Origin of the sequence: Thauera phenylacetica B4P (assembly GCF_000310225.1) — a bacterium.
GTDB classification, from domain to species: domain Bacteria; phylum Pseudomonadota; class Gammaproteobacteria; order Burkholderiales; family Rhodocyclaceae; genus Thauera; species Thauera phenylacetica.
Genome location: NZ_AMXF01000015.1, coordinates 1 through 41017, shown reverse-complemented (window position 1 = coordinate 41017; position 41017 = coordinate 1). Strand labels below are relative to the sequence as shown.

Annotated in this window: 38 protein-coding genes and 2 pseudogenes; 26 read left to right on the top strand and 14 right to left on the bottom strand. The window is 69.6% G+C overall.

Annotation, left to right across the window (positions count from 1 at the left end; translation table 11 throughout):
* On the bottom strand, window positions 1-285 hold a 285-nt coding region (locus C667_RS04255), incomplete at its 3' end, for a DnaA N-terminal domain-containing protein (RefSeq protein ID WP_004357602.1).
* A 327-nt stretch (window positions 286-612) separates the two neighbouring features.
* Here C667_RS04255 and rpmH point away from each other — a divergent pair.
* The 16 genes from rpmH to C667_RS04180 all read left to right on the top strand — a co-directional run bounded on the left by rpmH (window position 613) and on the right by C667_RS04180 (window position 18802).
* The gene (rpmH, locus tag C667_RS24740) at window positions 613-747 is read left to right on the top strand and encodes a 50S ribosomal protein L34 (protein WP_002926183.1); all 135 of its coding nucleotides are present in this window, start codon (window positions 613-615) and stop codon (window positions 745-747) included.
* On the top strand, window positions 686-1111 hold the full coding sequence (gene rnpA, locus C667_RS04250) for a ribonuclease P protein component (protein ID WP_245538422.1): 426 nt from the start codon (window positions 686-688) through the stop codon (window positions 1109-1111). Before rpmH ends, rnpA begins: the two co-directional genes overlap by 62 nt.
* Window positions 1108-1317 (top strand): membrane protein insertion efficiency factor YidD, encoded by a 210-nt coding sequence (gene yidD, locus C667_RS04245; protein WP_004357598.1) that lies wholly within the window; start codon window positions 1108-1110, stop codon window positions 1315-1317. The genes rnpA and yidD overlap by 4 nt, the downstream gene beginning before the upstream one ends.
* Window positions 1318-1337: 20 nt before the next feature.
* The gene (gene yidC / locus C667_RS04240) at window positions 1338-2996 is read left to right on the top strand and encodes a membrane protein insertase YidC (protein ID WP_004357596.1); all 1659 of its coding nucleotides are present in this window, start codon (window positions 1338-1340) and stop codon (window positions 2994-2996) included.
* Window positions 2968-4314 (top strand): tRNA uridine-5-carboxymethylaminomethyl(34) synthesis GTPase MnmE, encoded by a 1347-nt coding sequence (mnmE, locus tag C667_RS04235; protein ID WP_004357594.1) that lies wholly within the window; start codon window positions 2968-2970, stop codon window positions 4312-4314. Before yidC ends, mnmE begins: the two co-directional genes overlap by 29 nt.
* Window positions 4315-4528: 214 nt before the next feature.
* Entirely contained in the window at window positions 4529-5299 is a 771-nt protein-coding gene (locus C667_RS04230; protein WP_004357592.1) for a sulfite exporter TauE/SafE family protein, read from the top strand.
* Between the two features lie 137 nt (window positions 5300-5436).
* Window positions 5437-5823 carry an adenosylmethionine decarboxylase gene (gene speD / locus C667_RS26140; protein ID WP_004357590.1) on the top strand — a complete coding sequence of 129 codons (387 nt, stop codon included), beginning with the start codon at window positions 5437-5439 and terminating at the stop codon, window positions 5821-5823.
* Between the two features lie 3 nt (window positions 5824-5826).
* The gene (gene speE / locus C667_RS04220) at window positions 5827-6711 is read left to right on the top strand and encodes a polyamine aminopropyltransferase (RefSeq protein ID WP_004357587.1); all 885 of its coding nucleotides are present in this window, start codon (window positions 5827-5829) and stop codon (window positions 6709-6711) included.
* 108 nt (window positions 6712-6819) lie between these two features.
* Window positions 6820-8127, top strand: a complete 1308-nt coding sequence (gene rsmB / locus C667_RS04215; protein WP_004357585.1) for a 16S rRNA (cytosine(967)-C(5))-methyltransferase RsmB — start codon at window positions 6820-6822, stop codon at window positions 8125-8127.
* A complete protein-coding gene (locus tag C667_RS04210) occupies window positions 8087-8686 on the top strand; it encodes a DUF4390 domain-containing protein (RefSeq protein ID WP_211207658.1) in 600 nt (199 codons plus the stop codon). Before rsmB ends, C667_RS04210 begins: the two co-directional genes overlap by 41 nt.
* Window positions 8683-10800, top strand: a complete 2118-nt coding sequence (locus tag C667_RS04205) for a sensor histidine kinase (protein WP_004357582.1) — start codon at window positions 8683-8685, stop codon at window positions 10798-10800. The genes C667_RS04210 and C667_RS04205 overlap by 4 nt, the downstream gene beginning before the upstream one ends.
* Window positions 10801-10809: 9 nt before the next feature.
* A complete protein-coding gene (locus C667_RS04200) occupies window positions 10810-12057 on the top strand; it encodes a sigma-54-dependent transcriptional regulator (protein ID WP_004357578.1) in 1248 nt (415 codons plus the stop codon).
* A 125-nt stretch (window positions 12058-12182) separates the two neighbouring features.
* Window positions 12183-13586, top strand: a complete 1404-nt coding sequence (trkA, locus tag C667_RS04195) for a Trk system potassium transporter TrkA (RefSeq protein WP_004357576.1) — start codon at window positions 12183-12185, stop codon at window positions 13584-13586.
* 1 nt (window position 13587) lies between these two features.
* Window positions 13588-15063: a TrkH family potassium uptake protein gene (locus C667_RS04190; protein ID WP_004357573.1), complete on the top strand. Its 1476-nt coding sequence runs from the start codon at window positions 13588-13590 to the stop codon at window positions 15061-15063.
* A 100-nt stretch (window positions 15064-15163) separates the two neighbouring features.
* Window positions 15164-16234 (top strand): uroporphyrinogen decarboxylase, encoded by a 1071-nt coding sequence (hemE, locus tag C667_RS04185; RefSeq protein WP_004357571.1) that lies wholly within the window; start codon window positions 15164-15166, stop codon window positions 16232-16234.
* A 393-nt stretch (window positions 16235-16627) separates the two neighbouring features.
* A complete protein-coding gene (locus tag C667_RS04180) occupies window positions 16628-18802 on the top strand; it encodes a primosomal protein N' (protein ID WP_004357569.1) in 2175 nt (724 codons plus the stop codon).
* 762 nt (window positions 18803-19564) lie between these two features.
* Here C667_RS04180 and C667_RS04175 read toward each other — a convergent pair.
* Window positions 19565-20470, bottom strand: coding sequence for an ROK family protein (locus C667_RS04175; RefSeq protein ID WP_004357567.1), 906 nt, complete (start codon window positions 20468-20470; stop codon window positions 19565-19567).
* 16 nt (window positions 20471-20486) lie between these two features.
* Window positions 20487-21134 carry a carbonate dehydratase gene (gene can, locus C667_RS04170; protein ID WP_004357566.1) on the bottom strand — a complete coding sequence of 216 codons (648 nt, stop codon included), beginning with the start codon at window positions 21132-21134 and terminating at the stop codon, window positions 20487-20489.
* A gap of 198 nt (window positions 21135-21332) precedes the next feature.
* Here can and C667_RS04165 point away from each other — a divergent pair, with 198 nt between their 5' ends.
* Together C667_RS04165 and C667_RS04160 are read left to right on the top strand one after the other, a co-directional pair.
* Complete coding sequence (locus tag C667_RS04165; RefSeq protein WP_004357564.1) at window positions 21333-22304, top strand: YcjF family protein; 972 nt, start codon at window positions 21333-21335, stop codon at window positions 22302-22304.
* A 245-nt stretch (window positions 22305-22549) separates the two neighbouring features.
* A complete protein-coding gene (locus C667_RS04160; protein WP_004357562.1) occupies window positions 22550-23383 on the top strand; it encodes an aldo/keto reductase in 834 nt (277 codons plus the stop codon).
* A gap of 120 nt (window positions 23384-23503) precedes the next feature.
* Here C667_RS04160 and maiA read toward each other — a convergent pair whose 3' ends face one another.
* From maiA to C667_RS04140, 4 genes are read right to left on the bottom strand one after another with little or no spacing between them, the layout of a single operon-like run.
* Entirely contained in the window at window positions 23504-24142 is a 639-nt protein-coding gene (gene maiA / locus C667_RS04155; RefSeq protein ID WP_004357560.1) for a maleylacetoacetate isomerase, read from the bottom strand.
* Window positions 24143-24154: 12 nt separating this feature from the next.
* Window positions 24155-25363 carry a 3-hydroxybenzoate 6-monooxygenase gene (locus tag C667_RS04150; protein WP_004357558.1) on the bottom strand — a complete coding sequence of 403 codons (1209 nt, stop codon included), beginning with the start codon at window positions 25361-25363 and terminating at the stop codon, window positions 24155-24157.
* 55 nt (window positions 25364-25418) lie between these two features.
* Complete coding sequence (locus C667_RS04145; protein WP_004357556.1) at window positions 25419-26129, bottom strand: fumarylacetoacetate hydrolase family protein; 711 nt, start codon at window positions 26127-26129, stop codon at window positions 25419-25421.
* 30 nt (window positions 26130-26159) lie between these two features.
* Entirely contained in the window at window positions 26160-27200 is a 1041-nt protein-coding gene (locus tag C667_RS04140; protein ID WP_004357554.1) for a cupin domain-containing protein, read from the bottom strand.
* Window positions 27201-27369: 169 nt separating this feature from the next.
* Here C667_RS04140 and C667_RS04135 point away from each other — a divergent pair, with 169 nt between their 5' ends.
* Window positions 27370-28272 carry a LysR family transcriptional regulator gene (locus tag C667_RS04135; RefSeq protein ID WP_004357552.1) on the top strand — a complete coding sequence of 301 codons (903 nt, stop codon included), beginning with the start codon at window positions 27370-27372 and terminating at the stop codon, window positions 28270-28272.
* 43 nt (window positions 28273-28315) lie between these two features.
* On the opposite strand, the gene C667_RS04130 is transcribed toward C667_RS04135, so the two are convergent.
* The 4 genes and pseudogenes from C667_RS04130 to C667_RS04115 all read right to left on the bottom strand — a co-directional run bounded on the left by C667_RS04130 (window position 28316) and on the right by C667_RS04115 (window position 31653).
* Window positions 28316-29038 carry a uracil-DNA glycosylase family protein gene (locus C667_RS04130; RefSeq protein WP_004357550.1) on the bottom strand — a complete coding sequence of 241 codons (723 nt, stop codon included), beginning with the start codon at window positions 29036-29038 and terminating at the stop codon, window positions 28316-28318.
* Entirely contained in the window at window positions 29035-29364 is a 330-nt protein-coding gene (locus C667_RS04125) for an AzlD domain-containing protein (RefSeq protein ID WP_004357548.1), read from the bottom strand. Before C667_RS04125 ends, C667_RS04130 begins: the two co-directional genes overlap by 4 nt.
* Window positions 29361-30124, bottom strand: a pseudogene (locus tag C667_RS04120) (AzlC family ABC transporter permease). The gene C667_RS04125 and the pseudogene C667_RS04120 overlap by 4 nt, the downstream one beginning before the upstream one ends.
* Window positions 30124-31653 (bottom strand): AmpG family muropeptide MFS transporter, encoded by a 1530-nt coding sequence (locus C667_RS04115; RefSeq protein ID WP_039920761.1) that lies wholly within the window; start codon window positions 31651-31653, stop codon window positions 30124-30126. The pseudogene C667_RS04120 and the gene C667_RS04115 overlap by 1 nt, the downstream one beginning before the upstream one ends.
* 154 nt (window positions 31654-31807) lie before the next feature.
* Here C667_RS04115 and C667_RS04110 point away from each other — a divergent pair, with 154 nt between their 5' ends.
* Window positions 31808-32125 carry a hypothetical protein gene (locus C667_RS04110; protein ID WP_004357541.1) on the top strand — a complete coding sequence of 106 codons (318 nt, stop codon included), beginning with the start codon at window positions 31808-31810 and terminating at the stop codon, window positions 32123-32125.
* A gap of 13 nt (window positions 32126-32138) precedes the next feature.
* Here C667_RS04110 and C667_RS04105 read toward each other — a convergent pair whose 3' ends face one another.
* The 3 genes from C667_RS04105 to metX all read right to left on the bottom strand — a co-directional run bounded on the left by C667_RS04105 (window position 32139) and on the right by metX (window position 35628).
* Window positions 32139-33836 (bottom strand): hypothetical protein, encoded by a 1698-nt coding sequence (locus C667_RS04105; protein ID WP_004357539.1) that lies wholly within the window; start codon window positions 33834-33836, stop codon window positions 32139-32141.
* Window positions 33837-33908: 72 nt separating this feature from the next.
* Entirely contained in the window at window positions 33909-34499 is a 591-nt protein-coding gene (metW, locus tag C667_RS04100; RefSeq protein ID WP_004357537.1) for a methionine biosynthesis protein MetW, read from the bottom strand.
* A 1-nt stretch (window position 34500) separates the two neighbouring features.
* On the bottom strand, window positions 34501-35628 hold the full coding sequence (gene metX / locus C667_RS04095; RefSeq protein WP_004357535.1) for a homoserine O-succinyltransferase MetX: 1128 nt from the start codon (window positions 35626-35628) through the stop codon (window positions 34501-34503).
* A 196-nt stretch (window positions 35629-35824) separates the two neighbouring features.
* On the opposite strand from metX, the gene thiS reads away from it, so the two are divergent.
* From thiS to C667_RS04065, 6 genes and pseudogenes are all read left to right on the top strand, one after another.
* The gene (gene thiS / locus C667_RS04090) at window positions 35825-36028 is read left to right on the top strand and encodes a sulfur carrier protein ThiS (RefSeq protein ID WP_004357532.1); all 204 of its coding nucleotides are present in this window, start codon (window positions 35825-35827) and stop codon (window positions 36026-36028) included.
* A 201-nt stretch (window positions 36029-36229) separates the two neighbouring features.
* Window positions 36230-37015, top strand: a complete 786-nt coding sequence (locus tag C667_RS04085; protein ID WP_004357530.1) for a thiazole synthase — start codon at window positions 36230-36232, stop codon at window positions 37013-37015.
* The gene (gene trmB / locus C667_RS04080; protein ID WP_004357528.1) at window positions 37012-37821 is read left to right on the top strand and encodes a tRNA (guanosine(46)-N7)-methyltransferase TrmB; all 810 of its coding nucleotides are present in this window, start codon (window positions 37012-37014) and stop codon (window positions 37819-37821) included. The genes C667_RS04085 and trmB overlap by 4 nt, the downstream gene beginning before the upstream one ends.
* Window positions 37822-37847: 26 nt before the next feature.
* Window positions 37848-39689 carry a signal peptide peptidase SppA gene (sppA, locus tag C667_RS04075; RefSeq protein ID WP_004357526.1) on the top strand — a complete coding sequence of 614 codons (1842 nt, stop codon included), beginning with the start codon at window positions 37848-37850 and terminating at the stop codon, window positions 39687-39689.
* 44 nt (window positions 39690-39733) lie between these two features.
* Window positions 39734-40366 carry a YbhB/YbcL family Raf kinase inhibitor-like protein gene (locus tag C667_RS04070; protein WP_004357525.1) on the top strand — a complete coding sequence of 211 codons (633 nt, stop codon included), beginning with the start codon at window positions 39734-39736 and terminating at the stop codon, window positions 40364-40366.
* A gap of 346 nt (window positions 40367-40712) precedes the next feature.
* Window positions 40713-41017: pseudogene (locus C667_RS04065) on the top strand (cobyrinic acid a,c-diamide synthase); the annotation flags it as partial.

The window sequence follows — 41017 nt, the reverse complement described above, 5'->3', positions numbered from 1 at the left end:
CGCCGCATCCGTCGGGGCTGCGGCGCGCGCCGGACGCGCGGCGCCGGCGGGCGGCAGCTGCAGCTCGATGGCGAGCGGGGCGCCGGTGAATTCCTCGCCGAGCTCCTCGACGCGGCGCAGGTAGCGCTCGCGCACCCACTGCAGCACGAAGCGGTTGGGCGCGACGAGCGCCCAGCCGCCTTCGCCGGGTTCGGCCCGCAGGGTCTTGATCCAGGTGTTGAACTGCTGCTGGGGCAGCTCCTGTTCAAGGCGCGACAGGCAGAAGGACCAGAAATCTTGAGTCACGGCGTGGGCTTGGGGGCGTGGAGTGTCGTGGGGCAGGATGGAGGGCAAGCGTGCGGCGGTTCGGTCTGCGGCAGAATTCAGGATGCGCGGCGCCCATGGGCAGGCGCCGGGTTGCGATGCGAGTCGGGGAGTGTGCCGGCGGTGCGCTCGAGCGGCGCACTGTGCGCGTCTCGTCCAGGGCAGTGGCACCTGGAGAGCGTGGCACGAAAAGTCAGCATTCTAAACCGCCACGGGAGACTTATCCACAGGCTCGGTCAAAAATTCCTATTGACAAACATAGGATTATCCATTTAACTCTCGCGTTTGACCTAACACTGGCAGTCCGACATGAAACGCACTTATCAGCCCTCCGTTGTCCGCCGCAAGCGCACCCATGGTTTCCTGGTCCGCATGAAGACCCGTGGCGGCCGTGCGGTCATCCGCGCACGCCGTGCCAAGGGTCGTCACCGCCTCGCCGTCTGAGGTGGTTTCGCCCACGGGCGCTGATCAGGGTTTCCGCAGCGCTCACAGATTGCACAAAACGGATGAGTATTCATCCGTTTTTGCTTTTCGGCGGGCGCTGCGCGGGCGGTTCTACATCGTGCATTACCGGCCCAACGGTCTCGACACGGCCCGCCTCGGCGTGGTCGTGGCGAAGAAGCTGGCCAAGCGCGCCAACGTGCGCAACCTGGTCAAGCGGATCGCGCGCGAGATCTTCCGCCGTCAGCGTGCCGAACTTCCCGCGATGGACCTCGTCGTGCGCCTGAACGCGCCGGTGGCCAAGGCCACGCGCGCGGAGCTCAACCTCGACCTGCTCTCCCTTCTGCAAAGGCTGCCCCGGCAATGAAGACCGTGTTGATCGCCCTGCTGCGTTTCTACCGCTACGCGATCAGCCCGATGCTTGGCCGCAATTGCCGCTTCCACCCCACCTGTTCCGAGTACGCGATCGAGGCGATACAGCGCCACGGCGCGCTGCGTGGCGGCTGGATGGCCGCGAAACGGGTGGGGCGCTGTCATCCCTTCAATTCGGGCGGGTATGATCCCGTTCCCTGACCTGAGACAGAACGATTCCGATGGATCAACGCCGCCTCATCCTCTTTCTGATTTTCTCCTTCTCGCTGGTCATGCTGTGGGATGGCTGGATCAAGCAGAACCAGCCGCCCGCCGCCCAGCAGCAGGCCGCCGCGGGCAACACGGCGCCGGTCGACGGTGCAGTGCCCACGCCCACGCTGAGCGCGACGCCCGGCCAGCCGGTGGTGCCGGGCGAGCAGGCGGCGCAAGTTGCCGCCGCGCCGCGCACCGTGGTCGAGACCGATCTGCTGCGCGCCGAGGTCTCGGCACAGGGTGGTGACATCGTTCGCCTCGAGCTCAAGCAGCACAAGGCGAGCGGCGAGGCGGGCGGCAACTTCGTCCTGCTCGACGACGGCACCACGCGGCACCAGTACGCAGCGCAGTCGGGCCTGATCGGCGAGGGCCTGCCGAACCACAAGACGCAGTTCGAGCTGCCCGCCGGCGAGCTGCGCCTGAAGGACGGCGAGGACGCCGTGGAGCTGCGCCTGCAGGCGCCCGGGCAGAACGGCGTGCAGGTCACCAAGGTGATGCGCTTCGCGCGTGGCAGCTACCTGATCGACGTGGCCTACGAGATCCGCAACGGCTCCGGCCAGGCGCTCGCGCCGCACGCCTATTTCCAGCTCACCCGCGACGGCAACCCGGCCGAGCAGGTCGAGGCCTTCGGCGTCACCACCTTCACCGGCCCGGCCTTCTACACCGACGCCAACAAGTTCCAGAAGGTGCAGTTCGCCGACATCACCGACGGCGACGCCAAGTTCCCCAAGACCGCGGCCGACGGCTGGGTGGCGATGGTGCAGCACTACTTCGTGGGTGCCTGGCTGCCGAAGGAAGGCGAGCAGCGCGAATACTTCGCGCGCGCGCTCGGCAACAACCTGTTCTCCGCGGGCGTGATCCTGCCGGTGACCTCGATCGCCCCGGGCGCCGAGGGCGCGGTGTCCACCCGCCTTTACGCCGGCCCGCAGGAGCAGGACAAGCTCGAGGGCATCGCCCCGGGCCTCGACCTGGTGGTCGACTACGGCTGGCTGACCGTGATCGCGGCGCCGCTGTTCTGGGTGCTGTCCTGGTTCCATAGCCTCACCGGCAACTGGGGCTGGGCGATCATCCTGGTCACGGTGGCGATCAAGGCGATCTTCTTCCCGCTGTCGGCGGCGAGCTACAAGTCGATGGCCAAGATGCGCGTGCTGGGCCCGCGCCTGCAGCGCATGAAGGAGATGTACGGCAACGACAAGGCCAAGATGCAGCAGGAGATGATGAATCTCTACCGCACCGAGAAGATCAACCCGCTCGGCGGCTGCCTGCCCATCCTGGTGCAGATCCCGGTGTTCATCGCGCTGTACTGGGTGCTGCTCGGCAGCGTCGAGATGCGCCATGCGCCGTGGCTGGGCTGGATCCAGGACCTCTCGGCCAAGGACCCGTACTTCATCCTGCCGATCATCATGGGCGTGTCCATGCTGATCCAGATGAAGCTGAACCCGACGCCGCCGGATCCGATCCAGGCCAAGGTCATGATGGCGATGCCGATCATCTTCACCTTCATGTTCCTGTGGTTCCCGTCCGGCCTGGTGCTGTACTGGGTGGTGAACAACTGCCTGTCGATCGCCCAGCAGTGGCAGATCACGCGGATGATCGAAAGTGGAAAGTCGGCCGGCAAGCCCGCCTGACACGATCGCCGCGATCGCGACGGCACCGGGCCGCGGCGGCATCGGTGTCGTCCGCGTCTCGGGCGCCGGCCTCGGCGCCTTCGCCCTCGCCCTGTGCGGCCGCATGCCGCGGCCGCGCATCGCGCACTTCACCCGCTTCCTCGATGAACACGAGCAGGCGATCGACGAGGGCGTCCTCCTCTACTTTGCCGCGCCGGCCTCCTTCACCGGCGAGGACGTGCTCGAGCTGCAGGGCCATGGCGGCCCGGTGGTGATGCAGATGCTGCTCGAGCGCTGCGTGCAGCTCGGCGCCCGCCTGGCCGAGCCGGGCGAATTCACCCGACGTGCCTTCCTCAACGGCAAGCTCGACCTTGCCCAGGCCGAGGGGGTGGCCGACCTGATCGAGGCCTCCACCGCGGCGGCTGCGCGCTCGGCGGTGCGCTCACTGTCCGGGCAGTTCTCCGAGGAAGTCCATCGCATCACCGACGCGCTGATCGACCTGCGCATGCTGGTCGAGGCGACGCTGGATTTTCCCGAGGAAGAGATCGACTTTCTCGAGAGCGCGCGCGCGATGCCGCGCCTCGAATCCATCCACGAGGCGCTCGAGGGCGTGCTCGACCGCGCGCGCCAGGGTGCGCTGCTGCGCAGCGGGCTCAACGTGGTGCTGGTGGGGGCGCCCAACGTCGGCAAGTCCAGCCTCCTCAACCAGCTCGCCGGCGAGGAGCGGGCGATCGTCACCGACGTCGCGGGCACCACTCGCGACGCGCTGCGCGAGACGATCCAGATCGAAGGCATCCCGCTGCACATCATCGACACCGCAGGGCTGCGAGAGACCGAGGACCGGGTCGAGCGCATCGGCATCGAGCGCACCTGGCGCGAGATCGCGCGCGCCGACGTGATCCTGCATCTGGTCGAGGCGGGGGTGGTGGCCGAGGACGACCTCGACGTGCGCCTGCCGCAAGGGGTCGAGCGCATCGTGGTGGCGAACAAGATCGACCTCGCCGGCTTGCCCCCCGGGCGCGTCGAGGCGGGCGGGCGAGTCCGCCTGCAGGTCTCGGCGCGAAGCGGGGAGGGCGTGGAGCTGGTGCGCCAGGAGCTGCTGCGGATCGCGGGCTGGCATGCGCACGGCGAGGACGTGATCCTCGCGCGCGAGCGGCACCTGCTCGCGCTGCGCGAGGCGCTCCTTCATGTGGAGGCTGCGGGCACCCAGCTCGGCGCGCTCGAACTCTTCGCCGAGGAGCTGCGCCTGGCGCAGGAGGAGCTCGCGACGATCACCGGCGAGTTCAGCGCAGACGATCTGCTCGGGGTCATCTTCTCCCGCTTCTGCATCGGCAAGTAGCCGCGGCGAATCCTTGCGGCGCATTGGTTTCCTGCAGGAGCTCCGGCAGGTGCGAATGCTGCGCTGGGGGGAGGGCGGCTACGATGATTGCGGCGGGGCTGCGGGGCCGCGTTCGCGCCTGCCGGCGCTCCTACACAAACCAACGCGCGCTTCGCCGCCATGCCTCGAGCGTGCTGCGGCGCGCTTTTTTTGTTTCACGTGAAACACTCCACCCATGGACACCGAATTCCTCTTTCTCGCGCTCGGGCTTGCCGCCCTGTTTGCCGGCTTCGTGGACTCCATCGTGGGTGGGGGTGGCCTGATCCAGTTGCCGGCGCTCTTTGCGGCCTTTCCGAACACGGCGCCCGCGACGCTGTTCGGCACGAACAAGCTGGCGAGCATCGTCGGCACCACCAGCGCGGCGATCCAGTACAGCCGTCGGGTGGAGATTCCGTGGCGAGTGGCCGGGCCTGGGGCGGTCGCCGCACTCGTCGGGTCCTGGTACGGGGCCAAGGCGGTCGCTTATCTCGACCCCGCGATCCTGCGTCCGCTGATCCTCGCGCTGCTCGTCCTCGTTGCCGTGTACACCTTCCTGCGCAAGGACCTGGGCTCCGTCTCGAAAGAGCCGGAGCATGGTGGACGTTCGGTGGCGATCGCGCTGGGCGTGGGCGCTGTCATCGGCTTCTATGACGGTTTCTTCGGTCCGGGCACCGGGAGCTTTCTGATCTTCCTGTTCATCCGCCTGCTCGGAATGGATTTCCTGCGCGCGTCGGTGTCGGCGAAGATCCTGAACGTGGCGACCAACCTTGCAGCGATCAGCTTCTTTGTCGGCAATGTGGAGCTGATGTGGAAGCTCGCGGCGGTGATGGCGGTGTGCAACCTGACCGGCTCGATCCTCGGTTCGCGCATGGCGCTGAAGCATGGCACCGGATTCGTGCGCAAGATGTTCCTCGCGGTGGTGTCCGTGCTGATCCTGCGGCTGGCCTACGACACCTTCCTGCGCTGAGCGGATGTTTCACGTGGAACAGGGCCGGAGCTCGTTGTTTTCGGCCGCAATCCGGGTGGAGTCTTGTCTTTGCAGGAATATGACTCGGCTGGGTGTGGTAAAATAGCAACGTTGAATAGCCTTGGGAAACTGGGGATATGAACGGACTGCATCTGATCGGCGACATCTATCGATGTCGCGGCGCGCACGACACCCTGACCCGCCGCGCCGCCCTCGAGGAACTCTGCGTGGGCGAATGTCGCGATGCCGGGCTGAGCCCGCTCGGCGCCTACTTCTACCAGTTCGAGAATGCCGAAGGAGAGCCGGCGGGCGTCACCGGGACAGTGGTGCTGGCCGAGTCGCACCTCGCGATCCACACCTGGCCCGAGACCGGCGATGCGACGTTGGACGTGTACGTGTGCAACTTCTCGCGTGACAACAGCGCCCGTGCCCGCCAGGTTTTCCGGCGCGTGATCGAGGTGCTCGCGCCGGCGGAGATCGTGGCGCACGAGGTCGTTCGAGGTCGCCTGCCGGTGGGGGCTTGAGCGATGTCCGAGCCCCTGCTCGATGTGCCTGAGGGTGTGCTCGCGGAGCTCGTCAGCGAGGATGCGGGCTATTTCCTGCGCGGCGCGCGCCTGCTCGAGGCTGGACGTTCCGAGTGGCAGACCTACGAGGTCTGGGAGACGCCACGCTTCGGCAAGCTCTTCCGCCTCGATGGCTGCTTCATGACCTCGGAGCGCGACGAGTTCTATTACCACGAGAACCTCATCCACGTTCCCGGCGTGGCGCACCCCGGCCTGCGTCGGGCGCTGATCCTCGGTGGGGGGGACGGAGGCTCCGCGGACGAGCTGCTCAAGTACCCCGGGATCGAGCGCATCGTGATCGCCGAGCTCGACGCGAAGGTGGTCGAGCTCTCGCGGCGCCATCTCCACGCGGTGCATCACGGTGCCCTGGACGACGCGCGCGTGGAGGTCCGCATCGGCGACGGCATGAAGTATGTGCATGAGGACGGCCCCGCGGCGGGCGAGCGCTACGACCTCATCGTGCTCGACCTCACCGATCCGGTGGGACCGGCGGAGGCGCTCTACGCTGCCGACTTCTTCGCTGCCTGCAAGGCCCTGCTCGCCGAGGGCGGGGCGCTGACCCTGCACATCGGCACGCCGGTGTTCCAGCCCGAGCGCGTCCGCGAGCTGGTCGACCGCCTGCGCCGGGTGTTCGCGAAGCTGCGGCCTTACTTCCTCTATATCCCGCTCTACGGCAGCCTGTGGGGCATGGCCTGCGCCTCCGACACGCTCGACCCGGCCGCGCTGGGCGCCGAAGAGGTGGACCGCCGTCTGGCCACGCGGTCGATCCGCGAGCTTCAGCACTTCAATGGTGCGGTACACTGTGCGCAGTTCGCCCTGCCCAATCATCTGCGCGCCTTGCTGGCCTGAGCCGGCGCCGCCTCTACCGCAGTCCTCCCGATCTTGACTCCAGCACCCCCAAAAGACCGACGGTCCGCCCCGCGGCCCGCCGGCCCATCGCGTTCCCGCGCGCTCGGCATGCGTTCCGCGCCACGGCCTGCCCCGGAACAGCCCATCGACAGCCTCGGCTATGCGCTCGCACGGGCGACCGAACTGGTCGCCGGCGTGATCGACGGCGCCAACCTGACCGAGGCCTTCGAGCGCATGCAGGCCGAGCACCCCGAGTGGCCGGAAGGCACGCGCGGCGCGGTGCGCGACCTGGCCTGGTCCACCCTGCGCGACTATGGGCGCGGCGACGCGATCCTCGCCCACCTGCTGCATAGCCCGCCGCCGGTGGAGATCCGCGCGCTGCTGCTGCTCGCCCTGCAGCGCCTGATGCAGCGCCCGGAGCAGGCGCACACCGTGGTCGATCAGGCCGTGGGCGCGACCGCGGTGGCGATGCCCGGCCTGCGCAACCTGGTCAATGGCGTGCTCCGCAATGCCTTGCGCCGTCAGCCCGAGTGGCAGGGCTGGATCGAGTCCGAGGCCCAGGCCCGCCATGCCTTTCCGGCCTGGTGGGTGGAGCGCGTGCGCCGCTCGCATCCGCAGGCCTGGCAGGAGCTGCTCGCCGCCGGCAATACCCGTCCGCCCATGGCCTTGCGGGTCAATCCGTGCCGCGCCACGCTGCCCGAGGTCGAGGCCGCGCTTGCCGACGCCGGGCTGGAATGTCGTCGTCTCGACAACGACGCGCTGGTGCTGGCACGTCCGCTGGCGGTCGCCCGGCTGCCCGGTCATGCCGAAGGGCGACTCTCGGTGCAGGACGCCGGAGCGCAGTGGGCGGCCCGGCTGCTCGGCGCACAGGACGGCGAGCGCGTGCTCGATGCCTGCTCCGCTCCCGGCGGAAAGACCGCACACATCCTGGAGCGCGCCGACGCAGACCTGCTCGCGCTGGAACTCGACCCCGTGCGGGCCGGGCGCGTGGAGCGCAACCTCGCGCGCCTCGGCCTGCGCGCCGAGCTGAAGGTCGCCGACTGCCGCCGCCTGGCCGCGTGGTGGGACGGTCGTCCCTTCGACCGCATCCTCGCCGACGTGCCGTGCTCGGCCTCCGGCGTGGTGCGCCGCCATCCCGACATCAAGTGGCTACGTCGGGATGCCGACATTGCCAACTTTGCCGCACAGCAGGCCGAAATCCTGGAGGCCCTTTGGCGCACGCTCGCCCCGGGTGGCACAATGCTCTACGTCACCTGCTCGGTGTTCGACGAGGAAAACGCCGGCCAGGTCGCGCGCTTCTGCCTCCGTCATGCGGACGCCGAGCGTCTCCCGATCCGCGGAAATCCAGACCTGCAGCTGCTGCCTTGTGCCGACCATGACGGCTTCTATTACGCGCTCCTCCGCAAGCGGCCCTGAGCGTGCCGTCCGCTTCGTCGTCGGCGCGTTGTTCGCGCTGTTCGCGTTGCTCGCTCAGGCCGAGAGCATCATCCGTAGCGCGGAGATCGTGCCGGGGGACGGCGGTTACGTGCTCAACGCCGACATCGAGATCGATCTCAACCCGCGCCTGATCGACGCCGTCACGCGCGGGGTCTCGCTCTACTTCACCACCGAGGTGTTCATCGAGCGCCCGCGCTGGTACTGGCTCAATGAGACGGTGGCACGCCGTAGCCTCGACTATCGCCTCTACTACCACGCCATCACCCGCAGCTACCGGCTCTCGGTCGGCAATCTGCACCAGAATTTCGACGAACTCGATGCGGCGCTGCGCACCATGCAGCGCGTGCGCAACTGGCTGGTAGCGGAGACCGGCGTCCTCCAGGCCGGCGTCTCGCACGAAGTCTCGCTGCGCTTCCGGCTCGACACCAGCCAGCTGCCGAAGCCCTTCCAGGTCACCGCGATCGGCAGCAGCGACTGGAACGTCGAGACCGAGTGGGTGCGCTGGACCTTCCTGCCGGGCGCGCCAGGGTTCCGATGAAGCGCGTCCTGCTCGCCGTCGCCGCTGCGCTGGCCGGGATCTCGCTGTTCCTGCTCGCCTCCGCGAGCTCCAACACCACCCTGTTCGCCACCAGCTACCCCTGGCTGCTTGCGCTCAACGGCGGCATGGCGGTGGTGCTCGCGGCCCTGGTCGGGATGCAGCTGCACCGTCTGGTGCGGGAGCATCGCGAGGGGCAGTTCGGCTCCCGGCTCAAGATGCGGCTGGTGCTCATGTTCGCGCTGATGGGGGTGGTGCCTGGGTTGGTGATCTACGGTGTGTCGCTGCAGTTCGTGGTGCGCAGCATCGAGTCCTGGTTCGACGTACGGGTGGATTCGGCACTCGAGGGCGGGATCGCGCTCGGACAGAACGCGCTCGACTACCTGGTCAGCCAGGTGCGCGACAAGTCCGACGACATGGTGCTCGAGCTGGAGGGGGCGGGGCAGGGCGCAGGCACCCGCCTCAACCGCCTGCGCGAACAGGCCGGGATCGCCAGCGCGAGCATCCTCGCTCCCGGCGGCCAGGTCCTCGCGACGGCGGCGGAGTCGGGGCGGGCGCTGTTGCCCGACCTGCCAGGCGCGGCCGAGCTGCGCCAGGCCCGCCAGAGCCGCCACTTCCACTCGGTGATCGCCGAGCCCGATGGACGGCTGGTCATCCGCGTGCTCACCCCGATCCCGCTGCGCACGCTGGCGGGCGAGGCCAACCTGCTGCTGCTGCAGCAGCCGGTCCCCGAGTCCTTCAGCCGGAACGCCGAGGCGGTGCAGGAGGCGTATCGCGAGTACCAGCAGCTCACGCTGGGGCGCAGCGGGCTCAAGCGCATCTATACCGTCACGCTGAGTCTGACCCTGTTGCTCGCGCTGCTGGGCGCACTTGCGGTCGCCGTGCTGATCGCGCGCCGGCTGGCGCAGCCGTTGCTGATCCTGGCCGAGGGCACGCAGGCGGTGGCGCAGGGCGACTTCAGCCCGCGCCAGGCCTTGCCGGCGAACGACGAACTCGGCGTGCTGACGCAGTCCTTCAACCGCATGACGCGCCAGCTCCAGGAAGCACGCGGCGCCGCCGACCGCAATCGCGCCGAGGTCGAGGCGGCGCGCGCCTACCTCGAGTCGGTGCTCGCCAACCTGTCGACCGGCGTGCTCGCCTTCTCGGCCGACGGCCATCTGCGCGCAGCCAACCATGGCGCGCTGCAGATCCTGGAGGACGACCTTGCCGGCTTCGAGGATATCCCGCTCGAGGCCTGGCCGCGCCAGACCGAGCTCGGCCATCTGCTGCACGAGGGCTTCGCCGCCAACGCGGGGGACTGGCAGAAGCAGATGGAGCTGGTGGTCAAGGACCGTCCGCCGCGCACCCTGCTGATCCATGGCTCGCGCCTGCCGGAGAGCACCGGTGGTGGCCTGGTGGTGGTGTTCGACGACATCTCCAGCCTGATCGCCGCGCAGCGCACCGCGGCCTGGGGCGAGGTCGCACGCCGCCTCGCGCACGAGATCAAGAACCCGCTCACGCCGATCCAGCTCTCGGCCGAGCGCCTCGCCTTCAAGCTCGCCGACCGCCTGGACGACAGCGGGCGCGAGATGCTCGAGCGTGCGACCACCACGATCGTGAACCAGGTCGAGGCGATGAAGAACCTCGTCAACGCCTTCCGCGACTACGCTCGCCTGCCGGCGCCCCTGCTCGCGCCGCTCGATCTCAACGGCCTGATCCGCGAGGTGCTTCACCTCTACGAGAGCGCCGCGGTGCGCATCCGCACCGAGCTGGGCAGCACCTTGCCCCCCGCGCAGGGGGATCCGACGCAGATCCGGCAGGTGATCCACAACATGCTGCAAAATGCACAGGACGCTCTGTCGGCCCAGGAAGACGGCGAGATCGTGGTGATCACCCGCCGCGACGGCGAGAACGCGCTGCTGCTGTTCCGCGACAACGGCCCGGGTTTCCCGGCCGAGGTCCTGTCGCGTGCCTTCGAGCCCTATTTCACCACCAAGTCGCGTGGCACGGGCCTGGGCCTGGCGATGGTGAAGAAGATCGTGGACGAGCACGGCGGCGAGGTCCGCCTGAGCAACCGCGAGGGCGGCGGCGCCGAGGTGCGCATCCGCCTGCGGCTGGCCGAAAACAAGGAAGCATGACGAAGAAAAATGGCAAAGATTCTGATCGTTGACGACGAAATCGGCATCCGCGAACTGCTCTCGGAGATCCTCCGCGACGAGGGCCACGACATTCTGCTCGCCGAGAACGCCACCGCGGCGCGCGCCGCCCGCAACGCGGTGCGTCCCGACATGGTGCTGCTCGACATCTGGATGCCCGACACCGACGGCATCACCCTGCTCAAGGAGTGGGCGGCCAACGGCCAGCTCAACATGCCGGTGGTGATGATGTCGGGACACGGCACCATCGACACTGCGGTCGAGGCCACGCGCATCGGCGCGATCGACTACCTCGAAAAGCCGATCGCGCTGCAGAAGCTGCTCGCCGCGGTCAAGCGCGGCCTGCAGCGCCCGCAGGCGCCCGGCGTGCAGTCGGCGCCCACGCTCGCCGCCTTCCATCGCTCGGTGCCGCTGCGCGAGCTGCGCCGCCGGCTCGAGCAGATCGTCGGCAGCTCGCGCGTGCTGCTGCTGCGCGTCGGTGCGGGTTCGCTCGCCGAGCTGGTCGCGCGCAGCGTGCAGCCGGCCAACGCGCCCTGGCTCGATCTCGCCGCGGTCACCGCGCCGCTCGACATCAACCAGCTGCAGGCGACCCAGGGCGGCGTGCTGTTCGTCGGCGAGCTCGCCCGCCTGTCGCGCGCGCAGCAGAAGAACCTCGCCTTCGCGCTCGACCGCCTCGAGCGCTACGACCTGCGCCTGGTGGTGGCCACCGACCGCAGCCTGGAGGCGCTGGTGGGCGAGGGCTGGGAAGAGGGCCTGCTCGCCCGCCTCTTCGAGGTGAGCCTCGCGCCGCCGTCGATCGCCGACGTGCGCGAGGACCTGCCCGAGCTCGCCAGCCAGATGCTGCTGCACCTGGTCGAGGCCGGCGAGGTGCCGCTGCGCCGCTTCTCCACCGCGGCGCTCAACCAGCTGCGCAACCTGCCGTGGCCGGGTGGCTACCCGGAGCTGCGCGCCGCGGTGAAGTCGCTCGCGCTCGGCACGCTGGAGGAGGAGATCGGCGCCGGCGAGGTGCGGCGCCTGCTGCCGCCGGATCTCGGCGCCGGCGCCTGCGGGGTGTCGCTCGACCAGCCGCTGCGCGAGGCGCGCGAGGCCTTCGAGCGCATGTACTTCGAGCACCACCTCCGCCTCGAGGGCGGCAACATGACGCGCCTGGCGGAGAAGACCGGCCTGGAGCGCACCCACCTCTACCGCAAGCTCAAGCAGCTCGGCCTGCAGGCCGGGCGGCGGCACGAGGAGTTCTGAGCGGGGCGGCCGGGTCCGGTTAGCCAGGGCCCGGGCATCCGGGGGTTGCTGCGGCGCAACGTCGGCGCTTGCCGGGGCGGGTGGGGGGCGTAGAATCGGCGCCTTGGACACTTCCGGATACAGCGTTGAAGATCATCATTCTGGGCGCGGGCCAGGTCGGCGCCTCGGTGGCCGAGAACCTCGTCTCCGAAGCCAACGACATCACCCTGGTCGATACCAGCGAGGAGTATCTCGCCGCGCTGCGCGAGCGCCTCGAGATCCGCACCGTGTGCGGCAACGGCGCCTCGCCGCGGGTGCTGCGCGAGGCCGGGGCGGATGACGCCGACCTGCTCATCGCGGTCACCCAGTCCGACCAGACCAACCTGTGCGCCTGCCGCATCGCCAAGGCGCTGTTCAACCTGCCGACGCGGATCGCGCGCCTGCGCTCCACCGACTACGTCGACCATCCCGAGCTGCTCAACGACGACAACTTCGCGGTCGACTTCTCCATCTGCCCCGAGCAGGTCGTCACCGATTACATCAAGCGCCTGATCGCCTTCCCCGAGGCGCTGCAGGTGCTCGAGTTCGCCGACGGCGTGGTCAGCCTGATCTGCGTGCGCGCCTTCGAGGGCGGGCCGCTGGTCGGCCATCCGCTCAAGGCGCTGCGTTTCCACCTGCCCAACGTCGAGGTGCGCATCGCCGCGATCTACCGCAACGGCGAACCGATCATGCCCGAGGGCGACACCATCATCCTGCCGGGCGACGAGGTGTTCTGCCTCGCCGCCACGGTGCACATCCGCCAGGTCATGCGGGAGCTGCGCCGCTCCGACCGGCCGATGCGGCGGATCATGATCGCGGGTGGCGGCAACATCGGCTTCCGGCTCGCGCAGTCGATCGAGGAGAACCACCACGTCAAGATCCTCGAGCTCAACCGCACGCGCGCCGAGATGCTCGCCTCGCAGCTGTCGAACGCGCTCGTGCTGCGCGGCGACTCCACCGACGAGAAGCTGCTCGAGACCGAGGGCATCGACGAGACCGACCTCTTCGTCGCGCTGACCAACGACGAGGAGGACAACATCATGTCCGCCTCGCTCGCCAAGCGCATGGGCGCGCGTCGCACACTCGCGCTCATCAACCGCAAGAGCTATGTCGACCTGGTGCAGGGCGGGCCGATCGACATCGCGATCTCGCCCGCGCACACCTCGATCGGCACGCTGCTGGCCCACGTGCGCCGTGGCGACGTGGTGGCGGTGCACAGCCTGCGCCGCGGTGCCGCCGAGGCGCTGGAGATCATCGCCCACGGCAGCAGCAAGGACTCCAAGGTGGTCGGCCGTCCGATCGAGCAGGTTCCGCTGCCCCGCGGCACGAGCATCGCCGCGGTGGTGCGCGACGAGCGCAACGAGGAGGGCAGGGTGGTCCGCCGCGAGGTGATCATCCCGCACCACGACACGGTGATCCGCGAGGACGACCACGTGATCGTGTTCTGCACCAACAAGAAGCTGGTGCAGAAGGTGGAGAAGCTGTTCCAGGTCGGGTTCCACTTCCTCTGACATGTCGTCCGACGCCCGCGCCCGCGCGTACTACCCCGCGCTCAACGCCCTCGGCCTGATCATCATGATCTTCGGCCTGCTGATGAGCTTTCCGCTCATCGTGTCGGCCGCGCTGGGCGACGGCGCGACCCTGGCCTACGACCAGGGCCTGTTCGTCACCTTCGTCGCCGGCCTGCTGCTGTGGGTGGCGACGCGCAGCAAGCGGCGCGACCTGCGGGTGCATGATGGCTTCCTGCTGGTGGCCGCGACCTGGGTGGTGCTGCCGATCTTCGGTGCGCTGCCCCTGCTCGCCTACATCCCCGACCTCGGCTTCACCGACGCCTACTTCGAGGCCGTGTCCGGCCTGACCGCGACCGGCGCCACCGTGTTGAGCGGGCTCGAGCACCTGCCGATCTCGATCAACCTGTGGCGAACCTTCATGCACTGGGTGGGTGGCATGGGGGTGATCGTGCTGGTGGTCGCGATCCTGCCGCTGCTGGGCATCGGCGGACGCCAGCTCTACAAGGCCGAGGTGCCGACGCCGATGAAGGACTCCAGCCTGACTCCGCGCATCGCGGAGACGGCGAAGGGGCTGTGGCTGACCTACGTGCTGCTGACGGTCGCCTGCGGCTTCAGCCTGTGGTGGGTCGGGCTGGAGCCGTGGGATGCGGTGATCCACGCCTTCTCCGTCGCCGGCCTGGGCGGCTTCTCGAACCGCGACGCCTCGCTCGGTCATTTCGACAGCGTGGGGGTGGAACTGGTCACGATCGGTTTCGCGCTGCTGGCCGGGCTCAACTACGCCACCCACTACCTCGCGCTGGTGAGGCGATCCGCGGCGCCTTATCGGCGCGACCCCGAGATCCCTTTCTATTTCGGCGTGCTCGCGCTGTCCACGGCGATGCTCACCGTGTACCTGCTCGCCCAGGGTGTCTTCACCGACGTCGGCGAGGCCCTCCGCTACGTGGCCTTCCACGTCGTGTCGATCTCGACCTCGCTCGGGCTCGCCACCCACGACTACACGCTGTGGCCGATGTTCGCGCAGATCTGGATCCTCTTCCTCGGCAGCTTCGTCGCGTGCTCGGGCTCCACCGGCGGCGGCATCAAGATGATGCGCGCGATGATCCTGTACAAGCAGGTGTTCCGCGAGATCGTGCGCTCCCTGCACCCGAACGCGGTGCGGCCGGTGCGCATGGGCAGGAACCCGGTGCCCGAGAACATCCTGCATGCGGTGCTCGGCTTCAGCTTCATGTACATGGTGAGCATCGTCAGCCTGACCCTCGTGCTGTCGGCCGCCGGACTGGAGCTGGTGACGGCGTTCTCGGCGGTCGTGGCCTGTCTCAACAACACCGGCCCGGGGCTGGGCCTGGTCGGCCCGGCGTCGAACTACCAGGCGCTGGGGGACTTCCACAAGTGGGTGCTGTGCTTCGCGATGATCCTCGGCCGCCTGGAGATCTTCACCTTCCTGGTCGTGCTCACCCCCACGTTCTGGCGGCGTTGAGCGGACTTGCCAGCGCTGCTTGACCGACGACAAGCCCGTTCGGGGCCCGGACAGGCGATAATCCCGCCTTGTGCATGAACGCCCCGATAGAGGACTCGACGTGAGCCGCCTGAAGAACGACACCTTCCTGCGCGCCCTGCTGCGCCAGCCGACCGAATACACCCCCGTCTGGCTGATGCGCCAGGCCGGCCGTTATCTCCCCGAATATTGCGAGACGCGCAAGCGCGCCGGCAGCTTCCTGCAGCTGTGCAAGAGCCCGGCGATGGCCTGCGAGGTCACCCTGCAGCCGCTCGCCCGCTACGATCTTGACGCCGCGATCCTGTTCTCGGACATCCTCACCGTGCCCGACGCCATGGGCCTGGGCCTGTACTTCGCCGAGGGCGAAGGCCCGCGCTTCGAGCGTCCCCTCAGGGACGAGTGGGAGATCCGCAACCTCAGCGCGCCCGACCCCCACGCCGAGCTGCAGTATGTGATGGACGCGGTGGCCGAGATCCGCCGCGCGCTCGACGGCAGCGTGCCGCTGATCGGCTTCTCGGGCAGCCCGTGGACCTTGGCCTGCTACATGGTCGAGGGCGGCTCCTCCGACGATTACCGCAAGGTCAAGTCGCTGGCCTACAGCCGCCCCGACCTGATGCACCACATCCTCGAGGTCACCGCGCAGGCGGTGGTGAAGTACCTCAACGCGCAGATCGAGGCCGGCGCGCAGGCGGTGATGGTGTTCGACTCCTGGGGTGGCGTGCTGTCCGAGGCGGCGTACCGCGAGTTTTCGCTGCGCTACCTGGAGCAGGTCGTCGCCGGCCTGATCCGCGAGCGCGACGGCCAGCGCGTGCCCAGCATCGTGTTCACCAAGGGCGGCGGCCTGTGGCTGGAGTCGATCGCCGCGATCGGCTGCGACGCCGTCGGCCTCGACTGGACCATGGACATCGGTCGCGCGCGTCGCCTCGTGGGTGACAAGGTGGCGCTGCAGGGCAACCTCGACCCCAACGTGCTGTTCGCCCCGCCCGAGGCGGTCGCGACGGAGACGCGCCGGGTGCTGGACGCGTTCGGCAACCATCCGGGGCACGTCTTCAACCTAGGTCACGGCATCTCGCAGTACACCCCGCCGGAGAGCGTGAGCGTGCTGGTCGACACGGTGCACGCGCACAGCCGGGCGATCCGCGCCGGTGCCTGAGGCTTACGGAGGGGGCGTGCGGCGTACGACAGGCCTCCGCCCCCGCCTGTCAAGCGCGAAATCGTGTTTTCCGGGCTTGACTTATGCACATTCCGCGGTTTCGGCCAGTGGGCACGACCCAAAACGGGCCCTTATCCAAGGTTTTACATAAGGCATTGAAAATAAAGGGAAAAAAATTCGCGCAATGTTAAGGCATTGTGACGAAAACCCTTACGTGGCGCAGGTTTGAGCGCGATTCACCCAGCTTTCCCACATACTTATCCACAGGTTTTGTGGACAAGCGGAAAGCCCTATTTCCAGCCAGCCACTTGCCTCCCGTTTCCTCGATCCGCTCTCATCGAATCGGCGCAAGCGTTTGACTCCAAAGCGGTTTTTTCCAGCCCCTGCCGCCCCATGGCCATCGTCCGTGTCGCACTGCCCCTCCCGCTTCCGCAAGTCTTCGATTACACGGCCGAGGATGCGGGTGTGGAGGACGTCGGACGCTGCGTGAAGGTCCCCTTCGGACGTGGCGAACGCACCGGCCTGATCGTCGGCCTCGGCGAACAGGCGGGGGTGGAGATTGCGCGCCTGAAGGCCGTGCTGCACATCCAGCGCGGCGTGCCGCCGCTGCCTGCGGACTGGCTCGAACTGGTCGCCTTCGTCGCGCGCTATTACCACGCGCCGCTCGGCGAGGTGGTCGCGCTCGCGCTGCCGCCGGGGCTGCGTCGCGCCGACGGGGTCAGCGACGAGGACGAGGACCCGTTGCTGGGCATCGCGGCCGAGGGGCGCGAGGCGCTTGCACCCGGGAGGCGGGCGAGCCGGGCGCTGGCCTTGTTGCAGGCGCTCGCCGAGGAGGCGGGGCCGTGGCGGCGCAGCGTGATCCGCGCCCGCGACGGCGGCGAGGCGGTAGGCGAGCTGCTGCGGCGCGGCTGGCTGGAGATCGTCGCCGATCCTGGCGCGCGCCATGAGGCGGGTGCGCAGCCGCTGGCCACGCCGGAGCAGGCGGCCGCGGTGGAGGCGATCGTCGGCGCCGGGATGCGCTTCCGGCCGTGGCTGCTGCATGGCGTGACCGGCAGCGGCAAGACCGAGGTCTATCTGCGCCTCGCCGCGCATGCGCTCGAGCAGGGCCGCCAAGTGCTGATGCTGGTCCCGGAGATCGCGCTCACGCCGCAGCTCGAGCAGCGCGTGGCGCAGCGCTTCGCCGCCGCCAACGTGGTCAGCCTGCATTCCGCGCTCGCCGACGGTGCCCGCTCGCGCGGCTTCGTGCAGGCGCTCAGCGGTCGCGCCGACATCGTGCTCGGCACCCGGCTGGCGGTGTTCGCGCCGCTGCCGCGGCTGGGACTGATCCTGGTCGACGAGGAGCACGACGCCTCGTACAAGCAGCAGGAGGGGGTGCGCTACTCGGCCCGTGACGTCGCGGTGTGGCGCGCGCGCCAGCGCGACGTGCCGGTGGTGCTCGGCTCGGCCACGCCTTCCCTGGAGAGCTGGTATCACGCGAAAAGCGAGCGCTACGCGCTGCAGGGCCTGAGCCGGCGTGCGGTGGCGGCCACGCTGCCCGCCGTGCGCTGCATCGACACGCGCCGGATCAAGCTCGACGAGGGCCTCAGCCCGGCGCTGCACGCGGCGATTGCGCAGCGCCTGGAACGCGGCGAGCAGAGCCTGGTCTTCCTCAACCGCCGCGGCTACGCGCCGGTGCTGTCGTGTCCGTCCTGCGGCTGGGTGAGCCGCTGCCCGCATTGCTCCGCCAACCTCGTGGTGCACCTCGCCGACCGCCGCCTGCGCTGCCATCACTGCGGCTGCGACGGGCCGATCCCGCACGCCTGCCCGAGCTGCGGCGACCAGGACATCCAGCCCTTCGGCCGTGGCACCCAGCGTATCGAGGCCCGCCTCGCCGAGCTCTTCCCGCAGGCGCGGGTGCTGCGCGTGGATCGTGACGCGGCGCGCACGCGCAGCCAGTGGGAGAAGCTGCTCGACACCATCGCCGCCGGCGAGGCCGACCTCCTCGTCGGCACGCAGATGATGGCCAAGGGGCACGACTTCCCCAAGCTCACGCTGGTCGGGGTGGTGGGGGCGGACGCCTCGCTGCATGCCGCGGACTTCCGCGCCCCCGAGCGCCTGTTCCAGCAGCTGATGCAGGTCGGCGGCCGCGCGGGCCGTGGCGAGCTGCCCGGCGAGGTGCTGATCCAGACCGAATACCCGATGCACCCGCTCTACCTGCAACTCGCGAAGCACGACTTCGACGCCTTCGCCCGCATGGCCCTGCAGGAGCGCCGCGCCGCGGGCTTCCCGCCCTTCACCCACCAGGCCATGCTGCGCGCCGACGCGCCGGCGCTCGAGGACGCGGTGGAATTCCTGCGCCACGCCCGCCGGCTCGCCGAGGAGCGCGCGCCCGAGGGGCTGCGGCTGTACGACCCGGTGCCCATGCGCATGACCCGGCTCGCCCGCCGCGAACGCGCGCAGCTGCTCGTCGAGTCCGACCAGCGCGGCCCGCTGCAGGCCTTTCTCGCCGATTGGGTCGCGGTGCTCTACCGCCAGCGCACCGCGCGCGAGCTGCGCTGGCAGCTGGATGTGGATCCGCTGGAGGTGTGAGGCCTCGGCGACGGCTTCGGGAGGCTGTCGGGCGTCCCGCCGCCCTGTTCGCGCCTGCCGGCGCTCCTACAGGAACCACCGCGCGTCCCGCCCTCCCTGTGGAGCTGCGGCAGCTGCGAACGGGGCGACCCCGCAATCGACGCGGGTGCGGAATTCCGCCGGCAGCCTTCGCGCCTTCCGGCGCTCCTACAGGAACCACCGCGCGTCCCGCCCTCCCTGTAGGAGCTGCGGCAGCTGCGAACGTGGCGACCCCGCAATCGACGCGGGTGCGGAATTCCGCCGGCAGCCTTCGCGCCTTCCGGCGCTCCTACGGGAACCACCGCGCGTCCCGCCCTCCCTGTAGGAGCTGCGGCAGCTGCGAACGGGGCGACCCCGCAATCGACGCGGGTGCGGAATTCCGCCGGCAGCCTTCGCGCCTTCCGGCGCTCCTACGGGAACCACCGCGCGTCCCGCCCTCCCTGTAGGAGCTGCGGCAGCTGCGAACGGGGCGACCCCGCAATCGACGCGGGTGCGGAATTCCGCCGGCAGCCTTCGCGCCTGCCGGCGCTCCTACGGGAACCACCGCGCGTCCCGCCCTCCCTGTAGGAGCTGCGGCAGCTGCGAACGGGGCGACCCCGCAATCGACGCGGGTGCGGAATTCCGCCGGCAGCCTTCGCGCCTGCCGGCGCTCCTACGGGAGACCGCGGCGTTTTCGCGCGTAGGCGTATGTAGGAGCGGCGGCAGCCGCGAACATGCGCTCGATCGCATTCTCTGCTGCCGCGCTCACTCCGGCGGCCACAGCCAGGCGGCCCCGCGCACGCCCGAGGCGTCGCCGTGCCGTGCGGGCAGCAGGCGGGTGCAGACGGTGTCGGAGAACACGTGCGCGGGCCACAGCCGGGGCACATTCTGGTACAGGCGCGCGACCTGCGACAGGCCGCCGCCGAGCACGATCACCTCGGGGTCGAGCAGGTTGATCACGCCCGCGAGCGCACGCGCGAGCCGCGCCTCGTAGCGTTCGAGGCTGGCCTGGCTGGCGCGCTCGCCGGCAGCGGCGCGACGGGCGATGCTTGCGGCGTCGACCGGCTCGCCGCCGTGGCGCAGATGATCGGCGGCCAGGCCCGGGCCGGAGAGGTAGGTCTCGATGCAGCCGGCGCGTCCGCAATAGCAGGCCGGCAGGGGGAGGTCGTCGGCGGCGGGCAGCGGCAGCGGGTTGTGGCCCCACTCGCCTGCCACCGCGTTGGCCCCGACCAGCAGCCTGCCGTCGACGACGATGCCGCCGCCCACCCCGGTGCCGAGGATGGCCGCGAACACGGTCCGCGCGCCCGCGCCGGCACCGTCCGCGGCCTCGGACATGGCCAGGCAGTTGGCGTCGTTGGCGAGGCGGAGCGGCCGGCGGAGCAGGGCTTCGAGGTCCTGCTGCAGCGGCTGGCCGTTCAGGCAGGTGGAGTTGGCGTTGCGGATGCGGCCGTCGCGGGGCGAAGGCGAGCCGGGCGTGCCGATGCCGACGCGGGCGCTCGCGCCGGTCCGGTGCTCGGCTTCCTCCACGAGCGCGGCGATCGCGCGCAGGGTGCCGGCGTAGTCGCCTTGCGGGGTCGGCACCCGGCGCCGCCAGCGCTCCTGGCCGCCGGCATCCAGGACCACCAGCTCGATCTTGGTGCCGCCGAGGTCGATGCCGATGCGCGTCCCCATGCCGTGACGGGCGGCTTCAGCCGATGCGCTCGACCGCGTCGCGGTAGCGCTCCACCGCCTCCTCGCGGGTGCGCGAGCTGACGCCGAGGTCGCGCACCAGTCCGTCCTGCAGGCTGTAGCACCAGCCGTGCACGGTGACGCCCTGGCCGCGCTGCCAGGCCTCGCGCAGCACCGAGGTCTGGCATACGTTCACCACCTGGTGCATGGCGTTGAGCTCGCACAGGCGGTCGGCGCGCTCGGACGGTTCGGTGAAGCGCTCCAGGCGGTCGATGTGGCGGTCGCGCACGTCCTGGATGTGGCGCAGCCAGTTGTCGGTGAGGCCGGTCTTGTTGTCGTTCATCGCCGCCTTTACGCCGCCGCAGCCGTAGTGGCCGACGATGAGGATGTGCTTTACGCGCAGGATCTCGACCGCGTAGTGGATGACCGAGAGTGCGTTGAGGTCGGTATGCACGACCACGTTGGCGATGTTGCGATGCACGAAGACCTCGCCCGGTGCGAGCCCGATCACCTGGTTCGCCGGCACCCGGCTGTCGGAGCAGCCGATCCAGAGGTATTCCGGCGACTGCTGGTTGACCAGGCGGGTGAAGAACTCGGGGTCCTCCGAGTGCATGCGCTCGGACCAGGTCTTGTTGTTGGCGAAGAGGTGCTCGATCGACTGGGACATGGTGTGTGCAGGCCTGGAATGCAGTAATGCGTAATTATGTCCGCGCCGGCCGGCGGCGGCCAGCCTCCGACACGCCGGGCACGCGCCACCGGGGATCGTCTCGCCGCAGCGCCGGTCGAATCGTTACAGCGTGTCAGCCGCGCTTGAAGCACCACCGTCCATCCCCAAACTGCAAGCTTTCCCCTGCGGAGTCGCTCCATGAACCTGAACCCCCAGCAAGCCCGTTCCCTCGTCGCCATCTGCCTGCACGCGGCCTTCGCCGACGGCCACCAGGGGGCGGAGGAGCGCGAACAGGTGCGCAAGGTCGCTGAATCGCTCGGTCGCGAGGCGGAGATCGACTTCATCGCGCTCTACCAGGACGTGCTGCTGGGCCGGCTCGAGCTGGCGGCGGCGGTGGCCGGGCTGGACGACCCAAACCTGCGCCAGCTCGCCTTCGAGCTGGCGGTTGGGGTGTGCGAGGCAGATGGCGGGCTGGATGAGCGCGAGAAGGATTTCCTCCAGCGCCTGTCGGGCCTGCTGGAGCTCTCCCGGCCGGCTGCGGATAGCTTCGTGCGCGAGGCGGAAGCGCTCGGCCAGGCACCGGCCGACGGGCCGCTCGCAGGGCTGCCGGGCCTGGACGAGGTCGAGCCGGCGGCTGCGTCGTCCGCGGCCGCGCCGGATAGGGCGGAACTCGACCGGACCATCCTGAATGCGTCGATCCTCAACGGCGCGCTCGAGCTGTTGCCGCAGTCGATGGCCTCGATGGCGATCATTCCCTTGCAGCTGCGCCTCGTGTATCGCATCGGCCAGGCGCACGGCTACGAGCTCGACCGCGGCCACATCAAGGACTTCCTCGCCGCCGCGGGCGTGGGCATGACCGGACAGTACGTCGAGCAGTTCGGCCGCCGGCTGATCGGCGGCCTGCTCGGCAAGGTGCTGGGCGGGGCCGGGCGGGCGGTCGGCAGCCAGGCCACCGGCTCGGCCTTCTCCTTCGCCACCACCTGGGCGATCGGCAAGGTCGCGGTGCAGTACTACGGGGGCGGCCGCAAGCTCGATACCGACGCGCTGCGCCAGGCCTTCGCCGGGCTGTTCGAGCAGGCGAAGGCGATGCAGGAGCGCTACGCCCCCGAGATTGCGCAGCGTGCCCGCACGCTCGACCTGAAGCGCCTGACGGACGAACTGCGGCGCTGAGCGGGGAAGGGCGTCGCGAGGGTGGTTTCACGTGGAACCACCCTCGGGAAGGATTTCAAGGGGGCACATGGCACGCGGCGGAGAGCTCCGCCGGGCTGGCGCATCGGTGCCATTGCGCGGCGTACGTCCGACCCGCTGCGGAGCCGTGCCCTGGCGGTGGAGTGTGGCGCTCCTTCCCAGGGTGCTTACACAAGACTCCGGAATGTGGAATCCTGTAGCCCCCAACTCCCTTTCTCGAGATTTCCATGAAGATCACGCCCGCTCCCCTGCTCACCTTGTCCAACGGTGTCGAGATGCCACGGCTCGGCCTCGGCACCTGGCCGATGAACGATGCCGAGGCCGCCGGGACGGTCGCGCTCGCGCTCGACATGGGCTATCGCCTGATCGATACCGCCGAGAACTACGAGAACGAGCGCGGCGTCGGCGAAGGCATCCGCCGCTCCGGCGTCGCGCGCGGCGAGCTCTTCGTCACCACCAAGTTCAACCGCAAGTGGCACAGCGTCGAGGGCGCGCGCCAGGCCTGCGAGGCCAGCCTGGCGCGCCTCGGCCTGGACTACATCGACCTCTTCCTGGTGCATTGGCCCAATCCGGACCAGGGCCGCTACGTGGAGGCCTTCGAAGGCCTGGTGAAGCTGCAGGAGGCCGGCCTGGTGCGTGCGATCGGCACCTCGAACTTCAAGCCCGCCCACCTGCAGCAGCTGTTCGACCGTGGCCTGTGCCCGCAGGTGAACCAGATCCACCTCGACCCCTGGCATGCGCGCGCCGACCACATCGAGGTGCACAAGGCGCGCGGTATCGTCACCGAGTCCTGGAGCCCGCTCGGACGCGCCAATGCGATGCTGGGCGACCCGGCGATCCTCGACGTGGCGCGCCGTCACGGTCGTAGCCCGGCTCAGGTGATCCTGCGCTGGCATACCCAGCTCGGCTACGTGCCGATCCCGAAGTCGTCCAACCCGCAGCGCCTTGCCGAGAACCTCGACGTGTTCGGCTTCGAGCTCGGTGCCGAGGAGCTTGCCGCGATCAGCGCGCTCGACCGCCCCGATCCGGAGATGCTGGATTCGGACGTGTTCGGGCACTGAGATCCGTCGCCGCGACGGGGCGAATGGCACGGGGCCCCGGTGCCGCACGCGGTCGCTTGCGAGCGACCGCGTCGGAGGCTTCCCTGCTCCCCCGGGTCCGGCCGACAGGATCGGGGCGCCTCAGCGCGCATCCGGCTGTGCGGCCGGAGCCGCGCGGCGGAAGGCGTCGAGCTCGGCGCAGGCGCGGTCGATGGCCACGATCCTGGGATACGGCTCCAGGTCGACCTTGAAGCGGCGAGCGCTCTCGACCTGCGGGACCAGGTAGACGTCGGCGATCGTCGGCGCATCGCCGAAGCAGAAGGCGCCGCGCCGCTCGTCCGCCGCCAGCAGCTCCTCGAGCGCGTCGAAGCCGGCCTGGATCCAGGTGCCGCACCACGCCTCCACGGCCGCCTCGTCGCAGTGCAGCGTCTTCTTCAGATACTCGAGGATGCGGCGGTTGTTGATGGGATGGATGTCGCAGCCCACGATCGCCGCCAGCGCCCGCACCCTGGCACGGTCATCCGCGCCGGCGGGCAGCAGGGGCGGGTTCGGATAGCGCTCCTCCAGCCACTCGATGATCGCCGGCGACTGGGTCAGCGTGAGCTCGCCGGTGACGAGCGCCGGCACCAGCGCCTGCGGATTCAGTGCCCGGAAGGCGGCACCGAGGTGCTCCTCGGTGCGCAGGTCGACCGCGACGTATTCGTACTCGATCCCCTTCAGGTTCAGCGCGATGCGCAGGCGGTGCGAGGTGCCGCTGCGGAAGAAGTTGTGGAGCTTCATCGCGTGCGTACCTCAGTCGCGGGCGAGGCAGTTGGTGACGTTCCAGCCGTACAGCCATTCCATCGCGTCATAGAAACGCTCGGGCGTGCGGCCGCGCCACAGGTCGTTGCGCACGAGGCGCTCGACGCCCTTGGCGTGGTAGATGCGGCCCATCTCGCGCGAGGACAGCACGATGCGCGCGGTGCGGGCGACGCGGGAGCGCTGGTAGAGGTCGAAGGCCTTGACGAAGTCATTGTCATTGACGCGCAGCGCCTCTCCGAGCGTGACGGCGTCTTCCATCGCCATGCATGCGCCCTGGGCCATGTACTGGGTGGTGGGATGGGCGGCGTCGCCGAGGAGGGTGACGCGACCGAAGGTCCATTGCCCGATCGGCTCGCGGTCGGCGGTGGCCCAGCGCTTCCAGGACTTCGGCAGCTCGATCAACTGCCGGGCCTTCGGGCAGATGCCCTGGAAGTAGCTCTGCACTTCCTCCTTGCTGCCTTCGGTGACTCCCCATTCCTCCTGCTCGCGCGAATGGAAGGTCACGACCACGTTGTACTGCTCGCCGCCGCGCAGCGGGTAATGCACCAGGTGGCAGTTGGGGCCGACCCAGATGCTCGCCGCGTTCCAGCGCAGGTCCTCGGGAAAGTCCTCCTTGTCCACCACGGCGCGATACACGACATGGCCGGTGACGCGGGCGGGATCGCCGACGAACTGCTCGCGAACGACCGACTTGACGCCGTCGGCGCCGATCAGCGCCACGCCCTTGTGCGCGTTGCCGTGCTGGTCGAAGACGGTGACGCTGTGTTCGTCCTGCTCGATGCGCACGACGCGGGTCGAGGTCAGGAACTCGACCCGCCCGGTTTCCTGCGCGCCTTCGAGCAGGGACAGGTGGACGTCGGCGCGGTGGATGACCGCGTAGGGGTTGCCGAAGCGCTTGATGAAGGCCTCGTCGGTGGGGATCTTGCCGACCTGGTACTCATCGATCGCGTCGTGCATCACCATATAGTCGGTATAGACCGCGCGCGCGCGCGCCTTGTCGCCGATGCCGAGCGCGTCGAAGGCGTGGAAGGCGTTGGGGCCGAGCTGGATGCCCGCGCCGATCTCGCCGATTTCGGGTGCCTGTTCGAGCACCTTCACCTTGAAGCCGCGGTTGACCAGCGCGAGCGCGGCGGCGAGGCCGCCGATGCCGCCGCCGGCGACGAGAACGGGAAGGTTTTGCTGGGATGCCTGGTTCGTCATGTCTCTCTCCTCCATTGGAATGGGTGCGTGCGAGGCCGCGCTTGCGCGGCTGCGCTTATTCGGCCGCGCCGATGTTCAGGCTGACTTCGCCGATACCCTCGACCGTGCCGGTGATGCGGTCGCCGCTCACCACCGCGCCCACACCCTCCGGGGTGCCGGTGTAGATCAGGTCGCCCGGCTGGAGGTGGTAGAACTTGGACAGGTCGGCGATGAGCTCACGCAGGTCCCAGATCAGCATGGAGAGGTCGGACGATTGCCTGGTCTCGCCATTGACCTTCAGGTCGATCGCGCCCTTCTGCAGCACACCGAGGCCGGCGGCCGGGACGAGTTCGGTGCACACCGCCGACTTCTCGAAGTTCTTGCCGAGGTCCCACGGCCGCCCCTGTTCGCGGGCGACCAGCTGCAGGTCGCGGCGGGTCATGTCGAGGCCGGCGGCATAGGCGTAGATCAGCTGGTCGGCGTCGGCTTCGGAGATGCGGAAGCCTTCCTTGCCGATCGCCACGACGAGTTCCATCTCGTAGTGGTAGTTCGAGGATCCGGTGGGGTAGGGCACCGTCGCACCGGACTCGACCAGGGTCGAGGCGTCCTTCATGAAGTAGAAGGGCTTCATCGTGGCCTTGTCGACCGGGCGGCCCATCTCGACGGCGTGAGCGTGATAGTTGCGGCCCACGCAGAAGATGCGCTTGACTGGATACCGGCCTTCCTTGCCACGCACGGGCAGCGAATACACGGGTGAAGGCGGGAACAGGTAGTTGCTTGCGGACATGGAGGTTCTCCTGGATCGTTGGGTGTGGGGTCAGGCGCGGACTTCGTAGACGCCGAGCTTCTTGTGCAGGGGGCTCTCGTCTGCGACGAAGAGGAATGCGGGTGCGTCTTGCGAGAGGTTCTTCAGGGTGACCGGCTCGTAGCCCGGCGCGCAGCAGGTGTCGGCCGCGGCGAGCCTGAACTGCTTGTCCTCGACCGCCACTTCGGCTCCCCCCTCGATCAGGTGGAACATCATGGCCGGCGAGCGTGCGGGCAGGTTCAGCGTCTCGCCCGGGCGCAGCATCAGCGCGGAGAAGCCGAGAATGTTCTGGCAGTCCGAGCCGGTCTCGGGGTTCACGTAGGCGACCTGCACCGCCTCCACATCGGGGCTGGCCTCGGCGAGGCTCAGCAGCGCGGCACGGGCATCCGCCCAGGGATAGCGCAGCATCGGGTAGCGGCGGGCGCTGCCGCGGGAGAACACCGGCGAGGGCACGATGCCGCCGCGGGCATAGCCGCGCTCGAGGCGGGTGGCGGTGATCTCCTGCTCCTTGCCCTCGATCGCATAGGAAGTCTCGGTGTAATAGACCAGCGGCAGGTCGAGCACGTCGAGCCAGATCACGGGCTGGTCGCCGTCGTGGCCATGCTCGTGCCACAAGCCGGTCGGGGTGAGGATCAGGTCGCCGCGGCTCATCGGGCACTTCTCGCCATCGACGGTCGTGTAGGCGCCTTCGCCTTCGACGATCATGCGCACCGCGTTCGGGGTATGCCGGTGCGCGGGCGCCCATTCGCCCGGCTGGAGCAGTTGCATGCCGAGATAGATCGACGCGCTCGCCTGCATCTTCTCCAGGCCGTGGCCAGGGTTGGCGAGCACCAGCACGCGGCGCTCCGCCTTCTCGATCGGGGTCAGCTCGCCGGCCTGGATCAGCAGCGGGCGTAGCGCCGCGTACGCCCACATCGTCGGCCGGGTGCGCCGAGCGGGGATCCCTGGGGGCAGGACCGAGCGCAGGCTGGGCCACAGCGGCACCAGATTCTGTGCGTCGAGGGACTCGCGGTAGGCGAGCGGCAGATCATCCAGACGACCAAGTTCCTGCATTGCTGACTCCTCCATCGGGTTGTCGTGACCGGCCTGGCGACGATGCTTTGAGCTGGATCAAAGCGCCTGGCCTGACGTTGTGATGAAGGGAAATTTATAGATCGATAAACCTACGGTCCAGGCAATGCATGGAATACTATCGATTCGAATTTCGAATAATGGTCGAACGATGAACACGCCCGATCTTCGTCTTCTGCAGGTTTTCGAGGCGATCCACAAGACGCGCAGCGTGAGCCGTGCCGCCGACGCGCTCGAGCTCGGCCAGCCTGCGGTCAGCATCGCGCTCGGCAAGCTGCGCGAGCACTTCTCGGACCCCTTGTTCGTGCGCACCTCGGGGGGAATGGAGCCCACGCCCCTGGCGGAGGAGCTCTTGCAGCCGATCCGCAAGGCGCTCGACGCGCTCGAGGCCGCGTTCGGTCATCGCAGCGTCTTCGATCCCGCGACTTCGATACGCCGGTTCCGCATCGCCATGACGGACATCACCCACCTGGTTCTGCTGCCGCGCCTGTGGAGGGCACTGCGTGCAGTCGCGCCCGGCGTCCGCATCGACATCGCTCCCCTGGGCGACGATACCGGCCGGGAGCTGGAGTCCGGTGAAGCCGACCTCGCCGTCGGCTTCATCCCGGCCCTCGAGGCCGGCTTCTATCAGCAGGCCCTCTTCCGCCAGAACTATGTCTGCCTCGCCAGCGCGGACCATCCCCGCATCCATGGCGGCCTCACGCGTGCGCAATTCGAGGCCGAAGACCACGCGGTCTTCCGTGCCACCGGCACGGGGCATCATGTCATCGAGCAGGAGATCGCCCGCCTGGGCATCGAGCGTCGGATCGTCCTGGACATCCCCAACTTTCTCGGGGCCGCCTTCATCGTCGAACACACCGACCTGTTGATGACGGTGCCGCGGCGCCTGGGCGAGCTGTTGCGTGGGCGTGGCGAGTTCAGCGTCCTGCCGGTGCCTTTTCCCCTGCCGGAGTACACCGTCAAGCAGCATTGGCACGCGCGCTTCCACCACGACCCGGGCAATCGCTGGTTGCGCGGCGTGATCGCCGGGCTGGTGTCGGAATCCACGAACTGAAGGGTGGCGGTGCGGCGTGCGGTCCCTCGCCGCCCAGCGGTGCCTAGGCCGGCCAGATCCCGAGGGCGACGAGCTGTGCCGAGGCTGCCTCGGCCCAGCCGCGGTTGGCGGCGGGGCTGGCGGGGCTGGGGTGCAGCACGCGGCCGAACTTCAGCCCGGGCATCCCGGCGAGCGCCTCGCTGGCGCGCTTCTCCGCCCAGTTGCCGATGCCGATCACCCACTCGGGCTGCAGCGCCCCGACCAGGGCGCGCAGGTGCGCGTCGCAGGCGGCCAGCAGCGGGCGCTGCTCGGCCATCGGCAGCTTGTCGGGGGTGAGGTTGCGCCCGCCCTCGAAGAACACCAGCGGGCAGTAGTTGGCGACGAAGTGCTCGGCGAAGAAGGCCTCGGGTGCGCCGTAGCGGGCGCGGAACAGGCCCCACAGGCGCTGGCCGCTCACCTCGGAGCGCGCGCAGGCGAAGCCTTCCACCGGCCGCTTCGGATTGACGACGCGCGGCTGCCCGACCGGACCCTCCAGCCCCAGCCAGTCGCGTGCGCTGGCGATCTCGCCGAAGGGCACGCCGATCTGCGCCATGCCGAAGGGGCCGGGGTTCATGCCCACGAAGACCACGCGGCGGCGGCCGTCGCCATAGCGCTCGAGGTAGCGCCGGTGCACCTCCCAGGCGTAGTCGAGCGGGTTGTAGACGTGGGTCACCGGGGGCGCGAAGGGTAGCGCGTCCACCGCCGCGGACAGTTCGCGGGCGGCGTCGATCAGGATGCGGGCGGTCATGTCGGGAAGAGCAGCTTGAGCAGGTAGAGGGCGGCCATGCCGGCGCCGATGGTGGCGAGCACGTTGCGCGTGCGCCAGGCCACCAGCACCGCGACCAGCGCCGCCCAGGGGCGCGGGGTGTCGAAGGCGAACACGACCTCGCCGCCGGCGACGAAGAGCGCGCTCGCGGTCAGCGCGGCGAAGCTCGCCGGCGCGATGTGGCGGCACAGGGCATGCAGCCAGCCGGGCAGGCTGCGGCTGGCGAAGAGGCCGATCATCGCGTAGCGGTACAGGTAGGTCAGCACGCCGACCAGCACCAGCAGCAGGAGCAGGGTCGTCGTGCTCATCGCGCCTGCTCCAGCCGGCGTACCGTCCACGCGCCGGCGGCCAGCCCGAGCACGATCGCCGCCACCAGGCCGAGCTTGTAGGGCAGGGCGGCGAAGGCGAGCGCGCCGAGGCCGGCGACGAGCGCCGCGGCCTGGCCGGCGCGCTCGCGCAGCAGCAGGGTGAGCAGGGCGATGAAGGTCAGCGGCACGGCGAAGTCGAGTTCCCACTCCGGCGGGATGGTGGCGCCGAACAGCAGCCCGGCGGCGGTCGACAGCTGCCAGCCCGCCCACAGCGTGAAGCCGGCGCCGAGGAAGTACCAGTGACGCAGGTCGGCCGTGGCGTCCGCGGCCGGCGTGCCGGAGTCAGTGTGTTCAGCCTGGTCCGCCTCGCCCGCATGGCGCTGCTGGTAGCGCAGCACCGCCACCGCGTAGGCCTCGTCGGTGAGCACGTAGGCCAGCAGCAGGCGCCAGCGCCGCGGCAGGTGGCGCACGTACTCCGCCATCGAGGCGCTGTACAGCACGTGGCGCAGGTTGAGCAGGCCGGAGGTGAGCGCGATGGGGATGAAGCCCGCGCCCGCGGCCAGCACTGCACGATGACGAGCTGTGCGGCGCCGGCGAAGACGATGGCCGAGGCCAGCTGCGCGAGCCAGGCCGGCACCCCGGCGGCGAGCGCGGCGATGCCGTAGATCATGCCGAAGGGCGCCACGCCGAGCAGCAGCGGCGCCTCGTCGCGGCAGCCGGCGAGGAACTCGCGGCGTGCGCTCGTGCCGGTGGGCGCCATCAGTCGTCCACCGCGCCGTCGGTCTGCGGCCGGCCGAGGCGCGCCAGCGCGTCGCGCAGCCACCACACCATCACCACGCCCGGCACGGCGACGACGATCGAGAACAGGAAGAAGGCTGGCCAGCCGATGCTCTGCGACAGCACGCCCGACAGCGGGCTCACATAGATCCGCCCCACCGCGGCGAAGGCCGACAGCAAGGCGTAGTGGGTGGCGGTGAAGCGCTGGTTGCACAGCCCCATCAGCAGCGCGACGAAGGCCACCGTGCCCATGCCGCCGGTGATGTTCTCGCCGGCGATCACGGTCAGCAGCAGCAGATCGAGCGCGGCCGGCGCATCGAGCGCCACGAAGCCCCAGTCGAAGGCCGGCACCATCACCGCGCCCCACGCACCCTTGCCGAGCCTGGCGAGCAGATAGAAGCCGAAGTTGGACACCAGCTGCAGCACGCCGAACAGCAGCAGCGAGCGGTACAGCGCCAGCCGCGTCATGATCAGCCCGCCGATGAAGGCGCCGAGGATGGTCAGCCAGATGCCGATCACCTTGTTGGCGATGCCCACCTCTTCCTGCGAGAACCCCATGCCCTTGATCAGGAAGGGCGTGGTCAGGCTGCCGGCGAAGGCGTCGCCGAGCTTGTACAGGATGATCAGCGCCAGGAAGGCGGCGGCGCCCTGCTGCGCGAAGTAGCTCGACAGCGAGCGGTTGAGCGTCTCGAAGCCGGCGCGCCGCGCCGCCCAGCCCGCCAGCGGCAGCGCCAGCGCGATCTCCGCCATCACGAACAGGAGCTGGATCCAGCGGTTGGCGTCGTTCGGATCGAGGCCGATCAGGATCAGCGCCTGGCGGGCGATCCAGTAGCCTGCGGCCACCCCGGCCAGCATCGCGGCGAAGCCGAGCAGCTCGCGCCTGGGGTCGGAATCGAGCGGCTTCAGCGCCGCCGACACGCGCGGCAGCGCCAGCAGCGACACCACGGCGCAGGCCGCCATGATCAGCGCCATGGTCTCGTACACCCGCGGCCACGACGCCCACTGCCCTGCCCAGATCAGCGCGATGCCGCCGGACAGGATCATCGCCAGGCGGTAGGCGAACACGTGCACCGAGGCGCCCAGCCCGCGCTCGGCCTCCGGCAGCAGGTCGGTGCGGTAGGCGTCGACCACCACGTCCTGCGAGGCCGACAGGAAGGCGATCGCCACCGCGGCGGCGGCGAACAGGCCCGGCGTGGCCGTCGGCGACAGGCTCGCCATCCACCACAGCAGCACCGCCAGCGCGAGCTGGGTGAGCGCCAGCCAGCCGCGCCGGCGGCCCAGCCAGGGCGGCTCGAAGCGGTCCATCAGTGGTGCCCACAGGAACTTGAAGGTGTAGGGCACGCCGACCAGGCCGAAGAAGCCGATGGTCGCGAGGTCCACGCCATCGACCGTCAGCCAGGCCTGCATGGCCTGGCCGGTCAGCGCCAGCGGCAGGCCGGAGGCGAAGCCGAGCACCAGGATGGCGGACAGTCGCCAGGCACGCGCGAAGGCAGGGGAGGGAGGGGCGGACAAGGAGGGACGGCCGGGGTGTTGCAGGGCCGCGCATTATCGCAGATCATCCGCGGCCCCCCGGTTTACACAATTCGATACTTTGCTTGCGTCCGGCTCGTTCTGACTCAACAATGCCGGGAAAGCCAAATTCCCCGATTCGTGGAGGTCGTTTTTCATGTCCCACACCGTGACCGTGGTCTTCGGAGGCGAGCGCGAGTACGAGTTCCCGCTGCGCGATGCCGATGTCGCCTCGACCACCAAGGAGCAGGCCCGCAGCTGGCTCGCAAGGGAATTCGAGGATCTCGAGTGCACCCCGTCCAACCCGATGGGCAAGGTGCTCGTGCTCGACATGGTGCTCAACGTCGCCAAGTACGGTGGCGAGGGCCGCTTCGAGCAGGCTGGCGAATGGGCGCGCAAGTACGCGCTCCACACCGCGGTCGCGCTCGACCGTCCCGCGGTGCGGGTGGACGTCTCGTCCTTCGTGGTCGGCTGATCCTTTCGTCCGTTCAAGGCACCGCCGCTTTCCGCGGCGGTGCTTCCAGCAAGGCTTCGACCAGGCGCTCGGCGGTGTCGTCCCCGCGTTCCTCGACCATGCGCAGCAGCGGCCCCGGCTTGTCGCGGTTGGGCGAATCCGCCCGGCTCGACTGCCACAGCGCGGCGAGCGTGCTGTCCAGAAAACCGCGGTCGGTATCGCGCCCGACCAGCACCACCACGCGCTCCAGCGCCACGTGGTCGAGCAGCTGTTGCAGCTCGTAGCGGCAGCCCTCGTTCTGCGGCGAGAAGCCGCGCAGGTCCATCAGCACCGCATCCGCGGCGCGCGCCAGGCACAGCATGGTCGGACGCCAGGTGTCGTCGTGGCAGAAGAACTCGTTGACGCGGTGGCGGCCGTCCGGATCGGGGCCCAGCGCACGCGCGGCATGGCGCCTTGCGAGGTCGGCCTCGTCGCGCACGAAGGCGCGCGATAGCCGTCCACCGACGAAGTCCAGGAACTCGTGGGGCTCGACCGCCGTGGTGGCGAGGTCGGGGCCGGCGATCATGTCGATGTGGCCGATGCGCAGCCAGCGCTTGCCGAAGGCGTCGAAGAGGCGCTCGCTGCGCGCGCCGAGCGCGAATACGCGCAGCAGCAGCAGCCCCGGCGCCGGTCCTTGCGCGAGCCCGAGCCCGAGCCCGGTGAGCCGGAAGCCCGCCAAGGTCGTGAGCTTCCAGGCGAGGAAGGCGAGCGGGCCGGCCGCGAGCCAGGCCAGCCCCTCGAAGGCGAAGCCCACCGACTGCACCACCGCGAACAGCAGCCACATCGCCTCCAGGGTCAGGAGCTGGTCGCTGCTGCGTCGTGCGACGTGGCGCCTGCCCAGCCACTTCAGCACCAGCCGCCCAAGCAGCGTGGCGACGGCGGCCCCCACGAGCAGCAGCGCCCAGAAGGTCTGCGTGCCGTCCAGGCCGAGCGCGCCGCCGGCGCCGACCGCCATGCGCATCGTCGCCTCGCTCTGCCCCGCCAGACGGACCGCCGCCTCGGCGCCGATCACCGCGACCAGCATGAAGGCGAGCACCAGCGGCCCCACTGCGCGGATACGCCGATGCAGGAAGGCGAGCAGCAGCAGGGTCGGCGGCAGGTTGGTGCTCGCCCAGAGGCCCGCGAGGTCGAACGCCGAAAGCGCCGGGTTGCGCGACAGCGCCCAGGCGGCGAGGACGAGCATGGGCAGCACGTAGGCCAGCCCCAGCGACAGGCGCTGCCGCGTCGTGCCGGCCGTCACCAGCCCGACGGCGAGCACGGCCGGCCAGGCGTGGCAGGCGAACACCAGCAGGAAGCGGGTGAGCACGAAGCCGCCGTCCTGCCACGCGAATTGCATCCAGGCGGTGGTGAGCACGAGGGCATAGGCGAGACCGGCGAGCAGCTGGACGAGGCCCGCCGCGCGCAGCGATCGCCGCATCCTCGCCTGTGCGGGACGGGCGCCCGCCGCGCCCTCCTCGCGTGGCTCCAGGCGCAGCGCGGCGGTCGGTGGAGTCGCGGGAGTGGAAGGGGTTTCTTGCGGGTGCGAGCTGGCACTCCCCGCGGCCGGACTGGCGAGCGCCATCGAGCGCAGCACCGCCCGCCGGTACAGCGCGAGGAGCGCCAGGCACACCGGCAAGGTCAGCGCGGCGGCGATCAGGATCAGCGCCGGCAGCGCGCCGGTGGCGACGAGGACGGCCTCGCTGTTCGCCTGCATCGCTGCGCGTCTCCTGTGCCCGGGACCGCGGCGCGGTCACGGTTCAGTATAGGAGGCCCGCGCCAGCGCGCCTCAGCCGTTGCGTCCCAGCCTGTACACCGCCACGCTGGCGAGGAAGTTCGGCTCGTCCAGCATCAGCTTGCCCTCGTCGAAGGCGAGGCGCTCGCGCACCGCGATGCCGTTCAGCTCGCACAGCGCGTCGAAGTCGGCGATGGTGAAGAAGCGCACGTTGGGGGTGTTGAACCACTGGTGCGGCAGGCTCTCCGACACCGGCATGCGGCCGTTGAGGATGCTCTGGCGGTGGCGCCAGTAGCCGAAGTTGGGGAAGCTCACCACGGCCTCGCGGCCCACGCGCAGCATCTCGTGCAGGATGCCCTGGGTGTTGTGCATGGCCTGCAGCGACAGGCTCATGATGACGTGGTCGAAGAAGCCGTCCTCGAGGCCGACAAGGCCCTTCTCGAGGTCCATCTGGATCACGTTGACGCCGTTGTTGACGCTGCCGAGCAGCTTGTCCGGGTCGTTCTCGACGCCGTAGCCCTGCACCTGGCGCACGTCCATCAGGTGGCGCAGCAGCTCGCCGTCGCCGCAGCCGAGGTCGAGCACCTTCTCGCCGGGCTCGATCCACTGCGTGATCACTTCATAGTCGTAGCGGTAGGCAGTCATCTCACACCTCGATGCGGTCGAACCAGGCCGACAGAAGCTTGTGGTAGCGCGGCTCGTCGAGCAGGAAGGAGTCGTGGCCGGCCGGGCAGTCGATCTCGGCGTAGCTGACGTTGCGGCGGTTGTGCAGCAGGGCGTAGACGATCTCGCGCGAACGCTCTGGCGAGAAGCGCCAGTCGGTGGTGAAGGACACCACCAGGAAGTCGGCGGTGGCGCGGGCGAGCGCGGCGGGCAGGTGGCCGCCGTACTCGAAGGCGGGGTCGAAGTAGTCGAGCGCCTTGGTGGTCAGCAGGTAGGTGTTGGCGTCGAAGTAGCCGGCGAACTTGTCGCCCTGGTAGCGCAGGTAGGACTCGATCTCGAACTCGACGTCGTAGCTGTAGGTGTTGCGGCCGTGGCGCAGGCTGCGGCCGAATTTCTCCGCCATCGAGTCGTCGGACAGGTAGGTGATGTGCCCGACCATGCGCGCCAGCTTGAGGCCGCGCGCCGGCACCACGCCGTGCGCGTAGTAGTGGCCGCCGTGGAACTCGGGGTCGGTGAGGATGGCCTGGCGGGCGACCTCGTTGAAGGCGATGTTCTGCGCGGTGAGCTTGGGCGCGGCGGCGATCACCGCGACGTGGCCGACGCGCTCGGGATATTGCAGCGCCCACGACATCGCCTGCATGCCGCCGAGCGAGCCGCCCACCACCGCGGCGAAGCGCCGGATGCCGAGCTGGTCGGCCAGGCGCGCCTGGGATTCAACCCAGTCTTCCACGGTGACGAAGGGGAAGTCCGCGCCCCACAGCTTGCCGGTGGCGGGGTTGATCTGGTTGGGGCCGGAGGAGCCGTAGCAGCCGCCGAGGTTGTTCACCCCGATCACGAAGAACTTGCGCGTATCGAGCGGCTTGCCCGGGCCGATGAGGTTGTCCCACCAGCCCACGTTGTGCGGCGCGTCGGCGTAGGTGCCGGCGACGTGGTGCGAACCCGACAGCGCGTGGCATACCAGCACCGCGTTGCTGCGATCGGCGTTGAGCGTGCCGTAGGTCTCATAGACCAGGTGGTAGTGGTCCAGCGTGCCGCCGCTGCGCAGCGCGAGCGGCGTGGTGAACTCGGCCCGCTGCGGCACGACCACGCCGACCGATTGGGGTGCGATCATTTTGGTCATCTGGAAAAACAAAAAACCCAGCCGGCTAGAAACGCGGACTGGGTGCCCTCGCTTTAGCCGTATTTGTTGAGCGCCCGCAAGCTGTTGATCAAATCGGCGCTAGGTGGCTGGAAGTTAGCGCCCAGGAAGGGAAAAGTCAAACGGCCGGCATGATAAGATTTTCGGCTCCTGCACAGCCCCGAACGCCATGATCCAGGTCATCCTCAACGGCCAGCCCGAATCGCTGCAGCCCGATCTCTCGGTGCTTGCCCTGCTCGAGGCGCGCGGCCTCGTCGGCAAGCGCCTCGCGGTCGAGCGCAACGGCGAGATCGTGCCCAAGGCCCGCCACGCCGAAGTCAAACTCGCCGACGGCGACCGCCTCGAGATCGTCGTCGCCGTCGGTGGCGGCTGACGGCACGGCGCCCGGCGGCGCGCCGTAGCGCCCCTGTAGGAGCGGCGGCAGCCGCGAACAAGGCGCCCACCGACCGCGATCGCGCGGACGCCGAATTCCCCGCGGATGCCGAAGCCCCTTTCGCGGCGGCCGCCGCTCCTACAGGGGCTGGTCGCCGCAGCTGCGGCCTCCTTTTCAGATCAACCCTCACAGGCTCCCAACATGAACGACCCCCTGGTCATCGCCGGCAAGGCCTATCACTCCCGACTGCTCGTCGGCACCGGCAAGTACAAGGACTTCGCCGAGACGCGCGAAGCCATCGACGCCAGCGGCGCCGCGATCGTCACCGTCGCCATCCGCCGCACCAACATCGGCCAGAACCCGGGCGAGCCCAACCTGCTCGACGTGCTGCCGCCGGAGAAATTCACCATCCTCCCGAACACCGCCGGCTGCTACACCGCCGACGACGCGGTGCGCACGCTGCGCCTGGCGCGCGAGCTGCTCGACGGCCACGCGCTGGTCAAGCTCGAGGTGCTCGGCGACCCCAAGAACCTGTTCCCCAACATGCCCGAGACGCTCAAGGCCGCCGAGACCCTGGTCAAGGACGGCTTCGACGTCATGGTCTACTGCGCCGACGACCCCATCCAGGCGAAGATGCTCGAGGACATCGGCTGCTGCGCGATCATGCCGCTCGCCTCGCTGATCGGCTCCGGGATGGGCATCATCAACCCGTGGAACCTGCGCCTGATCATCGACAACGCCAAGGTGCCGGTGCTGGTCGATGCCGGCGTGGGCACGGCGTCGGATGCCGCGATCGCGATGGAGCTGGGCTGCGACGGCGTGCTGATGAACACCGCGATCGCCGCCGCCGGCCGCCCGGTGCTGATGGCGAGCGCGATGCGGAAGGCGGTCGAGGCCGGGCGCGAGGCCTTCCTCGCCGGGCGCATGCCGCGCAAGTTCTACTCGGCCGACCCGAGCTCGCCGACCCAGGGGCTGATCGGTTCATGAGCGAGATTGGCAAGGACGCCGCAGGCGGCGTCGCGGCGGTCGACGCGGCCGTGCAGGAGAGCGTGACGCGCACCGGCATCGAGCCCGTGGCCGGCGTCGAGATCATCGGCCGCGACAGCCCCGAGCACCGCTTCTCCAGCCGCAGCATCCGCAGCTTCGTGCTGCGCCAGGGCCGCATGTCCGAGGCGCAGCAGCGCTACCTCGACGACATGCTGCCCAAGGTCGGCATCGACTACCGCGCCGCGCCGCTCGATCTGGACGCCGCATTCGGCCGCCAGGCGCCGAAGATCCTCGAGATCGGCTTCGGCATGGGCGAGACCACCGCGCGCATCGCCGCGGCGATGCCCGACCACGACTTCCTCGGCATCGAGGTGCACACCCCCGGCGTAGGCGCGCTGTGCAAGCTGATCGCCGAGGGCGATCTCTCCAACCTGCGCATCGTCCAGCATGACGCCGTCGAGGTGATGCGCGACATGATCGCCGACGGTGCGCTCGCCGGTGTGCATCTGTTCTTCCCCGACCCCTGGCGCAAGAAGCGCCACTTCAAGCGCCGCATCGTGCAGCCCGACTTCGTCGCGCTGGTCGCGCAGAAGCTCGCCCCCGGCGGCTACTTCCACTGCGCCACCGACTGGGAGGACTACGCGCACTGGATGCTCGAGATCATCTCCGCCGAGCCCCAGCTGCAGAACACCGCTGACGGCTTCGCGCCGCGTCCCGCGCATCGCCTGCTGACGAAATTCGAAAACCGTGGTCTGAAGCTGGGACACGGGGTATGGGACCTCGTGTTCCGCCGCCGCGCGGGCTGAACCATCCGTAACGAGGACACTGCAGCATGATCCGGGGCCTGTTCCGCTTCCTATTGAACGTGCTGCGCATGTTCGTGCGCGCGCTCGACCTCGTCGTGCGCGGCGTCTTCTACGCCCTGCTGATCTTCGGCCTCGGCGTGCTGCTGTCCTTCTTCTTCCACCCCGAGCCCGAGGTGCCGGCCGGGTCCGCGCTGGTGCTGCGGCCGGTGGGCACCATCGTCGAGCAGGCCGAGCTCGATCCGCCGCTGGCGCTGTTGCGCGCCGGGGGGGCGCCGGCGGGACAGATGCGCCTGGCCGACCTGGTGGAGGCGGTGCGCACGGCGCGCGACGACGCGCGCATCGCCGCGCTGGTGATCGAGACCGACGAGCTCGTCGGCGGCGGCTTCTCCAAGCTCGCCGAGCTGCGCGCCGCGATCGCCGACTTCAAGGCCTCGGGCAAGCCGGTCCTGGCGCGCGGCGAGCGCTTCACCCAGTCGCAGTACTACCTCGCATCGGTGGCCGACGAGCTCCACCTCTCGCCCGACGGCTTCGTGCTGCTGCGCGGCCTGGCGCGCTACGGCTCCTACTTCAAGGACGCGCTCGACAAGCTCGGCGTCAAGGTGCACGTGTTCCGCGTCGGCGAATACAAGTCCTTCTCCGAGCCCTTCACCCGCAGCGACATGTCCGACGAGGACCGCGAGGCCACCCGCGACCTCCTCGACGGGCTGTGGCGCTTCATGCGCGACGACATCGCGGCCAGCCGCAAGCTCACCCCCGCGGCGGTCGATGCGCATGTGAATGACATCCGCGGCGCGCTCGCCGCCGCCGGGGGCGATGCCGCCAAAGCCGCGCTCACCGCCGGCCTGGTGGACCGCTTCAGCACCCGCGACGAGTGGCGCGCCCGCCTGGTCGAGGCCGTGGGGACCGACCACGAGGGCAAGGACGTGCGCGCCATCGAGGTCGACGCCTATCTCGCGCTCGCGGCGGACGATACCAAGGATGCCGCCGGCAACGTGGCGGTGATCGTCGCCCAGGGCACCATCGTCGATGGCGCCGAGCCGGCCGGCGTGGTCGCCGGCGACACCTTCGCCCGCCTGATCCGCGAGGCGCGCGAGGACGAGGACATCAAGGCGCTGGTGCTGCGCATCGACAGCCCGGGCGGCAGCGCCTGGGCGTCCGAGCTGATCCGGCGCGAGCTGCAGCTCACCCGCGAGGCCGGCAAGCCGGTGATCGCGTCGATGAGCTCGGTGGCGGCCTCGGGCGGCTACTGGATCGCCACCGGTGCCGACGAGATCTGGGCGGCGCCCTCCACGGTGACCGGCTCGATCGGCATCTTCGGCCTCTTCCCCGAGTTCTCCGAGCCGCTGCGCCGGCTCGGCATCGGCGTCGATGGCGTCGCCACCGCGCCGCTCGCCGGCGCGCTCGATCCGCGGCGTCCGCTCGACCCCGCCGCGGCCGAGGCCATGCAGCTCGGCATCGAGCACGGCTACCGGCGCTTCCTCGAGGTCGTCGCGCAGGCGCGCAAGATGACGGTCGCGGAGGTCGACGCGGTCGCCCGCGGCCGCGTGTGGACCGGAGAGGCCGCGAGCGGGCTCGGGCTGGTGGACAAGCTCGGCAGCCTCGAGGACGCGATCGCCGCCGCGGCCGCGCGCGCCGGCCTCGCCCGGCACGACGTGGTGTGGCCGGCGGCGGGCGAGTCCTTCGAGCAGCGTATGCTGCGCCGGCTGCTGCGCGCGGGCGAGGACTTCGGCATCGACCTGGCCGGCCGCAGTGCCTCCGCCGCCCCGCTCGTCGCCGTAGCCACGGACCTGGAGCGCAGCGCCCGCGAGCTGCTGCGCTGGAACGATCCGCGCCACCACTACCTGCACTGCCTGTGCGACGCGCCTTGAAAGCGCGCGCTCGCATACCCACATCACACCGCAAGGAGGATGCCTTGAAACTCACCAGCCAGAGCTTCACCGACGGCGCCCGCATCCCGGGCGAATTCGCCTTCTGCATTCCGGCCGAAGAAGGCCACGTCTGCCTGGGCGGCAACCGCAACCCGCAGCTGTCGTGGACCGAGGTGCCCGCGGGCACGAAGTCCTTCGTGCTCGTCTGCCACGACCCCGACGTGCCGAGCAAGGGCGACGACGTCAACCAGGAAGGCCGCACGGTGCCCGCCAGCCTGCCGCGAGTGGATTTCTTCCACTGGGTGGTGGTCGACCTCCCCGCCGAGCTGCGCGCGATCGACGCCGGGGATTTCTCCGCCGAGGTCACCCCGGGCGGCAAGCCGGGTCCGGAGGCCGCGCTCGGCGCGCGCCACGGCGTGAACGATTACACCGCCTGGTTCGCCGGCGACGAGTCGATGAAGGGAGACTATCACGGCTACGACGGCCCCTGCCCGCCGTGGAACGACGAGATCCTGCACCACTACGTGTTCACGCTGTACGCGCTCGACGTCGCGCGCTGCGCGGTCGAGGGCCGCTTCACCGGTCCGGACGTGCGCGCGGCGATCGCCGGCCGCGTGCTCGCCGAGGCGAAGCTCACGGGCACCTATTCGCTGAACCCGGCGCTCGCCGCCAGGTAAGCGGTACGCGGGCATGGGACTGCGGACGGGAATGGGCGCGGCGGGCCTGCGGTGCATGCGGTCCCGGTGGGAGCGGGCTTGCCCGCGAATGCAGCGATCGAAACCTGCACACCCATCCTGCGACCGACCGCCCATTCGCGGCTGCCGCCGCTCCTACATTCGCGGCTGTCGGCGCTCTTACATTCGTGGCTGCCGCAGCTCCTACATTCGCGGCTGCCGCAGCTCCTACATGGGCCGAAGCCGCGGCGGTTTGTGTAGGAGCGCCGGCAGGCGCGAATGCAGCGTTCGAGCCTGAGCGGTTCGCTGGCCCGCCCGCTCCCGCCCCGCAACGCAACTTGAGGCCTCGATGTTCGAATTTCTCCAAGGGATCGCCTTCGGCCTGCTGGTCTCCTTCGTGCCCTGGTTCATGGCCGGGATGTACGACCCGCGCCTGGTGGTGCCGGAGGAGCTCGCCTCGCGCTGGCAGGTCATCCTGCGCTACGCGGTGGCCATGCCCTCGGTCGCGACGCTGCTGCTGCTGACCTCGTTGTGGGGCGGCTTCGGCGCCAGCCTGGGCGGCTGGCTCGCCGGCCTCGCCGCGGCCCCGGCCGCGCTCTTCCTGGAGCGGCGCTGGCGGCGCTGGCGCGAAGGCCGCGCCAGCAAGGAACGCGC

Coding starts and splice junctions, on each gene's coding strand:
- rpmH (WP_002926183.1), top strand. CDS start 613: ATGAAACGCACTTATCAGCCCTCCGTTGTCCGCCGCAAGCGCACCCAT.
- yidD (WP_004357598.1), top strand. CDS start 1,108: ATGAAGACCGTGTTGATCGCCCTGCTGCGTTTCTACCGCTACGCGATC.
- yidC (WP_004357596.1), top strand. CDS start 1,338: ATGGATCAACGCCGCCTCATCCTCTTTCTGATTTTCTCCTTCTCGCTG.
- C667_RS04230 (WP_004357592.1), top strand. CDS start 4,529: ATGGACACCGAATTCCTCTTTCTCGCGCTCGGGCTTGCCGCCCTGTTT.
- speD (WP_004357590.1), top strand. CDS start 5,437: ATGAACGGACTGCATCTGATCGGCGACATCTATCGATGTCGCGGCGCG.
- speE (WP_004357587.1), top strand. CDS start 5,827: ATGTCCGAGCCCCTGCTCGATGTGCCTGAGGGTGTGCTCGCGGAGCTC.
- rsmB (WP_004357585.1), top strand. CDS start 6,820: ATGCGTTCCGCGCCACGGCCTGCCCCGGAACAGCCCATCGACAGCCTC.
- C667_RS04210 (WP_211207658.1), top strand. CDS start 8,087: ATGACGGCTTCTATTACGCGCTCCTCCGCAAGCGGCCCTGAGCGTGCC.
- C667_RS04205 (WP_004357582.1), top strand. CDS start 8,683: ATGAAGCGCGTCCTGCTCGCCGTCGCCGCTGCGCTGGCCGGGATCTCG.
- C667_RS04200 (WP_004357578.1), top strand. CDS start 10,810: ATGGCAAAGATTCTGATCGTTGACGACGAAATCGGCATCCGCGAACTG.
- C667_RS04190 (WP_004357573.1), top strand. CDS start 13,588: ATGTCGTCCGACGCCCGCGCCCGCGCGTACTACCCCGCGCTCAACGCC.
- C667_RS04180 (WP_004357569.1), top strand. CDS start 16,628: ATGGCCATCGTCCGTGTCGCACTGCCCCTCCCGCTTCCGCAAGTCTTC.
- C667_RS04175 (WP_004357567.1), bottom strand. CDS start 20,470: ATGGGGACGCGCATCGGCATCGACCTCGGCGGCACCAAGATCGAGCTG.
- can (WP_004357566.1), bottom strand. CDS start 21,134: ATGTCCCAGTCGATCGAGCACCTCTTCGCCAACAACAAGACCTGGTCC.
- C667_RS04165 (WP_004357564.1), top strand. CDS start 21,333: ATGAACCTGAACCCCCAGCAAGCCCGTTCCCTCGTCGCCATCTGCCTG.
- C667_RS04160 (WP_004357562.1), top strand. CDS start 22,550: ATGAAGATCACGCCCGCTCCCCTGCTCACCTTGTCCAACGGTGTCGAG.
- maiA (WP_004357560.1), bottom strand. CDS start 24,142: ATGAAGCTCCACAACTTCTTCCGCAGCGGCACCTCGCACCGCCTGCGC.
- C667_RS04150 (WP_004357558.1), bottom strand. CDS start 25,363: ATGACGAACCAGGCATCCCAGCAAAACCTTCCCGTTCTCGTCGCCGGC.
- C667_RS04145 (WP_004357556.1), bottom strand. CDS start 26,129: ATGTCCGCAAGCAACTACCTGTTCCCGCCTTCACCCGTGTATTCGCTG.
- C667_RS04140 (WP_004357554.1), bottom strand. CDS start 27,200: ATGCAGGAACTTGGTCGTCTGGATGATCTGCCGCTCGCCTACCGCGAG.
- C667_RS04135 (WP_004357552.1), top strand. CDS start 27,370: ATGAACACGCCCGATCTTCGTCTTCTGCAGGTTTTCGAGGCGATCCAC.
- C667_RS04130 (WP_004357550.1), bottom strand. CDS start 29,038: ATGACCGCCCGCATCCTGATCGACGCCGCCCGCGAACTGTCCGCGGCG.
- C667_RS04125 (WP_004357548.1), bottom strand. CDS start 29,364: ATGAGCACGACGACCCTGCTCCTGCTGCTGGTGCTGGTCGGCGTGCTG.
- C667_RS04110 (WP_004357541.1), top strand. CDS start 31,808: ATGTCCCACACCGTGACCGTGGTCTTCGGAGGCGAGCGCGAGTACGAG.
- C667_RS04105 (WP_004357539.1), bottom strand. CDS start 33,836: ATGCAGGCGAACAGCGAGGCCGTCCTCGTCGCCACCGGCGCGCTGCCG.
- metW (WP_004357537.1), bottom strand. CDS start 34,499: ATGACTGCCTACCGCTACGACTATGAAGTGATCACGCAGTGGATCGAG.
- metX (WP_004357535.1), bottom strand. CDS start 35,628: ATGATCGCACCCCAATCGGTCGGCGTGGTCGTGCCGCAGCGGGCCGAG.
- thiS (WP_004357532.1), top strand. CDS start 35,825: ATGATCCAGGTCATCCTCAACGGCCAGCCCGAATCGCTGCAGCCCGAT.
- C667_RS04085 (WP_004357530.1), top strand. CDS start 36,230: ATGAACGACCCCCTGGTCATCGCCGGCAAGGCCTATCACTCCCGACTG.
- trmB (WP_004357528.1), top strand. CDS start 37,012: ATGAGCGAGATTGGCAAGGACGCCGCAGGCGGCGTCGCGGCGGTCGAC.
- sppA (WP_004357526.1), top strand. CDS start 37,848: ATGATCCGGGGCCTGTTCCGCTTCCTATTGAACGTGCTGCGCATGTTC.